This window comes from Bacillus sp. RC240 (assembly GCF_044907945.1).
In the GTDB taxonomy this organism is placed as follows: Bacteria; Bacillota; Bacilli; order Bacillales; family Bacillaceae_G; genus Bacillus_A; species Bacillus_A mycoides.
In genome coordinates, this window is the sequence record NZ_JBIYCT010000007.1 from 57672 (window position 1) to 115342 (window position 57671).

At 35.2% G+C, this 57671-nt stretch carries 49 protein-coding genes, 3 riboswitches and 1 other annotated feature (2 of these 53 cut by a window edge); of the genes, 12 read left to right on the forward strand and 37 right to left on the reverse strand.

The window, feature by feature from the left end; genetic code table 11:
• Positions 1-354, reverse strand: partial view of a calcium/proton exchanger gene (cax, locus tag ABH955_RS20985; RefSeq protein ID WP_113937971.1) — the beginning only. 702 nt of this gene lie to the left of the window's left edge; 354 of the gene's 1056 nt are visible here — the first part of the coding sequence; it begins with the start codon at positions 352-354; its stop codon lies off the left edge, out of view.
• Between the two features lie 177 nt (positions 355-531).
• Here cax and ABH955_RS20990 point away from each other — a divergent pair, with 177 nt between their 5' ends.
• The 3 genes from ABH955_RS20990 to ABH955_RS21000 all read left to right on the forward strand — a co-directional run bounded on the left by ABH955_RS20990 (position 532) and on the right by ABH955_RS21000 (position 1787).
• Complete coding sequence (locus ABH955_RS20990) at positions 532-948, forward strand: pyridoxamine 5'-phosphate oxidase family protein (RefSeq protein WP_012260266.1); 417 nt, start codon at positions 532-534, stop codon at positions 946-948.
• A 155-nt stretch (positions 949-1103) separates the two neighbouring features.
• Positions 1104-1250, forward strand: coding sequence for a BH0509 family protein (locus ABH955_RS20995; RefSeq protein WP_000817786.1), 147 nt, complete (start codon positions 1104-1106; stop codon positions 1248-1250).
• A gap of 108 nt (positions 1251-1358) precedes the next feature.
• The gene (locus ABH955_RS21000) at positions 1359-1787 is read left to right on the forward strand and encodes an EamA family transporter (protein ID WP_002091176.1); all 429 of its coding nucleotides are present in this window, start codon (positions 1359-1361) and stop codon (positions 1785-1787) included.
• Positions 1788-1800: 13 nt separating this feature from the next.
• On the opposite strand, the gene ABH955_RS21005 is transcribed toward ABH955_RS21000, so the two are convergent.
• Complete coding sequence (locus ABH955_RS21005; RefSeq protein WP_002091181.1) at positions 1801-2394, reverse strand: DedA family protein; 594 nt, start codon at positions 2392-2394, stop codon at positions 1801-1803.
• A 478-nt stretch (positions 2395-2872) separates the two neighbouring features.
• Between ABH955_RS21005 and ABH955_RS21010 the strand changes: the two genes are divergently transcribed.
• A complete protein-coding gene (locus tag ABH955_RS21010) occupies positions 2873-5656 on the forward strand; it encodes a tetratricopeptide repeat protein (RefSeq protein WP_404449294.1) in 2784 nt (927 codons plus the stop codon).
• A 43-nt stretch (positions 5657-5699) separates the two neighbouring features.
• On the opposite strand, the gene lepB is transcribed toward ABH955_RS21010, so the two are convergent.
• The 3 genes from lepB to ABH955_RS21025 form a co-directional block, all read right to left on the reverse strand.
• The gene (gene lepB / locus ABH955_RS21015; RefSeq protein ID WP_002010249.1) at positions 5700-6236 is read right to left on the reverse strand and encodes a signal peptidase I; all 537 of its coding nucleotides are present in this window, start codon (positions 6234-6236) and stop codon (positions 5700-5702) included.
• A 287-nt stretch (positions 6237-6523) separates the two neighbouring features.
• The gene (locus tag ABH955_RS21020; protein ID WP_002063659.1) at positions 6524-7204 is read right to left on the reverse strand and encodes a lysoplasmalogenase; all 681 of its coding nucleotides are present in this window, start codon (positions 7202-7204) and stop codon (positions 6524-6526) included.
• 124 nt (positions 7205-7328) lie between these two features.
• On the reverse strand, positions 7329-8279 hold the full coding sequence (locus ABH955_RS21025; RefSeq protein WP_061676181.1) for a DMT family transporter: 951 nt from the start codon (positions 8277-8279) through the stop codon (positions 7329-7331).
• Between the two features lie 426 nt (positions 8280-8705).
• On the opposite strand from ABH955_RS21025, the gene ABH955_RS21030 reads away from it, so the two are divergent.
• On the forward strand, positions 8706-10631 hold the full coding sequence (locus ABH955_RS21030) for a heavy metal translocating P-type ATPase (RefSeq protein ID WP_404449297.1): 1926 nt from the start codon (positions 8706-8708) through the stop codon (positions 10629-10631).
• 183 nt (positions 10632-10814) lie between these two features.
• Here ABH955_RS21030 and ABH955_RS21035 read toward each other — a convergent pair whose 3' ends face one another.
• From ABH955_RS21035 to ABH955_RS21045, 3 genes are read right to left on the reverse strand one after another with little or no spacing between them, the layout of a single operon-like run.
• Positions 10815-11684: a YihY/virulence factor BrkB family protein gene (locus ABH955_RS21035; RefSeq protein WP_002063656.1), complete on the reverse strand. Its 870-nt coding sequence runs from the start codon at positions 11682-11684 to the stop codon at positions 10815-10817.
• A 5-nt stretch (positions 11685-11689) separates the two neighbouring features.
• Positions 11690-12205, reverse strand: a complete 516-nt coding sequence (locus tag ABH955_RS21040; RefSeq protein ID WP_002063654.1) for a DUF4075 domain-containing protein — start codon at positions 12203-12205, stop codon at positions 11690-11692.
• Between the two features lie 53 nt (positions 12206-12258).
• Positions 12259-12723 carry a low molecular weight protein-tyrosine-phosphatase gene (locus tag ABH955_RS21045; protein ID WP_002139513.1) on the reverse strand — a complete coding sequence of 155 codons (465 nt, stop codon included), beginning with the start codon at positions 12721-12723 and terminating at the stop codon, positions 12259-12261.
• Positions 12724-12898: 175 nt separating this feature from the next.
• On the opposite strand from ABH955_RS21045, the gene ABH955_RS21050 reads away from it, so the two are divergent.
• Positions 12899-13123, forward strand: a complete 225-nt coding sequence (locus ABH955_RS21050) for a DUF1128 domain-containing protein (RefSeq protein WP_113937976.1) — start codon at positions 12899-12901, stop codon at positions 13121-13123.
• A 192-nt stretch (positions 13124-13315) separates the two neighbouring features.
• Positions 13316-15982: a cation-translocating P-type ATPase gene (locus tag ABH955_RS21055; RefSeq protein WP_404491620.1), complete on the forward strand. Its 2667-nt coding sequence runs from the start codon at positions 13316-13318 to the stop codon at positions 15980-15982.
• A gap of 34 nt (positions 15983-16016) precedes the next feature.
• Here the strand turns inward: ABH955_RS21055 and ABH955_RS21060 are convergent, their stop codons facing one another.
• From ABH955_RS21060 to ABH955_RS21090, 7 genes are all read right to left on the reverse strand, one after another.
• Entirely contained in the window at positions 16017-17099 is a 1083-nt protein-coding gene (locus ABH955_RS21060; RefSeq protein ID WP_002029585.1) for a toxic anion resistance protein, read from the reverse strand.
• An 18-nt stretch (positions 17100-17117) separates the two neighbouring features.
• Positions 17118-18749, reverse strand: coding sequence for a YceG family protein (locus ABH955_RS21065; RefSeq protein WP_016093408.1), 1632 nt, complete (start codon positions 18747-18749; stop codon positions 17118-17120).
• A 110-nt stretch (positions 18750-18859) separates the two neighbouring features.
• Positions 18860-19651 (reverse strand): TerC family protein, encoded by a 792-nt coding sequence (locus ABH955_RS21070; RefSeq protein ID WP_002139507.1) that lies wholly within the window; start codon positions 19649-19651, stop codon positions 18860-18862.
• Positions 19652-19724: 73 nt separating this feature from the next.
• Positions 19725-20303: a TerD family protein gene (locus ABH955_RS21075; RefSeq protein ID WP_002010227.1), complete on the reverse strand. Its 579-nt coding sequence runs from the start codon at positions 20301-20303 to the stop codon at positions 19725-19727.
• Between the two features lie 80 nt (positions 20304-20383).
• Positions 20384-20968: a TerD family protein gene (locus ABH955_RS21080; RefSeq protein WP_002010225.1), complete on the reverse strand. Its 585-nt coding sequence runs from the start codon at positions 20966-20968 to the stop codon at positions 20384-20386.
• 26 nt (positions 20969-20994) lie between these two features.
• Positions 20995-21591: a TerD family protein gene (locus ABH955_RS21085; protein WP_404491621.1), complete on the reverse strand. Its 597-nt coding sequence runs from the start codon at positions 21589-21591 to the stop codon at positions 20995-20997.
• A gap of 128 nt (positions 21592-21719) precedes the next feature.
• Positions 21720-22598, reverse strand: a complete 879-nt coding sequence (locus tag ABH955_RS21090; RefSeq protein ID WP_404491622.1) for an ROK family protein — start codon at positions 22596-22598, stop codon at positions 21720-21722.
• Between the two features lie 207 nt (positions 22599-22805).
• Between ABH955_RS21090 and ABH955_RS21095 the strand changes: the two genes are divergently transcribed.
• Entirely contained in the window at positions 22806-23900 is a 1095-nt protein-coding gene (locus ABH955_RS21095; protein WP_404491624.1) for an LPXTG cell wall anchor domain-containing protein, read from the forward strand.
• Between the two features lie 270 nt (positions 23901-24170).
• Here ABH955_RS21095 and proS read toward each other — a convergent pair whose 3' ends face one another.
• Both proS and ABH955_RS21105 read right to left on the reverse strand, forming a co-directional pair.
• Positions 24171-25601, reverse strand: a complete 1431-nt coding sequence (gene proS / locus ABH955_RS21100; protein WP_404446788.1) for a proline--tRNA ligase — start codon at positions 25599-25601, stop codon at positions 24171-24173.
• A gap of 45 nt (positions 25602-25646) precedes the next feature.
• Positions 25647-25854, reverse strand: a binding site (T-box leader).
• 93 nt (positions 25855-25947) lie between these two features.
• A complete protein-coding gene (locus tag ABH955_RS21105) occupies positions 25948-26241 on the reverse strand; it encodes a YesK-like family protein (RefSeq protein ID WP_002124993.1) in 294 nt (97 codons plus the stop codon).
• 154 nt (positions 26242-26395) lie between these two features.
• Between ABH955_RS21105 and ABH955_RS21110 the strand changes: the two genes are divergently transcribed.
• Entirely contained in the window at positions 26396-27709 is a 1314-nt protein-coding gene (locus ABH955_RS21110; RefSeq protein ID WP_404457657.1) for an alkaline phosphatase family protein, read from the forward strand.
• A 108-nt stretch (positions 27710-27817) separates the two neighbouring features.
• Complete coding sequence (locus tag ABH955_RS21115) at positions 27818-29101, forward strand: MFS transporter (protein ID WP_404491625.1); 1284 nt, start codon at positions 27818-27820, stop codon at positions 29099-29101.
• A gap of 75 nt (positions 29102-29176) precedes the next feature.
• Here the strand turns inward: ABH955_RS21115 and ABH955_RS21120 are convergent, their stop codons facing one another.
• From ABH955_RS21120 to ABH955_RS21175, 12 genes are all read right to left on the reverse strand, one after another.
• Positions 29177-29428: a helix-turn-helix transcriptional regulator gene (locus ABH955_RS21120; RefSeq protein WP_002010192.1), complete on the reverse strand. Its 252-nt coding sequence runs from the start codon at positions 29426-29428 to the stop codon at positions 29177-29179.
• A gap of 112 nt (positions 29429-29540) precedes the next feature.
• Complete coding sequence (locus ABH955_RS21125; protein WP_404457651.1) at positions 29541-29687, reverse strand: histidine kinase; 147 nt, start codon at positions 29685-29687, stop codon at positions 29541-29543.
• A 112-nt stretch (positions 29688-29799) separates the two neighbouring features.
• On the reverse strand, positions 29800-30054 hold the full coding sequence (locus ABH955_RS21130; protein WP_113937985.1) for a hypothetical protein: 255 nt from the start codon (positions 30052-30054) through the stop codon (positions 29800-29802).
• Between the two features lie 13 nt (positions 30055-30067).
• The gene (locus ABH955_RS21135; RefSeq protein WP_404457646.1) at positions 30068-30382 is read right to left on the reverse strand and encodes a thioredoxin family protein; all 315 of its coding nucleotides are present in this window, start codon (positions 30380-30382) and stop codon (positions 30068-30070) included.
• An 11-nt stretch (positions 30383-30393) separates the two neighbouring features.
• Positions 30394-30765 (reverse strand): DnaJ family domain-containing protein, encoded by a 372-nt coding sequence (locus ABH955_RS21140; protein ID WP_404491627.1) that lies wholly within the window; start codon positions 30763-30765, stop codon positions 30394-30396.
• A 617-nt stretch (positions 30766-31382) separates the two neighbouring features.
• Positions 31383-32915, reverse strand: a complete 1533-nt coding sequence (locus tag ABH955_RS21145; RefSeq protein WP_404457640.1) for an ABC-F family ATP-binding cassette domain-containing protein — start codon at positions 32913-32915, stop codon at positions 31383-31385.
• 444 nt (positions 32916-33359) lie between these two features.
• On the reverse strand, positions 33360-34109 hold the full coding sequence (locus tag ABH955_RS21150; RefSeq protein WP_404491628.1) for an ABC transporter ATP-binding protein: 750 nt from the start codon (positions 34107-34109) through the stop codon (positions 33360-33362).
• Complete coding sequence (locus ABH955_RS21155) at positions 34106-35104, reverse strand: ABC transporter substrate-binding protein (protein ID WP_002124979.1); 999 nt, start codon at positions 35102-35104, stop codon at positions 34106-34108. Before ABH955_RS21155 ends, ABH955_RS21150 begins: the two co-directional genes overlap by 4 nt.
• Positions 35101-35874, reverse strand: coding sequence for an ABC transporter permease (locus ABH955_RS21160; RefSeq protein WP_002091231.1), 774 nt, complete (start codon positions 35872-35874; stop codon positions 35101-35103). The genes ABH955_RS21155 and ABH955_RS21160 overlap by 4 nt, the downstream gene beginning before the upstream one ends.
• On the reverse strand, positions 35846-36166 hold the full coding sequence (locus ABH955_RS21165; protein ID WP_000082898.1) for an MTH1187 family thiamine-binding protein: 321 nt from the start codon (positions 36164-36166) through the stop codon (positions 35846-35848). The genes ABH955_RS21160 and ABH955_RS21165 overlap by 29 nt, the downstream gene beginning before the upstream one ends.
• A gap of 101 nt (positions 36167-36267) precedes the next feature.
• Positions 36268-36369, reverse strand: a riboswitch (TPP riboswitch).
• A 51-nt stretch (positions 36370-36420) separates the two neighbouring features.
• Positions 36421-39993 carry a non-ribosomal peptide synthetase family protein gene (locus ABH955_RS21170; protein WP_404491629.1) on the reverse strand — a complete coding sequence of 1191 codons (3573 nt, stop codon included), beginning with the start codon at positions 39991-39993 and terminating at the stop codon, positions 36421-36423.
• Positions 39994-40156: 163 nt separating this feature from the next.
• A complete protein-coding gene (locus ABH955_RS21175) occupies positions 40157-41896 on the reverse strand; it encodes a methyl-accepting chemotaxis protein (RefSeq protein ID WP_404457633.1) in 1740 nt (579 codons plus the stop codon).
• A 140-nt stretch (positions 41897-42036) separates the two neighbouring features.
• Positions 42037-42121, reverse strand: a riboswitch (cyclic di-GMP riboswitch).
• A gap of 282 nt (positions 42122-42403) precedes the next feature.
• On the opposite strand from ABH955_RS21175, the gene ABH955_RS21180 reads away from it, so the two are divergent.
• A complete protein-coding gene (locus ABH955_RS21180; protein WP_219300385.1) occupies positions 42404-43717 on the forward strand; it encodes an anaerobic C4-dicarboxylate transporter family protein in 1314 nt (437 codons plus the stop codon).
• Positions 43718-43834: 117 nt separating this feature from the next.
• On the opposite strand, the gene thiE is transcribed toward ABH955_RS21180, so the two are convergent.
• Together thiE and thiM are read right to left on the reverse strand one after the other, a co-directional pair.
• Positions 43835-44494, reverse strand: a complete 660-nt coding sequence (gene thiE / locus ABH955_RS21185; protein WP_215553025.1) for a thiamine phosphate synthase — start codon at positions 44492-44494, stop codon at positions 43835-43837.
• 13 nt (positions 44495-44507) lie between these two features.
• A complete protein-coding gene (gene thiM, locus ABH955_RS21190; protein WP_404457627.1) occupies positions 44508-45317 on the reverse strand; it encodes a hydroxyethylthiazole kinase in 810 nt (269 codons plus the stop codon).
• Positions 45318-45389: 72 nt separating this feature from the next.
• Positions 45390-45499: riboswitch (TPP riboswitch) on the reverse strand.
• A gap of 228 nt (positions 45500-45727) precedes the next feature.
• On the opposite strand from thiM, the gene topB reads away from it, so the two are divergent.
• Positions 45728-47917 carry a DNA topoisomerase III gene (topB, locus tag ABH955_RS21195; protein WP_404491630.1) on the forward strand — a complete coding sequence of 730 codons (2190 nt, stop codon included), beginning with the start codon at positions 45728-45730 and terminating at the stop codon, positions 47915-47917.
• A 39-nt stretch (positions 47918-47956) separates the two neighbouring features.
• Here topB and ABH955_RS21200 read toward each other — a convergent pair whose 3' ends face one another.
• From ABH955_RS21200 to ABH955_RS21225, 6 genes are all read right to left on the reverse strand, one after another.
• Positions 47957-50932 carry a YhgE/Pip family protein gene (locus ABH955_RS21200; RefSeq protein ID WP_404491632.1) on the reverse strand — a complete coding sequence of 992 codons (2976 nt, stop codon included), beginning with the start codon at positions 50930-50932 and terminating at the stop codon, positions 47957-47959.
• A 305-nt stretch (positions 50933-51237) separates the two neighbouring features.
• Positions 51238-52029: an endonuclease/exonuclease/phosphatase family protein gene (locus tag ABH955_RS21205; protein ID WP_404457620.1), complete on the reverse strand. Its 792-nt coding sequence runs from the start codon at positions 52027-52029 to the stop codon at positions 51238-51240.
• 4 nt (positions 52030-52033) lie between these two features.
• On the reverse strand, positions 52034-53671 hold the full coding sequence (locus tag ABH955_RS21210) for a PTS transporter subunit IIBC (protein ID WP_404491633.1): 1638 nt from the start codon (positions 53669-53671) through the stop codon (positions 52034-52036).
• Positions 53672-53873: 202 nt separating this feature from the next.
• Positions 53874-55538 carry a glycoside hydrolase family 13 protein gene (locus ABH955_RS21215; RefSeq protein WP_404491634.1) on the reverse strand — a complete coding sequence of 555 codons (1665 nt, stop codon included), beginning with the start codon at positions 55536-55538 and terminating at the stop codon, positions 53874-53876.
• Between the two features lie 457 nt (positions 55539-55995).
• On the reverse strand, positions 55996-56814 hold the full coding sequence (locus ABH955_RS21220; RefSeq protein WP_404457614.1) for a class C sortase: 819 nt from the start codon (positions 56812-56814) through the stop codon (positions 55996-55998).
• 90 nt (positions 56815-56904) lie between these two features.
• Positions 56905-57671: the final stretch of a SpaH/EbpB family LPXTG-anchored major pilin gene (locus tag ABH955_RS21225; RefSeq protein WP_404457611.1), read on the reverse strand. 895 nt of this gene lie beyond the right edge of the window; only the last 767 of its 1662 coding nucleotides appear in the window; its start codon lies beyond the right edge, outside the window; it ends in the stop codon at positions 56905-56907.

Consider the following 57671-nt stretch of genomic DNA (forward strand, 5'->3'; position numbering starts at 1 on the left):
TCTTTTATATTTAAGGCCTCCTATAAAGAAGGATAGCCCTCCTACTAATAGTAAGTTTCCAAGTACAGAACCAGTTAAAGATGCTAGCACTACTTCAATTAATCCTGCTTGAAGTGCGAAAATTGAAATGATAAGTTCAACCGCATTACCAAAAGTAGCATTTAATAATCCACCTATCCGAGGTCCAGAAACAATTGCTAAACTTTCTGTTGCTCTCCCCATAAACCCCGCTAATGCGATAATCGTAATGCAATATACAGCAAACATAATTGTTTGAGGCCAATGCAATGTTTTTCCGAGTACAGAAAGTGGTACACCTATAAGCGCTACTATAAGAAATATTTTATTAAACATGCTTTCCATCCTTCCATCTTCTGTATTTCTCCTCAATATTATTATTATTCTTCTCCTAACTTGTCCGATTTCATCACAATTACGTTTAAAAAATCGAATTGAAGAAAACAGTATGAAAGATATTTAAATTGTCTTGTTTAGACAGAAAGAATTAAAAATTGAAAAGAGGTTAAAAGCATGCACTTAAAAGAAAAAATCGCAACTATTATTCAAGGTCAACGAACAGGTATATTATCTACTGTACGTAACGATAAGCCACATGGTGCCTTTATGATGTTTTTCCACGAAGATTTTGTACTATATGTTGCAACAGATCGAAATTCAAAAAAGATAACAGATATCGAGAAGAATCCAAATGTGCACGTACTACTTGGACGAGAGGGAAAGAAATTAGATGAAGATTACATTGAAGTTGAAGGTATCGCTTCCATCGAAGAAGATCAAACATTAAAAAACAAATTTTGGACTAATAGCTTAAAACGCTGGTTACTCGGTTCGGAAGATCCTAATTACGTACTAATAAAAATCAATCCTGATACAATTTATTACATCGATAGTGCTGGTGCGACCGATCCCGAGTTTTTACGACTATAAAATAAAAACAAGCCCCCCTTAGGTGGGCTTGTTTTGTCGAAAGGTTCTTCTGAAAAAACAATAAAATAGGTGGAACTTTCTAAAGATTCTGTTATATAATAGCAGTAACTTAAATAAACTGTATTAAAACAGATTGAGGGGAGAAATAAAAATTGATGAAAAGAGAAGAACGAAAAAACATGATTGAGTTTATTGAAAAGAAAAAAGGGATTGAACGTGACGAATTATTATTTATGACAGACGATGAAGTAGAGCATATTTATAATGTAACGTACTTTTTATATGAAGAAATAGCAGAGTAGTATAATAAACCCCCACCTTATTAAAAATATAGGGCGGGGGTTTATTTCGTTTTTTATACATGAGAATGATTTTCATGTATAATAATGTAAGATTGGAGGAATTTCACTATGAGTTCATGGCTATTATTCGCACTATTATCAGCAATTGCTGCTGCCCTCGTATCTATTTTTGGAAAGATTGGCTTAGATGGAATCGATGCCAACGTTGCAACAACGATTCGCTCTATTATTATGGCATTATTTATGGTAGGAGTTATTATTATACAAGGTAAATTTCAAAATATCGGTGATGTCCTCCTAAATAAAAAAGCACTGCTATTTATCACATTAAGTGGAATCGCTGGTGCTTCGTCATGGCTATTTTATTTTCTTGCATTAAAAACAGGAAAAGTTTCACAAGTAGCACCTATCGATAAATTAAGCGTAGTATTTTCCATTATTCTCGCGATGATTATATTAGGTGAAAAGTTAAACTTTATGACTGGTATTGGTGTAGTCTTTATTACAGCTGGTGTATTATTTGTTGCTTTCAGCTAAAAAACCGCTATTATTAGCGGTTTTTTCTTTTCCTTATGTAAATCCACACAATAAATGTTACAATTGCCGAAACTAATAAAATCCATATTCCATAATGATGGAAACTATATTCAACAAAGCGCCACTTCTCTCCCAGTTTCCAACCTAAGCCAATAAAAACACTTATCCAAATTAGTGCACCACCGTAAGCATACAAACAAAACCGCCACAATGTTAAATTTGAAACTCCAGCAAAATATGCTGTTAAATGACGTACTCCCGGTATAAAGTAGCCAATCATTAAAAGAAATGGACCGTATTTTTCAAATAAAATATGTGTTTTTTCAATATGATGTTCCTTAATTCTAACTTTCGGACCATATTTTTTTAAAACAGGGAGCCCAAGTTTTAAACCTAATATGTAACTTAATGTAATGCCAAGCATTGCACCTGCCATTCCACTTAAAAAAGCAGCTGTTCCTGACATAACTCCTTTTGAAATGTTATATCCGATAAAAGTCAATAAAAACTCATCCGGTATAGGTAATCCAACAATCCCGCCAGCTAAAGCTATAATAATTCCAAAATATCCATAATGTGCGATTAACTCGCCAATATGTTGTTCCATTCGGAAGACACATCCTATACACGATCGTTATTCCATATTGTGCCCATTCTATCTTTAAGACAAACATGGTATACATATTCACTATACATTGTTTTTATAATGAACTCTACTTCTATTCCATTCCTTAAACAGAGATTTAATCAGTGGGGTTTTTTATCCATCCCAACTGATTATTAGCCTGAACCAATCGGGATTTTACGGGCAGCAGGGCTCCTACTTAGCTTCCCTGCATTCGCTAAATTTTGGTGTAGGAGTCTTACTGCCTATAAATAGCGAGATAAAAAAATAAAAATTCATAGGCTTATTTTTTTGTTACAATAAAGGGAAGTTACTTTTTGCAACGGTTTAACTCTCAAGAAAAATGATATATCTAGCAAAAACATAGTTTGGTCTATATAATGCAACTTCTACCTATTAGAGTAACATGCACCCTTTTACATACAACATCATTTTTCTAAATTATACAGGGGGAACGAACATGACCATTGAAAAACAATTTATCCAAAAGATTTACTATAAAACATTTTTAACAGAAGACTCTTCCATTCCGGTAGCGGAAGTACTCGGTGAAGCATATATAAATGAATCAAAAAATGAATTCTCCAACATATCTAATATTCGCTTTGCACAAGGTGAAGTTTATTTCCAAACTAACGACTTTGAAGCCGCTATATTCAAATGGGAGAAAGTAAATAATGAACTTGCTCTCTGGGCTATGAAGAATATTGCAGATGCTTATTTCGAATTAGATTTCTTACCAAAAGCAGAAGAAATTTACAAATCTATCCAAACAGAAGATACAACTCTTACGATGGAAGTTTCCCTACAACTTCTTTCTCTTTATATCGAGCAAAATCGTTTAGGTCTAGCATTTAAGACGATTAGTGACGCTGTTGCGTTTCAACCGGACTATCCAAATATTACTGCAATCGCTCGATCGTTCTATGAAAAACAAGAAGATTGGAATAATGCTATTGAACTAGCGGTTCAAGAAGGAATTCGAACTAAATCTTTACACTGGTTTGATACTTTAATCAATTATGTAAACAGAGGCTTTACTAACAAGATAAAACCTGAGTATTTCTATGAATCTTTAAAAGCCTTATATGCTATTGATCAAGTTCAGTTTAAAGAACTTGTTATTTCACTTTGGAACAGCTATGAAAATGAATCATTCCATCTACCTTGGATTCAAACAATAAATCACCTATTCTTACATATTGAAGTAGATGCTAATGATGATTGGAATGAAATTTCTAATCGCTATCAAGAGACGTACTTCGAATTGATTACTGGACAACATTTCATGCACGAATTACAAGGACTTGTACCAGATTTATTAACAAATTGGTTTAGTTTAACGAAAGCGGAAGATTCTTTACTTGTCTCCGCAGCAGTATTAGCATGGAATGAAATTTCACCGACAACTCTAGAATCATTACTCGTAAAAAGCGCATTTGCCTTACTTTCAAATGCATCAGCTCATGCAAATGTTGATATGGCAGACGTATCAGCATTATTTGAAACGATTGCTGTATGGGCTGAGAAGAATGATGTAGATTTAGGTCATCAATTCACACTACTTGTTCGTGAGTTATACGATTTAACTGTTACACAACTTCTAGTAGCAGGAGCTAGCGATTATGATAAATCAGCCTTTATTAACTCTATACTAGGAGAAAATATATTAAATGAGGCTATAACAACTTCAATTACATTTAAAGATGATAGTCAAACTGAAATAACTGAGCTTACAGAACTAGATATACGAAATATACCAAACTTTGACGAACTTCATAACATACTAGCGGTACCTTCTCAGTCAAAACTAGAAAGAAAATGTATTGAAGTTAAATTACCAAGTAGATTTTTACGAAAAAATAAGTTTTCATTCCTTGTCACACCTACTGTGCATGGACAACTTGACAAAAACAGCTCTCACTTTGAATACTTACAGGCAGCAGATAGTCTCATCTATGTACTAAATTCAGCTTCACCATTACATGATGAAGAGCTCGATACATTATTATATATTCGTGAGCAAGTACCAAATTTACAAATTAAATTCGTCTTACAAACAATTGATACGAATACTAGTGAAAATATCACGAACAGCATTAAAAAGAAAATACTCGTACATTTCCCAGAAGCACACTTTTTCCCTTACTCTCCTTCACAAGAGAGTAGTGAACAGCTAGGTAACGTAACAGACTCTATTCTTTCTAACCTTACTCAGCGTAACGTGGAAAAAGAACGCATTGAAAAATTATTATGGTTTATCCAAAAAACAATTGCATACCTTGTAAATGAACGTGTGGAATTAGAAAATACGTTAGTGAAATCCGTTCGCTGGAATAAACATATTTTAGTAAAACTTGATGGTTTTATTAATAATCTTACTGCCATTCAAAAAGATAAAATTCGTTCTATTACAGAATCTTATCTCTTAACGAAAGAAGAGATTACGCAGGATATACATTCTCAAATTCCTGAATTGTTGCAGAGTTGCTCTGACCTCGTTCAAGAAGATAGTGATTTCAAACTGGTCCATGAAGAACTAAATGTAGCAATGAATGAAAGAATTCAAAAACATGTACAGCAAGTGCTCCTTCCTAAGTTTACTGGGTCTATTCAAGAATGGATTGAAACTGCTCATAATGAATTCATTCAAGCTCAGGCTTATTTAGATGAAATGAGCGATACCTTTAATAAGCTCTATGAGGAAGAGCGTATTAAACTTCCTTGTGATTTCAAATTACTAGATGACTGGGATAGAGATGTTGCAAGAATGACGAATAGAATTACAGTAGCTAACATCAATATTTTATTACGCTTTACACCGACACAATTTTTCTTAAAAAGTGCAGGAAAGTTATTCGGTAATATGCAAAAAAATCAATCTATGCTATCAAATAAATATAAACAATATATTGAAACAGAAGATTATACAGAAGTTGCTCAGATGATTTCAAAACAATTCTTCCTACAATTTGAAGTGTTTGAAGGTGCGCTAGAACGGGATATCATGATGTTCTTTAAAGACCCTCTTAGCATATTGAAACAAACCGTAGAAGCGGCCCAACTTGAAATACAAGAAGATGAGCAAACATTAACAAAGCTAAGAACGAACCCAGAAACTTATCATGATCCTTTAACACTCTTTAAATTGCAATTGTTACAACGAAAATTCATGTTAAATATCGACCAAAATAATGAACATATTGCTTCACAAGAAACAATAAATAAAACACCAACTGTTTAAATAAGAAAAACCAAGCAACTAACTCGCTTGGTTTTTCTTATTTTTAATCTACAATTTTCACATGTTCAAATGGATAATATATCGCCATGAACTTTCCTAATACTTCTGTTCTATCAATGAGCCCTAAGCCGTTCCTACTATCCCTACTAACTAAACGATTATCTCCCATCACAAAAATTTTATTTTTAGGAATTGTAATCGGTCCAAAATCTTCAGTTAAATTGATAAGTAATTTTTCTGCCTGTTTTTTATTATTCTTTAAATACTCTTCATTTTTCACTTGATGATTAACATATAATTGATCATTCTTCATCTCAATTACATCTCCTGGCAATCCAATAACTCTCTTCACGTAGAAATTATCTGTCTTCACGACAATAATATCCTCTCTCTCATAACTTTCAAATCTCTTTGCAAGTTTATTAATAATTACTTTATCTCCATCTTGTAACGTCGGCCTCATCGATGCTCCTTTTACAGTCGTAGGGAAAAACAAAAAGATTTTTGCCAAAAACACTAATAAACATGCAATTGCAATTATTTCAAAGAATTCACGCAAACGTTTTTTCTTTTGCATCATTCCACCATCTCATCATCTTTTTATTTTTATTATAAGTACTCCGACTAGTTAATTTCCACAAAATTCTGAATTATAACATTAGAATATTACAAATATAAAAATAATATTCCCTATAAATTCACTATTTTTATATACTATGTTTTCCATCTATCAAACAGGACTTTTCCTATGAAATTTATGCTTAGAAAGTATAAATTACTGCACAAATTAAACAAACAAATATAATAGCATAGCAATAAAAAAGATACTCTCAAAATAGTCTATCAACTATTTTTGAGAGTATCTTTTTATAATCCTACATATACAATACACATCTGCGCTGCGACATATGTAAACCAAATCCAAAGCGGTTCATACTTCAGTTTGCGCCCTCCGATATCTGTCACGCCGATAATAAAATCAGAAATCACAAACAGTAAACCACCAAGTGCTGGTATCCACCATATTCCTATATTCTCGTAATATAAGGCGAATGCAAAACATGCCATTCCTCCAACCCACAAACCGTAAATTAGAGCGCCTATTGTAAAAAGTTTGTCTTGTTTTTCATTTCGAATAAAGAAAAACCACCCTATAATTAGAAAGAGTCCGTATACGAGTAAACCGATCCAAAAACCATTCCATGAAATACCTGTTTGTAAAAATGCTTTCACATAGAAACAATGTGCAAGAGCGAAAGTAACCATTCCTCCAATTAATCGATGACCAATTGGAATTAATCCTGCCATAAATAAATCCCCTACAGTTGATAAAGTCATACCGAGTGCAACCCACGTACTGTACTCAGCCGATGGATCTTGTAACCATATCCAAATTGCACTTCCTGTTAAAGAAAAACTAAGAATAAGACGAACGGCTAAAGGTAACGGCATATTATTTCTCGTTCTCTTCGTCTGTCCTATTGCATAAATTGCTCCCATTAAAAAAAGAATAATTTGCCCGACTAACACAATGTAAAGTACATTCATAATATGTTCTCCTCAATAAATGCTTTATTCTATCTTTTTTTCGTTACATATATCACATTCTCCTTTTTCTATGTAAAAAAAGAAGAACAATACTATTCTTCCATTTTAATCGTTTTTCTGTTCTCTATGCTACTTGTTTTTCTTGCTCAACTTTCTTTTTAACCGGGTTACGATTTACTACAATAATTCCCGCTGCGACACACGCTAAACCAAATAGTACAAAGGAATGGATTGCTTCCCCTAAAATTAGACTTGATAGTAGTACACCAAAAACTGGTATAAAGAACATATACATTGAGACTTTCCCTACTTTGTTATACTTCATAATTGTATTCCATATACAGAATCCGGCTGCTGATAAGAACGATAAATATATGAGCATAAGTATTGCATGTAGATTAAATATGAATGGCATCATTCCAACTTGAAATGCACCTATACATAGCAACCCCATTGATCCGAAAATCATCTGATATGCTGTCATATACCCAATATCTAATGTTTTACTACCTTCTTTCGCTAATATGTTTCCATACGAATACATCATGGCTGCCCCAAGAAGTAATAAGCTACCTATTCCAAAATGAAATGATAAACTTCCATCACTCGGTACATTCACTAAAATCACACCGCAAAAACCGATAGCTACTCCAATTACTTTTCGCCTATTTAGAGCATCATCTTTATATAAAAAGTGTGCGAGTAAAATTTGAAAGAATGATGATGTTCCTGAAATAATCGCTCCTTCAATTCCTGAGCTGTAACTCATTCCAATATAAAAACATATATATTGAAGAAAAGTTTGAAACAAGCCAATTTGAACTAACTGCTTTCCTGTTCCTTTTTTGAACTTCATATCTTTTCCTAACGCTTTAAAAAATAATAAGAGCATTACACCAGATAAGAAAAAGCGATAGCCAGCAAATAATATTTGTTCCCCGACTTCTTGTGGCTGAATTCCAAGTTCAGCATAGCTTAATTTAATAAAGGGAAATGCGCTTCCCCATAAAAATGTTGCTACTATTGCAGCAATAAACACGCCAATCGGATGGGTAAAAAATTTCTCTGTCTTCAACTTGATGTCTTCCTTTCCGACCTTTTTATGAACAATATTCATATATACCAAAGGAAATGCGAAAACACAAGTTTTCAGTTTATCCCGCTATTCGCCGGGCAGTAAAACTCCCACCTCCAAATTCGGCTGGGGCAAAGAAGTTAAGTGGGAGCCCTGCTGCCCGTAAAAGCCCGATTGACGAGGGCTAATAATCAGCGTGGGATGAACAAAACCCCCACTAATTAAAGTTTCACTTTATACTAAAACAAAAACATATCATCTAAGAAAAACATATGCTATACTATAGAATAATTACAATATAATAACTATTAAAACCAGATTCAACAGAAATGCTGCTATCCATTATGGATGGCAGCTTTCGTCGTTTTATAGGGGTTTCGATTTTGATTCTTTTTCTCAATAAGAATTCGGAAGGAGCGAGTATTAATGAACGTAGAAGTAAAAACATTACAAGCACAAAAAGATATTTCTCATCCCTCTTTATGGGATACATTAAAGAAACATTATGAACTTATATTTGCAATCGCATCTGGTATTTTTATTTTAGCTGGTTGGTTATTCACAAAAAATGATGCAATAAGTGCAGGTATTACTTTATATATCCTTGCTTATGTAGTTGGAGGATTTGCAAAAGCAAAAGAAGGTATTGAAGACACAATTGAAGAGAAAGAGCTAAATGTTGAAATGCTCATGATTTTTGCAGCTATCGGCGCCGCAGTTATCGGTTACTGGGCAGAAGGTGCTATTTTAATCTTCATCTTTGCATTAAGCGGAGCAATGGAATCTTATACATTAAGTAAAAGCCAAAAAGAAATTTCCGCGCTTCTTGATCTACAACCTGAAGAAGCATTACGTATTTCAAACGGAATTGAGGAACGTGTTCCAGTTGAACAATTACAAATTAACGATATTATTTTAATTAAGCCAGGTGAGCGTGTTCCTGCTGATGGCACAATTCATACTGGTGAAACAAATATTGATGAAGCTGCTATTACAGGAGAACCCATTCCGAATGAGAAAAAATTCGGCGATGAAGTATTTGCCGGCACTGTAAATTTACGTGGTGCTATTGAAGTTAAAATTACGAAGCCGAGCGATCAAACATTATTCCAAAAGATTATTCGTCTCGTTCAAAGTGCACAAAGCGAAAAATCCCCATCACAACTATTCATCGAAAAATTTGAAGGAACATACGTAAAAGGTGTACTACTTGTTGTTGCGCTTATGATGTTTGTTCCTCATTTCTTACTTGATTGGAGTTGGAATGAAACGTTTTATCGCGCGATGATCTTACTTGTAGTCGCTTCTCCTTGTGCGCTAGTTGCAGCCATTACACCGGCAACTTTATCAGCAATTTCAAACGGAGCGAGAAACGGTATTCTCTTTAAAGGTGGTATTCATTTAGAACGTCTAGCTTCAGTAAAGGCGATTGCCTTTGATAAAACAGGAACATTAACACAAGGAAAACCTACTGTAACAGATGTATATGTTCGAGAAGGCATAGCAGAAAGTGAAGTACTTTCTATTACAGCAGCGATTGAAAGTCACTCTACACATCCTTTAGCAGAAGCGATTGTTAAATATGCAAAACATGCTTACGACATTACGATAAAAAAACCAGAAAACGTTGAAGATGTAACTGGTTTTGGATTAAAAGGAATATTAGAAAACAAATCTTATAAAATTGGTAAAGCTGATTTTATTGGAGAAGAAACAAAGACATTTCATAATGGCATTTCTGCTTCACTTGAAAAAGAGGGGAAAACTGTCGTTTATATTAGTGATGAGGATGGTATTCTTGGACTGATCGCTTTAAAAGATACCCTTCGCCAAGAAACGATAGCGGCTATTCGTGATTTGCAAAGCATTGGTGTCGAAGCAATCATGATTACTGGTGATAATGAAGAAACAGCAAAAGCAATTGCCAATGAAAGTAATATAAAAGAATATTACGCATCATGTTTACCGGAAACAAAAGTTGAAACGATAAAGCAGTTAAAAGAAAAGTACGGCATAGTCGCCATGGTTGGAGATGGTATAAACGATGCACCTGCACTCGCTACTTCTAGTATTGGTGTTGCAATGGGTGAAGGAACAGACGTAGCATTAGAGACTGCAGACGTTGTTCTTATGAAAAACGAATTATCTCGTCTCTCTCAAGCAATCCGTTTATCAAAACGAATGAACCGTATTGTGAGGCAAAACGTTATCTTCTCTTTAGCTGTCATTGCAATGCTGATTTGTTCTAATTTCTTGCAGTTTTTAGCTCTTCCATTCGGTGTTATTGGACATGAAGGAAGTACCATTCTTGTAATCTTGAATGGCTTACGATTATTAAAAGGAAATAAGTAACGGGTCCCTGATAAAGGACCCGTTTTTTTTTAATGGTAGCTATTGTGACCGTTCGCACTACTGCTCGTTTTATGCTTTGGATGCGAACTGCTCTTTTGTTTATTATTACTTTTATTATTGTGGTTCTTTTTATTATTACTCATGAAATATCCCCCCTGTTCCCTTTTATTATGGAACAAGAGCTCATTTTTCATTACGGGAATTATTGTCACCCGTTCTATAATGATGGAGTAAACCATTAATTTCACCGCCAAGTAAAATTACCCACGCAGTTAAGTAAAACCATAACATTAAAATAATGATACCACCGAGACCACCATATGTATTAGCGTAATTTGCAAATTTATCTACATAATAGGCAAATGAGTACGATACCACAATCCATCCTACAGTAGCAAATATTGCTCCCGATATGACTTCTCTTCGCTTTAATTTCCGATCAGGCGCAAATGTATATAAAAAGCTAAACAAAGCGATTAAGACAAAGAAACTTGCTACTAAACGCGTAATACTCCAAACATAAGAAAAACTATCCGATAAACCAATTGCTTTAAACACGGCTGCCCCAATCACTTGTCCAAATACTGGGACGATTAGTGCAAACACAATCATAAAAATTATCGCTAACGTGAACACGATAGATAAAGCTCTTGTTTTAATAAAAGAACGGGTTTCTGTTACATCATAAGCACGGTTAAAAGCGTTCATAACCGCATTCACCCCGTTTGAAGCAAACCATAACATCGATAGTAAACCGAATGATAATAAACCACCATTTTGTTCGTTTACAACTTTATCTACGTTTACTTCAATTAAATTCATCGCATCTTCTGGTACGTACGGTTCTAATAAATTGAGCACACTTTCTGTTTGAAGGTCAATAAAGCCAAGAAGCGTAATTAAGAAAACAAGCCCAGGGAAAATCGCAAGCAAGAAGAAATAAGCGAGCTGTGCTGCTAAGCCCGCTACATCATCGCGCATCGTCCGGTCATATAAATCTTTCCCAAACGAAAAAGTGCGATTTCTTTTTGCTTTTTCTAGAAATTTCCTCATATTTTTTAGACGCTTTTCTTCTCTTCTTTATTTTGCTTTAGCTCAATGTATGCTTCAGTTTTTTTTTCCTCTGCATTTGAGTCTTTCATAAATAATTCACGCGCTTCTTTCATACCACCATCTTCAGCTACCACTGGCTCTTCTTCTGCTTTAAGCTCATCTACCTTTGGAGATACAGCTTGAATTTCAATCGTTTCCGGCTTTTCTACTGGCACGATTTTTTTCTTACTAAAAATTTCTTTCGTTTCTTTTAACGTTTCTACAACAGACGGCGTCAATTTTTTGATTTCTGCTACTTTCGCTTTCACTACATTAAAATCAGCAAGTTCGCGTCCTTTATCTGTAACAGTTTGCACTTTTTCTTTTATCTTCGAATTTTCACCAATTTCAATCATCTTTGTTTTTGCTTTTTCTGCCGTGTTTTTTACTTTTTCACGGTTTTCTTTCTTTAACATAGATACAGCTACACCTGCAGCTACACCAATCGCAATGTTTCGAGCAATATTATTTTTCTTTGCCATATTCCTTCACCCTTTCATTTCTTATATTAGAAAGTATTACTTTCTAAGCTTCCTCATATTCCTTGTTCATTTCGAATGAAAGCTACTAGCTTTGCACACCCTTCTGTTACAAGGTCATACACTTCTTGGAAGTTCCCTGTAAAGTAAGGGTCAGGAACGTCTGTCCAGCCACCGTCTGGAACAAAATCGGACAGTCTACCAATATAGCCTCCAGTTTTACCAAAACTTTTTAAATCCGCTATATTCTTGTTGTCCATGGCAATAATATAATCAAACTTTGTTAAGTCTTCTTTTTCTACTTGCCGTGCTTTAATTCCTTCAAAAGAGACTTCATTTTCTTTTAAAATTTTTTTTGTTCCTTTATGTGGTGGATGACCAATATGCCAATCTCCAGTTCCTGCAGAATCAATGACAATTTTCTCTTCGAGTCCCTCTTTTACGACAAAATCTCGAAAAATTGCTTCTGCCATTGGAGAACGACAAATATTCCCAAGACAAACAAACAATACTCGGACCATATTTTTGTCTCTTCCCTTCTTGGTGCATTTCTTAATATATATCTATAGTATAAACAACCAATTATTAATTATAAAGGAAATCCCTACTAATTTAATAGGATTGAAAAGTTTCATTAACGAAAATGATAAAAAAATGTTAAGATAGCCTTATGTTATTTTAAAGGGGGACACTTCGGTGGATTTATCCGTAAAATCAGAAGTAAACGTTGAATATATGGTAGAAGCTATTAAAGAAAAATTACGCATGGTTAATGCTGGAGCAATGAGAGCTGCTAGTTTTAACGAAGAAATGTACGAGGACTTACGTGACATTTATGAGCACGTTATGAAACGTGAAACATTCAGTATTAGTGAAATGCAAGCTATTACTGAGGAATTAGGTACATTAATTAAAAAATGACAAAGAGCCTCACGTATTCGAGGCTCTTTTAATTTCAACAAATTCATGACAACTCTTCTCTTTTCCTCCTCACATTCTAAATTACTGTACAATGAAAGTAGAACCTCACCTTAGATTTTTTCTCCATACATACTACTCTAAAAAAATTGCCACACTACCATTGCTAACTGTTTTTACTGGAGGTGCTTACTTATGAGCAATTGGTACAGTAAGACGAAAAATCAAACATTAATCGACCTAGAAACAAATGAACAACACGGTTTAACAGATAAAATCGTAAATGAACGTTTAAAGCAATATGGTTCTAATGAATTAGCTACCAAGCAAAAACGTACTTTATGGCAGCGCGTTTTCGCCCAAATTAATGACGTCCTCGTATATGTCCTTATTATCGCTTCCCTTATTTCCGCCTTTGTAGGTGAATGGGCCGATGCAAGTATTATCGCGCTCGTTGTAGTTTTAAATGCTGTTATTGGTGTAATCCAAGAATCGAAAGCGGAACAGGCTTTAGAAGCATTGAAAAAGATGGCAACACCTAAAGCTATCGTAAAGCGAGATGGTGAACTAAAAGAGATTCCATCTGAGCACGTCGTTCCAGGTGATATCGTTATGCTTGATGCCGGACGATATATACCATGTGATTTACGGCTTATCGAAACTGCTAATTTAAAGGTTGAAGAATCTGCTCTAACTGGTGAATCTGTCCCCGTTGATAAAGATGCAGTCTACCATCCTTCCATGCAAAGTGATGAACAAGTACCGTTAGGCGATCAAAAAAACATGGCTTTTATGTCGACGCTAGTAACATACGGACGTGGCGTCGGCGTTGCTGTTGAAACTGGGATGAACTCACAAATTGGCAAGATCGCTACCCTTTTACATGAAGCAGACGATGATATGACACCACTTCAAAAAAGCTTAGCACAAGTAGGAAAATATTTAGGATTTGTCGCTGTAGCTATTTGCACTACTATGTTTCTCATCGGTTTTTTACAGGGCCGGGATACGTTAGAAATGTTTATGACCGCAATTAGTTTAGCTGTTGCAGCCATTCCAGAAGGCTTACCAGCTATCGTTTCCATCGTTCTTGCAATTGGTGTTCAGCGTATGATTAAACAAAACGTTATCATTCGTAAACTACCAGCTGTTGAAGCTCTCGGTTCTGTCACAATTATTTGTTCAGATAAAACAGGTACATTAACTCAAAATAAAATGACCGTTACTCACTTTTATAGTGATCGCACATACGACCAGCTAGAAAATTTGAATGTAAATAATGATGCACACCGTCTATTATTAGAAAATATGGTTTTATGCAACGATGCCTCTTACGGTGCCGACTCACAAACAGGGGATCCTACAGAAATTGCCCTTCTTGTTGCCGGAAGCTCTTTTAACATTCAAAAAGATCATTTAGAAAATAAACATGAACGTGTTAACGAATTGCCTTTCGATTCTGATCGTAAAATGATGTCAACTGTACATACGTACGATGAAGGCTACTATAGCATGACGAAGGGTGCTATTGATAAACTTTTACCTCACTGTACCCATATCTTTATAAATAATAAACTTGAGGTCCTAAAAGATTCTGATAAAAATCAAATATTAGAAGCTGCCGGGTCAATGTCGCAAGAAGCCTTAAGAGTACTTTCATTCGCATATAAACGATACGATTTAAACGATATGGATATAAATCATCTCGAAGAAAATCTCATCTTTATCGGTCTTGTCGGTATGATTGATCCACCACGTACAGAAGTAAAAGATTCAATTACAGAATGTAAAAAGGCTGGTATTCGCACAGTTATGATTACGGGTGATCATAAGGATACCGCCTTTGCAATTGCCAAAGAACTTGGCATTGCTGAAGAAATATCTGAAATCATGATTGGAACTGAATTAGATACCATTCCAGATACAGAACTAGCAAGTAAAATTAATCACTTAAATGTATTCGCTAGGGTCTCTCCAGAACATAAAGTGAAGATTATAAAAGCATTACGTGCTAAAGGAAATATCGTTTCCATGACTGGTGACGGTGTAAATGATGCTCCATCTTTAAAACAAGCAGACGTTGGAGTAGCAATGGGAATTACAGGAACAGATGTCGCAAAAGGCGCAGCAGATGTAGTTTTAACAGACGATAACTTCTCATCTATTGTGAAAGCTGTTGAAGAAGGAAGAAATATTTATCGTAATATTAAAAAGTCTATTCTCTTCCTACTCTCTTGTAACTTCGGCGAAATTATAGCTCTCTTTTTAGCTATTTTACTCGGCTGGGCAACACCACTACGCCCTATTCACATTTTGTGGGTAAATTTAATTACAGATACACTGCCTGCATTATCACTCGGTGTTGATCCTGAAGATCCAGATGTGATGAAGGAAAAACCACGACATGCGAAAGAAAGCTTATTTAGCGGCAGCGTTCCTTTTCTTATTTTCAATGGGGTTGTAATTGGACTTCTTACTTTAACAGCCTTTATCGTTGGGGCAAAGCTCTATACAGGAGATACAAATTTATTTCCTCTCTTCCCAGATCAAATTGATGAAGACGCTCTATTACACGCCCAAACGATGGCATTTGTCGTTCTTAGTTTTTCTCAACTCGTTCATTCATTTAACTTACGTTCAAGAACGAAATCAATTTTTTCAATTGGGATATTTACAAATAAATATTTAGTCTTCTCATTTCTAATCGGTGTTCTTATGCAAGTGTGTATCATCTCCATCCCACCTCTTGCCAATATATTTGGTGTGCATGCATTAACAATGCGAGATTGGGGATTTGTTCTCTTGTTAAGTATCATTCCGCTTGTTGTGAATGAAATCATTAAATTAGTTAAGAGAAACTAAAAGGCAATGAGGACTGTTCCTCATTGCCTTTTCTTTATCCTTGTAATTCTTTTTTGATGTTCTCTGTTAATGTAGCCATGCGCTTGCGGCTTTCTTCACGCTCACGTTTATTTTGCTCTTCAATTTGTTGTGTTTCTTGCATACCTCTTGAAATAATGTTCCAAGTTTCCTCAAGTGTTTCCATCTTAATACTAGAAGAACCTGATAATCTCGCTACTTCCACACTTTGAGTTGCGATATTTTGTGCATTTTTCTTAAGTAATTCATTTGTACGGCGATCAAGTTCAGCCATAGAGTCCGCAACAAGCTTTTGACGTTTCGCATTTACCGCTTGAATGATACCATTTTTAAAGATAGGAATCGTTGTAATAAATGCCGTATTGATTTTACCGATTAATTTATTGTTACCGCGTTGAATCATACGAATTTGTGGTGCTGTTAATAGAGCAACCATACGAGCTTTTTCTAAATCATCAATACGTTGTTCTAAAATTTCAACAGAGTTTTTAAGCGATTCTAATTCAATACCCGCCAACTGATCATTATTACGTATGCGCTCTTCGTACATCGGAACTAACTCTGTATTTAAACGCTCTAATAACATTTCCCCAGCTACTACGTATTTTTCTAAGTCTAAATAATACTTTAAGTTTTGCTCATATAAACCATCTAACGTACCAATTGATTTTTTCATTTCATCTTGATACTTCGTAATTTCTACGTATACTTTATCCATCTCGCGACCCATCGTCTGATACTTACTAAAGATTTGTTCAATCATTTTATCTGCTTTTTTGAACATACGTGAGAAGAAACCACTTTTCTCTTCCGCAAAGTCTTTACTATCAAATCTGTCCATAATTTTACCGAGCTGCTTTAATAATTCACCTGAGTCTTCTACTTTCGATAAAGACATTGTATGTAAAATTTGATCAGCGAAACGTGAAATTTCCATAGAAGGTTCTTTTCCGAGTTCAATTAATTCTAATTGATCTTTAATATCTACTGCGTTATAAATACGTTGCACTTCTGCATCTTGTCTAAGTTGCAAGCGAACATCTTGTGCGGTTTGCTCATTCAATTCTGTTTTCGAATCTAGTACGACTGGGTTATTCATATGGTATTCTCCCTTTCCTTATAAAAATGGACGAAATAGTCCTTTTATTGTTTGTGATAAATTTTTATAGGCTGATGAACCATGAAATTCAAGATCGAAATTAACTTCTTCAAGCCAATGTGAATCAAATGCTCCTGATTGAATATACGGTTCAATATCGTTTCTCCCCGTTGGATTAAAGTGGAATACATCTACTCCAATTTGATTTAAAAATAGTAATAACACAGCATCAGAACGACTTAATTCTCCGCTCTTCTCATTATTAAATATAACAATTTTCGGTACTTCTTGCGAATAATCAAATTTCTCAAGCTGCTCTAAAATGTTCGGTGGTATTTGAGAGAGTTGTGCGAAAACATACAGTGCTACATCTTGTTTCGTCTCTTTCGCAATTGGTTTACACATTTCACTTTCGCACGTATGGATCATTGCTTCTGCAATACCATGTTGTAATCCTTCTGGTAAACGCTTATGTGGCCACCAATGGCTGTTCATAATTAAATCCGGATGTAACTTCCCTGCGCGGTCCAATGCATCTCGATAATGATATTGGAAATTCGCTTTTTGTTCTTTCGTAAACGGGAATGTATTAATCAAGAAACTGTTATCAAATGATGTAACAGCCTTTAATCGCTGAAAATATTCTTTATCATTCTTTGAAACACCTGATATTTTTGCAAATAAAGAAGGAATATAAATATGCTTATTTTCAACAAAGAATGTTGGACGTACAAATGCCTTTTCTTTCGTAATTAAAAAGAGTTCATCGTACGTCGTTTTGAGCGTACGGGCTACAGGTGTATACGAACGGAATTGCCATGGTTTATATAATAATGAATTATCGTGGTGAAGTACTTGCTCGATTTCTTTTGAAGCTTGATAAGCTACCGTTGCGACGCGTTCACGACGCCGATCAGGAAATGGTTCCAATGAAATACGGCCTGAATGAGATACGACAAAGGTCTTTCCTTCCTCATCTACACTCTCAAATCCATCTTTTCCTTCTGGGTGATAATAAAGCACATCGCAACCGAGCATAATAAGAAAGTATAAGAAATATATACGGCTCTCCGTCGCATCACCGTACCAAACGACACGCGGCATTTGTTTCTTATAATTAATCGTAGAGAACCACTTCGCTACGTAATTTTCACTTAATTTAATCATATCGATTAAGAAACGCCGGAATCCTTCTGTTTTTAAAGATTGATTATGTTGTTTCTCATACAATTTCAATACAGAAATAAACGTCGTATGTATATAATGCTGTAAATCAGGATTGTCTACTTGCGGTAATAGTTGTTTTCCAGACAAATGTGCTACAAGCCTATTTACTGTAAGTCCATTCGGCGCTTCTTGATGTAATGCAAAAACTTCTTGAATATGGCGCAGTTTTTCGGGATCAATCACCTTATTTAAATTTTGTTCATGCAAAACCTCGATCCCTTTTGCTTCATTATAATCAAATAGTTCATTGAAATATTCATCTACATCATTCGGAACACCAAGAATGCGACTTGCTATGTAACTAAATTTCATCTCATTCTCTGTCAGTTCATATTGTGGGCGTTTTTCTAAAAGCGCTTCAAATTGCTTTAAATCTGATTCATCTTTTAATGCACATGGTTGAAGTGTAAAACGTGAAAACACAACAGTTCACCTCCAAAAACATTTACGTTTTTTATAAAGTCTCTCTTCTATTATAAACTATTTTTAGTTATAAAAAATGGGCGCTCGCATAACGAGCAAACCCATTTCAATTATTTATGTTCATTTTTAGTAGCTGCAACTTCTTCTTTAGCTTGTCCAGAATTCTTCATGTAGTGAAGTATAAATGTTGCTCCAAACGCTATAACTAAAATAATAAAGAACAGCATATGACTTACTTCAATATGAACGACAGACAGTAGCATTTTTGCTGCAATAATTAAGATTAAAATATATGCTGTCGTTTCAAGTTCTGGAATACGCTCTAACAATTTTAAGAATACGCCAGCGATACCGCGCATCATTAAAATACCGAGCATTCCACCTAATAGTAAAATCCAAACTTCATTCGATACACCAAATGCAGCAAGTACACTATCTACAGAGAACGCAATATCCATTAACTCAACCATCGCAACCGTTCCCCAGAAGACACCAAACATTCTGAAGAGAATACTATTTTGGTTCATACCATGAGCTTCCTCTTCTTCTGCATTACCTTTTCGTTTATCAATGAAGTATTTAATTGATAGCCAAGCTAAGTAAAGTGCACCTAACACTTTTACCCATGCCAATTTAATTAAGAACATTCCGATTCCAATTGCAATAAAACGAAATACATAAGCTCCAATAAGTCCATAGAATAATGCTTTTTTTCGTTTTTCTTCTGGAAGATGTTTTACCATTACCGCTAACACAAGTGCATTGTCAGCAGATAATAACCCTTCAAGTACAACAAGTGTACCTATTAACCCCCAAGATACTGGATCTTGTAACACTTTAATCCACATGTCCAAGTCGAAAAACTGAGCATACGTATCAAGGATTCCTTGCAAAATACTCATCTTACCTTTATCCCCTATTCTTTGCTAGATTTATAGAAAGGTCAAAAAAAGGAAACGAATGCCGTTTCCCTTCTTACGCATCCAAGCCATACGCTCTTACAAGTGCACCTAATCCACCTTGGAATCCACTTCCTACTGCACTAAACTTCCACTGTCCATTATGACGATATAATTCACAAAAGACAACTGCTGTTTCAATGGAGAAATCTTCCCCTAAATCAAAACGAAGAACTTCTTCGTTTGTTTCTTCATTTGCTAAACGAACGAATGCATTTGCAACCTGTCCAAAGTTTTGATTACGGCCTTCACCATCATAAATTGTAACTGTAATAGCAATTTTATGAACATCTGCTGGAACCTTTTTCAAATCGACAACAAGTTGCTCATCATCACCGTCACCTGCACCTGTACGGTTATCTCCTGTATGTAAAACTGATTCACAAGGAGACTGTAAATTATTATAGAAAATAAAATCAGTTTCCTTCGTACATTTCCCGTTCGCATCTAATAAAAAGGCAGATGCATCTAAATCAAAATCAGATCCACCATCATAAGATTTAATATCCCATCCAAGACCAATTACTGCTCTTGATAAACCTGGGCTTGTTTTAGCTAAATCTATTTTCTGTCCTTTTTGCAATTGAATAACCATATATATTCACCTCTATATTTTAATTTTTAAAAATATATCCATCAGTAAATACGCGTTTCACTGATGGATATATAAATCTATTACTCTACATCTAAACCAAAGTTATTACATAGAGAACCTAATCCACCTTGGAATCCACTTCCGATTGCATTGAATTTCCATTCACCTGCGTGACGGTATAATTCGCTTACTACTACAGCTGTTTCAATAGAGAAATCTTCTCCTAAATCGTAACGAATTAATTCTGCATTCTTTTCTTCATCCATAATACGTACGAAAGAATTAGAAACTTGTCCGAAGTTTTGACTGCGGCCTTCTCCATCATAAATTGTAATTGTGAAACAAATACGCTCAATGTTAGCAGGAACATTTTTTAAGTCTATTTTAATTGTTTCATCGTCGCCTTCACCTTCGCCTGTACGGTTATCTCCTAAATGCTCTACAGCACCATTCGCACCTTTTGGATTATTATAGAAGACGAAATCCTCTGCTCCTGAAACTTTACCGTTAGCACCTACTAAGAAGATACTAACATCTAAATCGAAATCGTTTTGTCCATCATAACGATTCGTATCCCAACCAAGTCCTACAAGAACTTTCGAAAGACCTGGATTTGTTTTTGTTAAGTCTACCTTTTGTCCTTTTTTCAATGAAATAGATGCCATATTATACTATTCCTCCTTGGTTTATTTTATTGGTAACGTGATACAATTTCACTTAAGTTTTTATCTTGTGTTCCTTCTCCCACTGCTGAAAACTTCCATTCGTTTCCATGTCGGTATATTTCACCTGCAATTAAAGTCATTTTGCCAGCATAATTATCTGACAAGTTATAACGCGCTAATTCTTCACCTGTTTGTGGGTTTTGAATACGAATATATGCATTGCGAATCATCCCAAAATCTTGACGACGATTTACACAGTCATAAATATTTACAACGAATACTAGACGATTAATACGGCTCGGAACTTTATGTAATTCTACGAAAATTGTTTCGTCGTCACCAGCGCCTTCACCTGTTAAATTATCTCCTGAATGAATGATACTACCACAAGTAGAAAGTTTGTTGCCGAAGTAAACTAAATCATTTTTGTTTAAAAAACGATCCCCTTCTAACATAACAACTGATGCATCACAATCTACATTTGGTTTACTTCCAAATAATGAAGACAGAAATCCACCTGATTGCCCAATTGGATCCCAGCCTAAGCCAACCTGCATTTTCGCTACTCTAGGTTGTCCTTTCGTTAAATCAATCTTTTGTCCTTTTTCTAAAATAATAGGCATGAAGTTTCTTCCTTTCTACAAAGCATTTTCCAACTCGGAAAACATTGTATTCTTCTCTTATATTGTAGCATTATTTATCTAATGAGAAAAAGGATAAATTCTCAATTATATGAAAACAGATACTATATTTATTTATACTGATGTAATAAGTGGTAAATAGAGCCAATCATTCCTGCACAATTACCGCTTTGCGCAAGTTTAATCTCACAATTACTATAAATCTCTTGATTTAAGTATGTTCCTATCTCTTCCTTCACTTCATTTAAGAAATCATCGCCTCTTTCAGTAATTCCCCCACCAATAATAATCATTTTCGGATTAAAAATATAAGCAAGATTGCTAATACCAATCGCCAAATGTTTAAAGAAAATCTTCACGGCTTGAGTAACACCGCTATCACCCTTATCATATAATTCGAAAATTGTTTTACCATCCCACTCCTTTTTACCTTTATATCTTCGTACAAGACGAATTAATCCCGAAATTGAGGCAACCTCCTCAAAAGATTTCCCTTCTATTAACATGTTCCCCCATTCCCCAGCGCCAAACGAATGTCCACGGTATAACTCTCCATTTATAACAATTGCTCCACCAATGCCCGTTCCAAGCGTAAGCATAATAAAATCGCTTTCTCCCCTCCCTGTACCTTTCCATTTCTCTCCTAAGGCTGCACAATTAACATCATTTTCAATAGATACAGGAACTTTTAATACTTCTTGTAATCTCTCAACAATAGAAATATTAGCATAACGTGGAATATGATCCACACCTCCCGTTATAACTCCTTTATTAATATCAACAATTCCCGCTGTACTAATACCAATTCCGGAAATAGTATATTCAGTCATTAACTTTTTTGATAAATATATAAGCTTTTGAACAATTTGTTCCCCGCCCAAGTGAATTTCTGTCGGGACCTTTTTATGTATTAGTACTACACCTATTTCTGAAACAATTCCATATTTAATTTGCGTACCACCAATATCAAATGCAATATATTCTTTCATCCGTTGCCACTTCCTCTACTGTTATGAGTGTAAATTCTCCATCACTCTACTGTCTGCAAGGAATTTACATTAACTCTTTTCTCCCTTTAGAAATACACCACCTTTTTCTATTTATAGTTTTTTTTGCATAAAACTCTTTTTCCTATGAAATATTACAAAGGGGTGTATTTTAGATGGAACAATAATTTTTTCTTCAGGAGGAAAACAATGACAAAAATATTCATTTTAGCATCAACACTTTCTTTATCCTTTTTTAGTGGCTTAAATATTGGTAATGCTGCAACTGAAAACTTCAATCCAATAACAAACGCTATTGTACAACATAACGATAATTTAGCAGAAGGTAATTCAAAAGATAATAATAAACCTCCAGGAAACAATGGCTCTCAGGACGATAGTGGTTCTGGTGGCAACGGTTCTGACGGCAGTGGCTCTGGTGGCAGTGGTTCTGGTGACAATGGTTCTGGTGACAATGGTTCTGGTGACAATGGCTCTGGTGGCAATGGCTCTGGTGGCAATGGCTCCGGTGGCAACGGTTCTGGCGGCAACGGTTCTGGTGGCAGTGGTTCTGGCGGCAGTGGTTCTGACGGCAATGGCTCTGGTGGCAGTGGTTCTGGCGGTAACGGCTCTGGTGGCAACGGCTCTGGCGGCAGTGGTTCTGGCGATAATGGCTCCGGTGGCAACGGTTCTGGCGGCAACGGTTCTGGTGGTAGTGGTTCTGGCGGCAGTGGTTCTGACGGCAATGGCTCTGGTGGCAGTGGTTCTGGCGGTAACGGCTCTGGCGGTAACGGCTCTGGTGGCAATGGCTCTGGCGGTAGTGGTTCTGGCGGTAATGGCTCTGGTGACAGTGGTTCTGGCGGCAGTGGTTCTGGTGGCAATGGTTCTGGTGACAGTGGTTCTGGCGGCAGTGGTTCTGGTGGCAATGGTTCTGGTGGCAATGGTTCTGGTGGCAACGGTTCTGGTGGCAATGGTTCTGGTGGCAATGGTTCTGGTGGCAATGGTTCTGGTGGCAACGGCTCTGGTAGCAACGGCTCTGGTGGCAATGGTTCTGGTAGCAGTGGCTCTCAGGGAGGTAACCGCGTTAAAGGCGACAGCAGTTCTCAAGGTGGTAATGGCTCTCAGGGCGGCAACCGTGTTAAAGGCGATAGCGGCTCTCAAAGCGGTAACGCAAAAGATAATGCAACAAAACAAGGCAATAAGTTGCCTAATACTGCAACACATTATCCTGCATCTATTTTAATGGGACTTTCAACATTCCTAATTGGTGTGTTACTATTTATTCGTCGTAAAAACGCAAAATAAAAAAAATCATCCTTCCATCTAAAAATACATGAAACAGATTATAAAGTGAAACTTTAATCAGTGGGGATTTTGTTCATCCCCCACTGATTATTAGCCTTCACCAATCGGGCTTTTACGGGCAGCAGGGCTCCCACCTAACTTCTTTGCTCCAGCCGAATTTTGAAGTGGGAGTTTTACTACCTGGAAAATAACGGGATAAAACTAAAAAGGACTTTGATTGCATTTTATTATGCAATCAAAGGTCCTTTTTGTCATCTAGTAGCAAGAGTATTAATACGCTTTTCCCCAATACACCATCTGCTTCGCTTTTTTACTACAGCAAATACATTCGTCAGCTAAACTTTCTTGTTCGAACGGAATACAACGTGAAGATACTCCAATTTCTTCTTTTAGTTTTTCTTCACAAGCTAGTTCTCCGCACCACATCGCTTTAATAAACCCTTGTTTTTCATCAACTATTTTTTTCATCTCTCCGAAATTCGTCACACTATAAGTACTCTCATCTCTAAATACTTTTGCTTTACTAAATAAAGAATGATGAATCTCCTCAAGTAATGATGGGATGCGCTCTTCTAATTGATCCATTGCTATAAACTCTTTTTCTTTCGTATCTCGCCTTACAAGTACAACTTGATTCTTTTCAATATCCTTTGGACCAACTTCTAATCTAATTGGAACACCCTTCATTTCATACTCATTAAATTTCCAGCCAGGTGTTTTATTGCTAGCATCTATTTTTACACGTGCAACCTTCTGAATACGTCCTTGCAACTCTGTTGCTTTGTCTAACACACCTTCTTTGTGCTGAGCAATAGGAACGATAACAACTTGTACTGGAGCGACTTTCGGTGGCATTACAAGTCCGTTATTATCGCTATGAACCATAATAAGTCCACCTATCATTCTTGTTGATACACCCCAAGATGTTTGATGTACGTATTGCCATTTACCGTTACGATCTAAAAACTTAATATCAAATGCTTCAGAGAAATTCGTTCCAAAGTTATGAGATGTTCCTGTTTGAAGTGCTTTTCCATCATGCATTAAACTTTCAATCGTATAAGTTGCCTTCGCTCCTGCAAACTTTTCTTTTTCTGTTTTTTGCCCTTTAATAACCGGAATCGCTAAATACTCTTCACAAAAAGCAGCATATAGATTTAAAATATTTAATGTTTCAATTTGAGATTCTTCTGCCGTTTCATGAATCGTATGACCTTCTTGCCATAAAAATTCAGTTGTACGAAGGAATGGTCTCGTCGTCTTCTCCCAACGAACTACTGAACACCACTGGTTATATAACTTTGGTAAATCATTATATGATTGAACAATTTTTGAAAAATGCTCACAGAATAGAGTTTCAGATGTAGGGCGTATACAAAGTCTTTCCGCCAATTTCTCATCTCCGCCATGAGTAACCCACGCTACTTCAGGAGCAAATCCTTCAACATGATCTTTCTCTTTTTGTAATAAACTCTCTGGAATGAACATTGGCATGTACACATTTTCATGACCAGATTCTTTTAATTTTTCATCCATCACTTTCTGCATATTTTCCCATAATGCATAACCGTATGGACGTAAAATCATACAACCTTTCACACTTGAATAATCAACAAGCTCCGCTTTTTTTACAATATCGGTATACCACTGAGCAAAGTCTTCTTCCATTTTCGTAATGGCTTGTACTTGTTCTTTTACCATAGTTATTCTTCCTCCTTTAGAAAATAGAAAAAGCCCGCGTCCCCAAATAGGGACCGAGCTTTGTCGGCGTTACCACCCTGATTCATACACAAAAAAATTGAGTATGCTCTCTTTTTGATAACGGGAATTTCCCGCTGCATATGCAGAACTCAAAGGTAGGTTCCATATCGCCTCTTTAAGAATCTTCCAGCCAAAAGGATTCTCTCTCTGCAAAAAGGTAAGACATGTACTATTCCTTTTTCATCGTTATAACAAAATAAATTTGTTGAATATCATAATATAAATTTTATTTCAAAACAAGAGCCAATTTTCTTATTTTTATACATTATTTTCAATTATCACTGTTTTATACGTAACTTTTCCGAACTATTTTTACAAGTTGATGAGCAACCATACCAATTAGTGTACCAATTAAAACGAAGAAACAAATAAATCCGTATCCCATTCCTTCCCAACCACCAATAGCGATCATTGTTACAGGAAAGAAAGCTAAACAAAGAAGTACTAAACTAAGTGCAAATATAATATCAAACTGTTTGTCTGGAAAACGTTTCTTTAGTAAATATGACATAAAAAATACAAGGAGAACGGTGACTCCACCAATGATGTAAAAGATACCAAATCCATCTAGCCAATCCATAGTATTCCCTCCTTCCATTCATTCCCTTATACTTATTATATGTTTAATTTTTCTGAAAATAAATAACAAAATTTTATTCAAAAATATATTTTTATTACCAGGTATTAATAGTAATATATAAAAATAGGTTTTATATAATCAGGAGGGAAACTTTATGGATAAAGCATTAACAAATCGCGTCATTATTTTATCTTTCGACTGCTTATCAGCTTTAGATTTTCCTATATTACAAAAACTACCTAATTTCCAAACTTTAATAAAAAGGGGCGCGATTGCGAAAAAAGTGGAGCCAATTTATCCTTCTGTAACATATCCAAGCCACTCAACAATCGTAACCGGTAATTATCCTAATAAGCATGGCGTTGTCAGCAATACATTACTTCAACCAGGACGTGATTCACCAGATTGGCATTGGTATCGAAAGTCCATTAAAGGAACAACTTTATATGATGAAGCACGCAAAGCAAATTTAACGACAGCAGCCCTTCTATGGCCTGTTACTGGAAGAGCAAATATCGATTACAATTTACCAGAAATTTTTCCAAATAGAGCGTGGCAAAATCAAATTTTAGTTTCATTATTTAGCGGTAGCCCGCTATATCAATTAGATTTAAATCGTCGTTTCGGCCATATACGAAATGGATTGTCACAGCCTGAGCTTGATGATTTCGTCCTTGCTTCTGCCGTACATACAATCCGGACGAAAAAGCCTAATGTTATGTTTGTACATTTTACTGATTTAGATACGCAAAGACATTACCATGGCTTCGAGTCCGAGGAAACAGTAGCTGCAATCCATAGACACGACGAACGCCTTGGAAAAATTATTCATGCATTAAAAGAAAGCGGGATATACGAAGAAAGTACAATTATTGCACTTGGCGATCATAGCGCTTTAAGTGAAAACAAAGCAATCCAATTAAATGTCCTATTCGGTCAAAAAGGACTTATATCCGTAAATAAAAGTGGAAAAATACACGATTGGAAAGCTTATTGCCAAAGCTGTGATGGATCTGCCTACGTACATGTAAAGGATAAAAATGATACTGAAACGATTAAAGAGATTCAACTTCTTCTTGAAGAGCTTCTTCAGGATAAACAAAATGGAATTGAATTTATTCTGCACGATGAAGATGCAAAAGAACGTGGTGCTGATGGTAATTGCTTATTTATGCTAGAAGCCATGGAAGGTTATTACTTCATTGAAAATTATACAGGTGATTTCATAAAAGAAATTACTAAAAAAGATGTTACTTCTAGTAAGAAATATACATTTGGAACACATGGATATTCCCCAACAAAACCTAACTATGAAACAATTTTTATGGCTGCTGGGAAAGGCATTCAAAGTGGCGTTACAATCCCGTATATGAGACTGATTGATGAAGGTCCCACTATTGCTAGGTTACTCGGTTTGCACTTAGGTGAAACAGACGGAGCAATTGTAGAGGATTTACTTCAATTGTAAAGAACTGTGTATATATGTAAAAGTTATGTAAAAATCATCACTGTTTCTCTTTTTACAATTTTTATTTTTGTACACTGTTAGTAGAACAAATTTAAGGGGGAACATTATATGAAAAAAATGTCCAGACAAGAAAAAAGCTGGATATTATATGATTGGGCGAACTCGGTATATTCGCTCGTCATTACAACTGCATTATTTCCAATTTACTTTAAAGCAGCTGCAAAAGAAGCTGGACTATCTGGTGCAACTTCAACAGCCTATTGGGGATATGCAAACTCGTTCGCTACACTTTTAATTTCTATACTCGCTCCTATTCTCGGCACGGTTGCTGATTATAAGGGATTTAAAAAACGATTTTTCACATTCTTCTTTGGACTCGGTATCGTATTTACAAGTATGCTAGCAGTTGTTCCAACATCTCAGTGGTACTTATTACTAGGATGCTATATGCTCGCATTAGTTGGCTTTGCTGGAGCAAATATTTTTTATGATGCATTTCTAGTAGATGTTACCTCTGGAGATAGAATGGACCGAATTTCTACGCGAGGTTTTGCATTAGGTTACATTGGGAGCACAATTCCTTTTATCGGTTGTATTGCTCTTATTATTCTTGCTCAAAAAGGAACTATCCCCTTATCAGTCGGAATTGCTAGTCAAATTTCCTTTGCAATAACAGCTCTTTGGTGGGGACTATTTACGATACCAATGCTAAAAAATGTAGAGCAAACACACTATATTGAACGTCATCCAAGACCAATTGCAATGAGCTTCAAGCGCCTTGCTAATACGTTTAAAAATATTAAAGAATATAAAACTGTATTTATGTTCCTAATAGCTTACTTTTTCTACATTGATGGGGTAGATACAATTATCACTATGTCTACTGCTTACGGAACAGATCTCGGTATTAGTGCAACCAATCTATTAATCATCTTATTTGTAACACAAATTGTCGCTTGTCCATTTGCTTTATTATATGGAAAACTATCGGAAACATTTACCGGTAAAAAAATGCTATATGTCGGCATTATCATTTATATCGTTATTTGCACATATGCTTATTTCTTAAAAACGACGTTTGATTTCTGGATTTTAGCAATGTTAGTTGCTACTTCTCAGGGCGGGATTCAAGCACTTAGCCGTTCTTATTTCGCAAAACTAGTACCGAAAGAATCTGCAAATGAATTCTTCGGATTTTATAATATCTTTGGTAAATTCGCGGCAATTATGGGTCCGGTATTAGTTGGTGTCACAACACAATTAACAGGAAAAACAAACGCTGGTGTCCTTAGTATTATTGTCTTATTTATTATCGGTGGATTCTTATTAACTAGAGTACCCGAAAATGATACGTCCGTTACACCACCTAATCCGAAAACTAAAACAATATAAGAGAAAGATCCCCTTCACACAAGAAGGGGATCTTTTTCTTATATTTTTAACGATAACGCCCCACAATTAAAAACTCTAAAGCTTGTACAAAAATAGTTTATCGACAGTTGTTCCTAATACTTCTGCTAACCGGAATGCTAGCGCTAAGCTTGGATCATATTTATTATTCTCAATTGCATTTATCGTCTGTCTTGATACGTTACACTTATCCGCTAATGCACCTTGTGAAATATTATTTGCAGTGCGCAATTCATAGATTTGATTTTTCACACCGTTTCTCCTAACCTGTAAAATCGTTTTTACATCATCAGTATATAGTTGGTACATTTCATTGTCAAAAGATTGCCATAGAAAAAGGGAACAAACATGCTCCCTCACGATACTTATTTCGAAATTAAAGAATTGGTTAACTCCTTTTGATTTGCGTCCTCTTCTTTATTTAAGAAAATGTATTTTCAAACCAAACTCGACTGAAATGTATCGTTCCAAATTTAAGCCCGAGTTTAACAAAAAATACACCTCCAGCAACTAATAAGATTAATGCTACTTTCCCTTTGTTTTTTACTTTCGGTTCACTTCCCCACATTACGTTTATAAAATTTAATCAAACGTTTGTTTAACTGTTTTTATGCATATGTAAGCCAACTAATTAAACGTTTGTTTAAAAAGAAATACGCCCCCTATAGGGCGTATTCTCATCAATCACCGCCGCCTCCACCACAGCTACCTCCACTATCTCCGCCAAAAGACCCTCCGCAATCATGTGAATGCCCGCCATCATGTGAACTATTACTATCAGATCCAGCAAAGAAAAATGATGGTGAGGAGGTGTTAGACGTACTATGTGTATTACTCTTTTTAGTAAGGTTTACTCTTCGATTATTTGATTTAACTGATGCTGCAATCATCCAAATTAAAGCACAAAATAGTAATGCCGCTATAACAAACCCCATATAAAAACCTCCCTTATTTTTTTACCAACTGAAGTACTCTCTCAATATTTTCAAGCGAAATAAAGCGCGATTCACGAAGGATCTCTTTTCCATTATGAAATAATAAAATTGTCGGCCCTGTAAATACCGCATATCGCCCTGCAATCTCTTGCATGTCTTGAAGTAATATCTCTACTTTCTCTACGTAATCATAATTCTCTAATACATAATTTACTTTCCGTAACATAACATCACAAACACCACAATTTTCCGTTTTAATAAACAGAAGTACTAATTGTTGTTCTTCAATATATGTCGCTAATTCTTCTATCGTTTCAAATGTATTCATCTTATTCCCTCTTAGCGTAATTTACGAAATACTTTATCTTGATACATACGAAATACTGAACTATCTTTAATCTTTCTCTTTTCCATTAACTGCTGAAAGCGCAGCGTTTTTACCGTTAACTCTTCTTGTAATTTTTTTCTCTCTGCCTCATCATAACAATAAGCGATTAAATCCTCTATTTTCAATATATCTTTTTGCATTTCCATTTCTGGTGGAATCATTCCTGCATTTTTCAAGATTTTATAACTCATTCTTAATTCTGGAGGTACCATTGAAAGATCTTCTAATTGTAGTGGTTTTCCTTTTCCCGGAATATTATCAAGATCACCATTCCGTATTGCTTGACGAATTTTTTCCTCAGCAATGTTCAAAAACACATCCACACTATCCCCTCCTTTACATATTTTCACTATTGTTTTACATGAAATTTCATCATCCTGCTACGTCATTCAAGATTGACTTCGTAAAATTTTTCCAGGTTTATCCAGCTATTTGCCGGGCAGTAAAACTCCCGATTGGTGAGGGCTGATAATCAGTGGAGGATGAACAAAACCCCCACTGATTAAAGTTTCACTTTATTTAAACGATAATCGAACACAAATTTTACGAAAAATCGAAAATGGATATTATAATAACCTATTATAATTATATTTAGTTTCTAATATGAAGTTTATGTGAAGTTCATCTGAATTTCACATGAATTCCCTTTAAGTTCTATTGTCTTCCCATACTAATCACATTATCCTTTACATATAGGAATCATTTCCATTCCGTTTCAAACTATCTATATATAGATACAAAGATAGTAGCCTATTAGGGAAAGGCATCTAGTATTATTATAAATATAACCAAAGAAAAAGAACTCTTATGGTGCGCTTATAAGCGCACCATAAGAGTTCTTTTTCTTACAATTCTCATTTGAGAGTTCTCGAAAATCATGTTAATCACAAAGAAAAGGCATTAGCTCATAAAAGCTAATGCCTTTTCTTTGTGATTATTTTTAAACGTTCCATTCTTCAATATTCCATACTTTTGTTATCCACGCTTCATAGAAAGAAGGCTCATGTGAGACAAGTAAAACTGTTCCTGTATATTGTTGTAACGCTTCCTGCAAAGACTTCTTTGTTTCTATATCCAAATGATTAGTCGGTTCATCTAAAATTAAAACATTGCTTTTCGTTACGATAAGTTCACATAAACGCACTTTCGTTTGTTCTCCGCCGCTTAATAAACGAATAGGTTTTAATACGTGCTCTTCTTTCAAGCCACACTTTGCTAATGCTTGGCGTACTTCTTTCCTTGTCATATCTGGTCGTTCTGCCCAAACTTTCTCTAATGGTGTTGTTTCTGAAGCAAACTCTTCCTGTGCAAAATAGGCAGGATTTACTCGCTCACCAACAGAAATTGAACCACTTATCGGCTTTATTTGTCCTAATAACGTTTTTAACATTGTTGTTTTTCCAATCCCATTATGACCAATAATCGCAATCTTTTCCCCTTTTTTCACTTGAAAATCCAATTCCGGAAATAACGGTTCACCATAACCAATTTTCAGTTTCTCTACCTGTAATATACGACTCACTGGCTCAGTATAAACATTAAAATCAAAACGGGCGCGAGGTACATCGTTAACCTTTTCAACCTTTTTCATTTTCTCTAATACTTTTTCACGACTTTTCGCTTGTTTCGCTTTACGAATTTTATTTTTTTGAATAAAACCCTCTAAATGTGCAATTTCTTTTTGTTGTTTCGCATACGCCGCTTGTAATTGTTTCCTTTGTAATTGATAACTTTGCAAAAAGGTTTCATAATCTCCTACATAGCGCTTAACCTTTCGTTCTTCTAGATGATAAATAACATTCGTAATATTGTTCAAAAATATTTCATCATGCGAAATGATAATATAAGCTTTTTCATACATTTGTAAATAAGATTGCAACCATTCTATATGAGCTGTATCTAAATAGTTAGTTGGCTCATCTAATAATAAAACATCCGCTTTTTCTAAAAGGAGTTTCCCAAGTAACAACTTTGTCCGCTGACCACCACTTAACTTTGAAACATCCTTTTCCAATCCTATTTCAAACAAGCCTAAGCCGGTTGCTACTTCCTCAATTTCTGTATGAATTTGATAAAAATTAGAATTCTCCAATATAGTTTGTAACTCTCCATACCTTACTAACAATTTTCCTACTTCTCCTGCTCCAGCCATCTCTTCTGTAAGTTTTAACATGTCACGTTCCAACTCATACAGGTTAGAAAACGCACTTTGCAAGTATTCTTCAATTGTTATGCCTTCTTGTAAATCTATATGCTGTTGTAAAAAGCCAATCTTCACATGTGGAAACCATTCAATGTTTCCATCATCATGTATAAGTTCTCCTGTTAACAAGCGTAATAATGTGGATTTTCCAATTCCATTTTTCCCTACTAGCCCAACATGTTCGCCCTTTAATAATCGAAAGCACGCTTTATATAAAATGGTTTTCTCACCATATGAATGACTTACATTTTCTACTGTTAATATACTCATTTTTTTCTCTCCTTTTCTTATGATCCATAAGCTAAATAGAGAGAACAACAGTATAAAGCCTTATTTAATTGTGCATATAAAAAATGGGTAAGGTGAATACACCTTACCCATTACATATTATCGTAAAAAAGGATTAAGGTTCTTTACCTGCTGTCTTCAATTTAGCTTAATCGTTAAAAATGGGCAGACTTCTCCCGTATCAAGCTAAAACCATTTGAAGAACAGTTGATAAAGTCATTTTATCCTTTCACTCCTTTAACATTTGTTATATTAAGAGTATAAACTACTCTGTTATATTCTATTCTCTATTTTTTCTTTTGTTCCTTCTTCCAATTTATCCGATGTTAATGAATCCACTATTTCCCCTATAGATTTCATCTTTCTCCTTCAATAGAAAAAAGCCTCTTAACAGCAATTATACTAAAAACTGTTAAAAGGCTTTTTCTATTTTTTCATATAAGGAGCTAATACTCTTAAAATTTCTTCCTTATCCTTCTTTAACTCAAGAGATGTTAACATATCCATCGTTCGCGGCCTAGGTAATTCCACTTGTACCTCGCCAACTATTGATGCTGGTCTTTGAGATAAAATAAATACGCGATCAGAAAGTAAAATTGCCTCATCTAAGTCATGTGTAACCATAACAATTGTTTGCTTTTCTTGATGCCAAGAATTTAAGAGCCAACTATGTACTTCCATTTTTGTAAATGCATCTAATTTTCCAAAAGGCTCATCAAGTAGCATAATTGGCTTTTCACATAAATATGTGCGAAGGAAACTAATTCTTTGACGCATTCCACCTGATAACTCATCTGGATAATGGTCCGCATATTCATCTAGCTCAAACTGCTTTAATGCTTCCATTCCTTCTGTCAGCCTTTGTTTTTTAGGCTTTCCTTCAATTTCCAATGAAAGAACGATATTTTGCAAAGCCGATCGCCACGGTAGTAATAAATCTTGTTGCGGCATATAACTAACAACATCTTGTTTTTTTACATACTCTTCGTTATAAAATACTTCTCCGCTCGTTGGCTCTTCAACACTTGCAATCATATTTAATAATGTACTTTTTCCACAACCACTCGGACCTACAAAAGAGACAAACTCTCCCTCTTGTATAGAAGCACTAATATTTGCTAATACATTCTTTCCATCGAAAGCTTTTACAATATCTTTTATTTGTAATCCACTCATTTTTCACTTGGAAGGAATTCATTTGTAAAGGCATCTTTTACATCGATTTTCTTTTTAATAACTTTGTTGTCATATAAGAAATTCATGTAATTTGTCCAAATCTCTTCCTTCTGTACTCCCCACGCTTTTGCATCATCTTGATACTTTGTACTTAACCACTTTTGGCTTTCTTGTACTAATTCTTTATTCACATCTGGAACAGCTTTAATTAAAATATCAGCAGCTTCTTTCGGTTCTTTAATTGCAAAATCATAACCTTCTGTCGTTGCCGTCATAAATTTTTTCACAAAATCTTTATCTTGCTTCGTATGTTTTTCACTTGTAATAATAACAGGACTATAGAAATCAAGCGCTGGATCTAAGTCTTTTACCATAATTGTGTTTAACTCTTTTCCTTGACGCTTCGCTTCAATTCCATCCCATCCATAATAAATCCATTCAAAGTCTGCATCACGACCGATTGATTTAAAGAAATCTGTTTGTCCAAGAATAATTTTTTCAACTTTATTAAAATCAGCTTGATGTTTCTCCATAATCGTCTTTAACGTCGCTTCTTCTGCTGGTCCCCCCCAGCCGCCGTAACGTTTACCTTCAAAATCTTTTGGTGACGTCATATTATCTTTTTTTAGAGATGCAAAAGCAGAGGTATTATGCTGAATAATTGCACCAACAGAAACAACTGGGATTCCTTCAACACGAGCTAATGTTACATTTTCTTGTGCGCTTATCGCAAAGTCTGCTTTCCCAGAAGCAATCATCTGCTCTGCCGTTACATTATCACCAGGCTGGATAATTTCTACATCAAGCCCTTGCTTTTTGTAATAATCTTTCGTTTGCGCTACATATAAGCCAGTATGATTCGTATTTGGAAACCAATCTAAAACGACTTTTACTTTTTTATCTTTACTTGAACTTTCTTCTTTCTTCGCCGGATTACATCCGGCAACAGTTACTGCTAATAATGCAGCTAACATAATTTTTAAACCTTTTTTCATTTTCTGCCGCCCTTTCTGTATATCCATGGTGCTGTTATTCTTGCCATAAATTCAACAATAAAGTACAGACATAATGTCACCATGACGATAATCGCTGCAACGCCAAATACTCGAGCCGTTAAAAAGGATTTTGTTGCTCTTGTAAGCATAACTCCTAATCCTTCACTGGCACCAAGCCATTCCCCAATAATCGCCCCCATCACACTATATGTAACAGCAATTTTTAAACCTGAGAAAAAGTATGGGAGTACTGCTGGAAACTTTACTTTCTGGTAAACTTGCCATTTCGTTGCCTTCATTGTTTGTAACAGTTTCAGCATATTTTTATCTACCGTTTGGAAACCTTCTAAAATGCTAAGCGCAATTGGGAAGAAACAAACAAGAATAACAACCATTACTTTTGGCAACATTCCGTATCCAAACCAAATAATAAATAATGGTGCGAGCACAACGATTGGAATTGTTTGCGAAATAACGAGCAACGGATTCATTAAAATCCGAAATAAAGGGATGACATCCATAATGATAGCAATACTCGTCCCAAGTAAAATTGCAAAAAACAACCCAATTATTACTTCCTGTAACGTTTGCACTGTATTCGGTAATAGTAAATCTTTCATTCCAATTAACTCTTGCACAATTGCAGAAGGCTTCGGTAAAATCCACGGCTCAATTTTAAATAATGAAACAGATCCTTCCCATATAGCAATGAGAAGGATAAGCCAAATTGTTGTGATTATTTTAGATCGCTTCTGGTTTTGCATATTCATCACGGTACTTCCAAACTTTTTCGTCAATCGTTACGCCCGTACTTGGACGATAGTGAATTTTAATAGAAGTGATTACTTCTTCTGCTCCAGCATCGACGCAAGCTTGTTGTGCGCGTTTAATGACGTCAAGAAGTACATCTAATTCTCCTTCCAACGTTGTTTCCATTGCCCCTACTTCATAACGAACTCCCGACTGTTGTACAACTTCAATTGCTTTATCAACAACGGAATACACATCTTTGTTCTTCGCTTGTGGTACTACTGAAAATGAAATTGTAACTTGTTGTGACATAATCAAATCCCCCTTACAAAATATGGTTCCCAAAAAAGAAAAGGCTTTCCTACCATGTAGGAAAGCCTTGTATACAAGTTATTCTATAATAACTTATGCTACATCACTTTAAAGTAACTCCCTACGCTGGCATTATCCAGATCAGGTTGAGGGTCGATGTATACTTACATCCTCTCAGCCAATTGGCTCCCCGGTTCTTAATTCGTTTTCATTGTAGCATGATTTATTTTATTGAACAAACAAAAGCGTACATATCATTTCATTATTTTTGGAAAATATCCAACTTCTTCACCATGAGCTAATAATTGCTGAATAAATTCTTTATTAATCGCTGGCACTACCAGTTCTTTTTTCTTAATCCATTCATTCGTTCTACGAGTACCCATTACAATTTCAGATTGCTGTGCTCCATCTCCTGCAACTTGAGAAGCAATTAGCTCTGCTATTACTTCATCTTCCTTCGCTAATATAAGCCCCATATTTATATATTGCGAGAGTGGAACCATTTCAAGATTGTATCCACATTCCTCAATTAGCTTTATAAAATGTTCAAATTCAATTTGATATGGGTGACAGATGTGTAACATTTCTCCAGCTATTTGTGAATCTTGTACATATGCTACAATCGATTTACTAGCAAAATCAATTGGTGTAAAATCAATTTTCCACTTTACATTCGGAGCTTGTCCAATAAGTAACATCGCTTTAATCAGACGATAAAATGCATTTCCTTCAATATTTTGTTGGAACCTTCCTGTTTTTGAATGACAAGCTAAGTTACCCGCACGATAAATATTTCCTCGTACACCATCTTTTATCGCTTCACGAACAAGGTTTTCTGCCTGTAGTTTACTATTAGAATACACATTCTCCAACACCACATCGTAGTTAAAATCACCTGTTTTTTCATATATATCCCATTGATCCATCGCTAATTCTATCGGAATACCAATTGTTGAAACAAAGTGGAATGTCGCTCCTTCTTCAGTTAACGCTAGCATACGACCCGTTCCTTGCACATTCACATTTTCAAACTGAGCCACATCTCCAAAATGTCTTACATCTGCACCACAATGAATTACAGTATCAACCTCGGAACGAATGACTTTAAATTCTTCCTCACTCATACCAAGATTCTCTGCCCCAAGATCACCAGGTACTGCTGTTATACGTTGTAGCCATTCTTTTTTTATATTTTCAAAGTAATTTGTTAATGTATTAACAATTCTTTGTTGTATATCTTGCGTTGGTCTTACTAAGCAATAAATATGTGCTGTTGTATCTTTTAGTAATTCATACAATATGTGAGAACCTAAATAACCAGTAGCTCCTGTTAAAAAGATATTTGAAACTTTACCGCTTTTCACTTCTTTTATATGTGAAATTGTTGCTGGCTCATGAATTACTTTATATTCACGGAATACGTCTTCTTCCTCTACTTTTAATTCCCTTTGAATTTGCGATAACCCATATATTGTGCGTTCCTGGAAAAAGTCTTGAATTGTTAAATGCGGGAAATCCTCTTTAAGCAAAGTTAAAACTCGTAATACCTTTAATGAATGCCCACCAACTGTAAAGAAGTCGTCATGGACACTAACTTTTGAGACACCTAATACATCAATCCAAGCTTTTGCTATTTTTTCTTCCGCTTCAGTAGATGGTGCGATATATTCTTGTGAACGAACTGGCTCATACTCTTCTTCCAGTTGTGCTAATCGCTTCACATCAACCTTTTTATTTGGTGTAAGTGGCAGTTCATTAATATAAATTAACTTAGATGGCACCATATAATCTGGTAATTGTTCTCTTAAATCGTGTATTAAGGTTTCCATAGCAACTTCATTAACAGTTGTATAGAAAGCAACTAAATAATGACTACCTTCTTCACTTTTCTTCGTAAATACAACGGCATCTTTTATCATTTCATATTTTGCAATTGTATTTTGGATTTCACCTAGTTCAATTCGGTGCCCTCTAATTTTCACTTGATTGTCTTTACGGTGTAGAAATTCAATATTTCCATCTTCCAATATTTTAACAACATCACCTGTTTTATATATCCTACTATCGTAATTTAAGGGGTGTGGAATAAACACTTCTTCTGTTTTCTCTGGCTTATTAAAGTAACCTTTCGCGATACCTACTGATTCTATATATAATTCTCCTGGAATACCAATTGGACAAACTTTCATATTGTCATTTAATATCCAAACTTTATAATTATCCGCTGGCTTCCCAATTGGAATACTAGCAAATTTATCATTTAACTCCGCTGGAATTGGATAAGTAGTTGTTGTAATTGTACATTCTGTCGGACCATATGCATTATTCAATTGAACATGAGTACCAATTCTCTGTCGCCATAATTTCACTACTTCAGCAGTAAGTATTTCTCCACCAACTGCAATTCTCTTTAATGAATCCAACTTATATTTACTTTCATCTGGAAGGTATGTTGCTACTTGTTGTAAGAAAATTGTAGCTAATCCTAAAATAGATGTTGCCTTTTCTTTATAAATTGCATTTGCAAAAGCATCGACTGAAAGTCTTTGCTCATCTAATAAAACATATACATTTCCACCACAGAATAATGAAGCAAATAACTCCCAAATAGACGCATCGAAACTAAATGATGGAAACTGTGCAAAAACATCTTCTTCAGTTAATCCATAATGTCTTTGCATCCATGTACATAAATTAACTACCCCGCGGTGCGCAAGCATTGTTCCTTTCGGGTTTCCTGTAGAACCTGATGTGTAGATCATATATGCAATATCATCAAGATGAATTAACAATTTCACATCTGCATCTGAAAACTTTTCAATATTATAAAGAGACAACTCTCGAATGCCTTCATATGGAATTTTTGTTTCTTTTGTTAGCACTAATTTCGATTGGCTATCCTCAATAATATACTGCACCCGATTGGCAGGATAATCTGGATCGATTGGAATATACGCAGCGCCTGCTTTTAAAACCGCTAATAAACTTACTACTGTATCAATACTTCGTTTCATGAAGATACCAACATAATCACCTTGCTTCACTCCATTATGTAATAACATATGAGCGATTTGATTACTCCTTTTATTTAGTTGTTCATATGTTAATGTTCCTTCTACTGAAGACAAGGCTATACGATTTGAAAACTTTGTTACTGTTTCATAAAACATATCGGAAATACTCTTATTCGGATATGGTACTTCTGTATGATTTATCTCTTTATATATTGCTAACTCTTCTTCTGGAATAATATCCATAGATACAATACATTGCTTCTCGTTTGTAATTCCTTGCTGTAATACATACTCAATTTGCTCTATATAACGAGTCGCTGTTTTTTCTTCCAATTGCATTTTATTATAAGAAACCTCAAAGTAATTATTCTTTAACTCAATAAAGTTCAACTGACTATTTCTATTCTCTTTTCCTACTGTAACTGCAGGTTTCCCCCATTTCCCCTCATCATATTGTAATAATACCTTTTGTACTTCTTCCATGTTTTCTAACTGCACAATTTGATCATTAATTTCTACTTTTAGCTCTTCATAAGAAAGTTCCTCTGAAATCGTAATACATAACGGATAACTACTCTGTTCCATATAATGAGGAATCACTATACATTTTTCATTACTAACATGATGCAACCATACAAAAGTAGCGACTATTATATCTAACTTACTATGTTCGATCGCTTGTATATCCTTAATTTTCATCTGCTTATATTCGTTTACTTGAAAATCCTTCGGTATCATAAGTGGTTCATAATTTTGTTGTAAAAATTGTTCATATCTCTCCATATATGAACGTTTTAAGAAAATACTCATACTGAATCCTCTCGCTCTCCATAAAATAAAGTGAAACTTTAATCAGTGGGGGTGTTCATCCCCCACTGATTAAAATTCCACTTCCAACATCCTTAAATTCAGATATTAGACTATTGATTAAAGAAAGAAAGGTGCAGATTATATCTACACCTTATATTTTTTATTAACTTTTAAATTCTCCAATCAACTCTTGTAACTCCTGTGAAAGCCAACTTAAAGAAGTTGCTAATTCTGCTATATCTTGCACAGACATTTCTTGCTCCTTCATACTCTCTTCAACGTTACTACTACTGTTTGCATATGTATTTGCAATATGGGATAGCTCATTTACAACTTGTACAATATTTTGGCTATTTTGCAGAATATCACTTGAATTGCTAGAAACGGCTCTAACTTGATTTGTAACAGATTGTGCTGACTTTGAAATTTTCTCAAAGAAGGCACCACTACTTTGAACAAGTGCAATTCCAGACTCTACTTCTTTTGAGCCTTTCTGCATCGAGACTACCGCATCTTCTGCTTCAGATTGTGTTTCCCCTATTAATTTAGCTATGTCTTTTGCTGACGCTTCCGTTTTCTCTGCTAATTTACGAACTTCATCTGCAACAACTGCAAACCCTCTCCCAGCTGTCCCAGCACGTGAAGCTTCAATGGAAGCATTTAAAGCTAATAAATTTGTTTGATTTGAAATGCCAGTAATTACAGTTACAATATCACTAATTTCTTTTGATCTTGTTTCCAATGAATAAATGATAGAAGATAAATCTTGTACTGCATTTTGGATTAAACTCATTTGATTAATGATTTGTTCAATAACTCCATTACCCTCAACTGAATGTTGCTCCATACCTTCTGAGGAAACTGCAACTTGTTTGGCAGCCCCTGTTATTTCTTTCATCTTATTTCCCATCTCATGTACAATACTTAAACATTGTTGTACAGAAGCTTCTTGAGACTGAGCACCAGCTCTTAATCCTACCATAGAGCTTGCAATCTCCTGAACTGCCATACTATTCTCCTCTGTACTTGCTGACAATTCTTGTGAAGATGAAGAAACTTGTTCGGCCGTCTGCTTCACTTTATCTATAATTCCTTTAAACTTCTCAATTGTAGTATTAAAATACACATTAATAATACCAATATCATCTGGTCTTTCTTCTAATTTAATACTTAAATCTCCTTCACCCACTTTACGCAATCCTTCACGTAAATCTCGTAATGGAGCAAGTGAATTGCGCACAATCAAGAATTGAATAACTGTCGCAATTAAAACTGAAATACATATAAACATTAAACCTTGCATAATAAATTTCTTCTTTGTACTAGGAACAATAGAAGCATCTACATCAGCTGCAACAATTGCAACAATATTTTCTTCTCCGTCTGTAATCGGCTCTAATATCGTTACCCAAAATCCTAGTTCATCTTCATATACTTCCGTCATTTGTACTTTTTTTGTTGCCATTACTTTATCGTATGTTTTCATCCAACGAGCCGGTTGTTCATAATAATCTCCCGGTTTTACTGGAACAGCGTTTGCTAACTCTGTAGTCAAACCAAATACTTGTAGCTCACCTTTTGTATTTGGTTTTGCCCCAATAACATACGTTTGTCCAACACTTTTTAATTCTTTGGTAACTTCATCTAATTGCTCTGTTAATTTCGTTCTCTTCTCTTTTTCTGCTGTCGGATCTTTCGCAACATCTCTCACTACTTCTGCATCTAATTTATGTAATACTGCATCTCCTGTTTCAATAGACTGTCTTTCAAATAAAGACATCATACTACTTTGAAACATGTTAAAACTTAACGCCCCCATACTACCAACAAGCGTCAAGATAACTAGTACAGTTAACAATACATTTTTTTGAAGAAACGATAGCTTGTGCCAATATTTTTTCATTAACATCACCTTTCTCAATTCACTCCATCTAAAATGAAACTATCCACACATAAACACACCGAACTGATAACGATTCTCAAGTTTATATATAAAAAAAAAAGACCAATGAAAAGAGCATTGGTCAAGACCAACCCTATCCGTCCGGTAACTGGCTAGCGTAGCCTTTCGACCTTAGCTCCTGTAGTTTTGCGTCCTAATGTTTCCATCAGTTTGCCTTTCTCGCTGAACGAGTTGAACGATATGGGAGTTCTATGAGAATTAAATTATTCTCTATCAAAGATTACAACATAAAAATTAAAATGTCCACCTATTTATAGATATAAATATAAAGTTTTAATGTATTATTTTTTCGAAATAATTTAACAAAGTACGTGAATGTTACATTTCTTGTGTTATATAATAAAAAATGTATATAATACAAGGATTATTTCGGATCATTACTTAATTTCCACTCAAATCAAACTATTCGAATATATCTTAACTTACGAATTTCGGAGGTAGTTTATCATGTTTTGGCTACAATTTCTTACGTTACTAATCTGCATTTTTATTGGTGCACGCCTGGGCGGAGTTGGTCTAGGAGTAATGGGTGGCGTTGGTATGGCAATACTTGTTTTCGTCTTCCACTTACAACCTACAGCTCCTCCTATTGATGTAATGCTTATGATTTTAGCAGTAATTACAGCTGCCGGTGCTTTGCAAGCTGCTGGAGGAATGGATTACCTTGTCTACCTTGCTGAGAAAGCATTACGAAAAAATCCAAAGCGTATTACATTTTTTGCTCCTATTGTTACTTATTTATTCACGCTATGCGCGGGAACTGGTCATGTCGCTTATTCTGTACTTCCCGTTATCGCCGAAGTATCTCGCGAATCAGGAATTAGACCTGAACGACCAATGTCAATTGCCGTTATCGCTTCCCAGCAGGCAATTACAGCTAGTCCAATATCGGCTGCAACAGTTGCGCTTTTAGCAATGTTAGCCGACTATAAAATCACCTTGTTAGATATTTTAAAAGTCAGTATCCCTTCTACTTTTATTGCTTGTATGGTAGCTGCATTCGTTGCTAGTAAAATGGGAAAAGAATTAAATGAAGACCCTGAATACTTGAAGCGATTAAAAGAGGGAATGATCCCTAAACTTGAAGAAAAAAAAGAATTTTCGGGTGTAAAAGGCGCTAAATTATCAGTTATCCTTTTCCTAGTAGGAACTTTCCTTGTCGTACTTCTTGGTTCATTTGAAGCCCTTCGTCCGGGATGGATGGTTGACGGAAAGTTAGCTCGTCTTTCCATGCCAAACACAATTGAAATGGTCATGTTAACCATTGCTGCTCTTATTATTATTTTCTGTAAACCAAATGTGGAAAGCATTGTAACTGGTAACGTCTTTAAAGCAGGCGCAACAGCAGTTGTTGCTATTTTTGGTATCGCTTGGATGGGAGATACTTTCTTCAACGGAAACTTAAATATAATTCAAGGATCAATTCAACACTTAGTGACAAGTGCACCATGGTTATTTGCTATTGCACTATTCATTCTATCTATTTTACTGTATAGCCAAGCAGCAACAGTTCGTGCTTTAGTGCCACTTGGACTATCACTTGGTATTCCGCCGGCATTACTTATTGCGATGTTCCCTGCAGTAAATGGATATTTCTTCATTCCAAACTACGGGACAATCGTTGCTGCAATTAACTTTGACCGTACTGGTACAACAGGAATTGGTAAATATGTTTTAAATCATAGCTTTATGATTCCGGGCCTGATCGCAACCTTTACTTCTATTGGAATTGGAATGCTCTTAATTTCAATTATGTTTTAAAGAAAAAGCACAAACCTTTATTTAAAAAGGTTTGTGCTTTTTTAATCAAACGTTTGTTTAAACTTTTTTGGCAGTCTATTCCTCCATATAGCATTTAAAATATTACATGGGCTTTTTCTACAAACTCTTATTTACTTCCTCAACTAATTTCTTCGTACTTTCATACGCAGATTCCGCTAAGCTAATCGCTGAAATAACTGAAACACCATCCGCACCCGCTTCTATAACAGAAGCTGTATTTTCAATTGTAATCCCACCAATCCCAACGATCGGTATTGTAATCTCTTGTTCCCTAAAATACTTTAGACCTTTCGTTCCTTGAACCGCTTTTGTATCTTTTTTCGTACTCGTCGGAAAAATTGGACCAACTCCTAAATAATCGGCTCCATTTTCAATCGCCCAGCGTGCTTCTTCAATTGTATGTGTAGATACTCCAATAATTTTATCTCCCATTTTTTTACGAACAGATGTAATTCCTTCATCATCTTGTCCAACATGCACGCCATCTGCATCTAACTCGAGGGCTAGTTCCACGTCATCATTTACGATGAATGGTACATCGTACTCCTTGCAAAGCGCTTGCAGTTCTTTCGCAAAATCAATACGTTTCTCTCCCGTTAAAGCCCCTTCCCCCTTTTCACGAAATTGAAAAATTGTTATACCGCCTTCAAGTGCATCTCTCAATACTTGTAGTGGCTCCTTCGTACAATTGTTACTTCCCATAATAAAATATACTCGTAATAACCTAGACATTTCATCCATTGTAATGCGCGACATCTAGTTCCCCTCCTTACTGTATAACCTCAATCTTTCCATACTTCTCAATATCATCTGAAGTTGTATTCGCTAACTGATTTAAAAATTCAATTTGAAAGCTTCCTGGTCCATTCTCTACTGTTTTCGAAGCCGCTATTTCTGCTGCTACTCCATAGAATGTTAATGCCGCTACTGCTGCCTTTACATAATCCTTTTCTACCGCTATAAATGCTCCTATTACAGAAGTTAGTAAACAACCTGTTCCAGTAACTTTCGTTAAAATAGGATGGCCATTTCGAATAAGAATAGTTCGCTCTCCATCTGTAACAACATCTTCTTGTCCAGTAATTATCGCAACTGTATTTAATTCATCCGCTGCCTGTTTTGCAATATTTACAACATTACCGTTTCCAGTACCAGCGTCTACACCTTTAATTTCCCATGTCTCATTAATAACGTTAGCTATTTCAGCTGCATTTCCGCGGATAACAGCTAAATCGATTTCAGCTGGAATATATCTCGCAACTTCTGTTCGATAAGAAGTTGCTCCTGCCCCAACTGGATCAAACAATACTGGTACATCATTCGTATTTGCTGATTTACCAGCAAGTAACATCGCTTCTACCTCTTCAGGACGAAGTGTACCCATATTTAAAACAAGGGCTCCCGCAATGCTAGCCATTTCTGCTACTTCTTCTTTTGCATACGCCATTACAGGTGATGCTCCTAATGCTAACAAACCGTTTGCTGTAAAATTTGTTACAACAACATTTGTAATATTATGAACGAGTGGATTAGATTCTCTCACCAAATCCACTACTTTACTAATTTCTTTCATATTCATCCTTCTCATCCCCTAACTATAGTGATGGGAGATACACAAAAAGACACTTTGCGCGTACGCAAAGTGCCTGAACATGTGCTTTTACACTCTCCCTACGCTGGCATTATCCAACAGGTTCAAATGGTCAATGACGGATTAGTCATACTCTCAGTTTGCATCCACAAACTCCCATGTGTTTAGTATTCATCTACTTCAAAGTCTACTCTTATTCTAATAAAATAACAAGTTCTTTACTTTTATAAAATGATAGAGATCATAACTCTCCTAGTTCAACCATTCTTCTCCTTTATATAAGTAAAACTCTCACACGTATATTTCATCACAAATAACTCAAACCGTCAGCAAGACTGAATAGAACAAAGATGTATGCTATATTTAACGTATGGAAATTTGAAAGGATGTTTTTAAATATGGCAAAAAGTATTGTAATTGCTGAAAAACCTTCTGTTGCACGTGATATCGCACGTGTACTGAAATGTGATAAAAAAGGGAACGGCTATCTTGAAGGTAGTAAATATATTGTTACTTGGGCTTTAGGTCATCTCGTTACATTAGCTGATCCAGAAAGCTATGATGTGAAATATAAACAGTGGAATTTAGAAGATTTACCAATGCTACCGGAGCGTTTAAAACTAACCGTTATTAAACAAACAGGGAAACAGTTTAACGCTGTAAAAAGTCAGCTTCTTAGAAAAGATGTAAATGAAATCATTATAGCTACTGACGCCGGTCGTGAGGGGGAGTTGGTCGCACGCTGGATTATCGATAAAGTTAAAATGCAGAAACCGATTAAACGTCTATGGATTTCATCTGTTACCGATAAAGCAATTAAAGATGGCTTCGCAAATTTAAAACCAGGAAAAGCATATGACAATCTATACGCTTCAGCTGTCGCACGTTCAGAGGCTGACTGGTATATCGGACTTAATGCGACTCGAGCATTGACTACTCGCTTTAATGCCCAACTAAATTGTGGTCGTGTTCAAACACCTACTGTAGCCATGATTGCAAGCCGTGAAGATGAAATCAAACATTTCAAAGCTCAAACTTACTATGGTATCGAAGCTCAAACAGCTGAGAGATTAAAGCTAACTTGGCAAGATACAAAAGGAAATAGCCGTAGCTTTAATAAAGAAAAAACTGATGCAATCGTGAACAAAATTAGTAAGCAACATGCTACTGTTGTAGACATTGATAAAAAACAAAAGAAATCGTTCGCCCCTGGTCTTTACGATTTAACTGAACTACAACGTGATGCGAATAAAATATTTGGTTATTCTGCGAAAGAAACATTAAACATTATGCAAAAATTATATGAACAGCATAAAGTTTTAACGTACCCTCGTACAGATTCACGCTATATTTCATCTGATATTGTCGGCACACTTCCAGAGCGTCTGAAGGCTTGCGGAGTCGGAGAATACCGTCCTTTAGCACATAAAGTATTGCAGAAACCTGTAAAATCTAACAAATCATTTGTTGATGATAGTAAAGTAAGCGATCATCACGCAATTATTCCAACAGAGAGCTATGTAAACTTCTCAGCTTTCACAGATAAAGAACGTAAAATTTATGACTTAGTTGTAAAACGTTTCTTAGCTGTTTTATTCCCAGCCTTTGAATATGAACAACTAACATTGCGCACGAAAATTGGTGATGAAACGTTCATCGCACGCGGAAAAACGATTTTACATGCTGGTTGGAAAGAGGTTTATGAAAATCGATTTGAAGATGATGATGCAAGCGATGATGTAAAAGAACAAATCTTACCTCGCATCGAAAAAGGCGATACATTAAACATAAAACTAATTGTCCAAACATCAGGTCAAACGAAAGCACCTGCACGTTTTAATGAAGCAACATTACTTTCAGCGATGGAAAATCCAACAAAATACATGGATACGCAAAACAAACAACTTGCTGACACGTTAAAGTCAACTGGTGGATTAGGTACTGTAGCTACACGAGCTGATATTATCGACAAGTTATTCAATTCGTTCTTGCTTGAAAAACGTGGTAAAGATATTCACATTACTTCAAAAGGCCGTCAGTTACTTGATTTAGTGCCAGAAGAACTGAAATCTCCTACACTAACTGGTGAATGGGAGCAAAAGTTAGAAGCTATCGCTAAAGGAAAATTAAAGAAAGAAGTATTCATTTCAGAAATGAAGAACTATACGAAAGAAATTGTTGCTGAAATTAAATCGAGTGATAAGAAATATAAACACGACAACATTTCAACGAAGTCTTGTCCAGACTGTGGTAAACCAATGTTAGAAGTAAACGGTAAAAAAGGTAAAATGCTTGTATGCCAAGATCGCGAATGTGGTCACCGTAAAAATGTATCCCGCACTACAAATGCACGCTGTCCTCAGTGTAAAAAGAAACTAGAACTTCGTGGTGAAGGAGCAGGCCAAATTTTCGCATGTAAATGTGGCTATCGTGAGAAACTTTCTACATTCCAAGAGAGACGTAAAAAAGACTCCGGCAGCAAAGCTGATAAACGCGACGTTCAAAAATATATGAAACAGCAGAACAAAGAAGAAGAACCATTAAACAATCCATTCGCAGAAGCATTAAAGAAATTAAAATTTGATTAAATAAAAAGGTTCCTACCTCTATCGGTAGGAACCTTTTTATTAATGAATGATTTTACTTCCTTTTGCATTCTCAACGAATTTTTCACTTGATTTGTTAATTGGTGTTTTCAGTAATAACGCAGCAACAATCATAACTACTACGAAAACACTTAACACAAGTAAATCTCTAGTTACTATATCCCAAAGCATTCCGCCAACTGTTTCACGAATTGCACTAATTGCATATGTGAATGGTAAGAACGGATAAATCGCTTGGAAGAACGGTGGTGTCATTTGAATTGGGAATGTTCCGCCTGATCCTGCTACTTGCAGTACAAGTAAAATGATCGCCATCGATTTCCCAACGTTTCCGAAAATAGAAACGAGTGAGTATACGATACAAACAAAGACTCCCCCAATAAATAAACTAAATAACACAAACCAGAACTTATCGACTACGTACGTACCGAGTAAGAATATATCTCCCATTGATACGATAAACGCTTGTGAAAGACCTATCGTTAAGAATGTTAATAAACGTCCGAAGTAAACTTCATGGCTCTTATAATTCGCGCCCTCTTCGTGTACTTCTACCGTTAATAATGAAACCATTAATAATGCGCCTACCCATAATGCAAGCACTGTATAGAATGGTGACATTGCTGAACCGTAGTTCGGCATTGCAAATAATTTATTCTCTTTTAAATTTACTGGATTTGCAAAGTAGTCACTTTGCTTTTCAACATCATTCTTTAATAAGCGTATGATGTCTTTTATATCCTCTTCAGATTCAAAATCACGAATTTTATCTGCTAATTCTTTAATCTTTTTCTCAGTAGCTGGCATTTCAGCTTTAATATCTGCAATTTTCTTTTGACCATCTACTAAGCCTTTTGATGAATCTTCAAGTAATTTTTTCACATCTGGAAGCTTCTTATCTGCCTCGCCTAAAATTTGAGATGTATTTTTAGACATCTCTTTTGTACGAGCAATTGCTGCGTTAAAGTTTGGAACGATTTCTGAATCATATTTAGCTAAAATGTCACCAATTTGGCCCGAAACATTTTTAGACACTTGATTAATACTTTCAATAACATCTGCTGCTGGTTTTTGACCTTTATTAATAGCGTCAATTCCTTTATCAGTTAAATCGATTCCTTTTTGCAAACCATCTTTTACTTTATTTAACTTAGCAATTGTGCCATTAAGATTTTTATCACTATTCACATCGCCCAAAACTTTATTTGTACTTTCCATAACCGGAATCATATCATTAACTAAATTCCATCCTGCTTTGAACTGTCCATTTAAATCATTTAAGGCTACTTTTGTAGAATCTAATCCATTAACACCTTTGTTACTTAAGTCTTCTCTTGCTTTTTCAAGCTCCGTTTTTAATCTGCTGTAATCATTTACAGCCTTATCATATTTTTCTCTACCATTGTCTAATGCTTCATTTGTTTGGTTTACTAAATCATTTGCCGCTTTTATATCTTGATTTAAATTCCCTCTTAACTGCTGAGCATCTTCTTTTACATTTTCAGCTTTGTTTTTCAATTGCTCAGCTGTGCTTACTGCTTTTTCGAAATCTGCTACAAACGTAGCATTATAATCTGCTTCTGCTTGATTTACCAAGTTATTTATTGCATCTAATTTTTTATTAGTAGCGTCTCTTACATCTTGTTTCACTTCTTGCCCTGTACCAATAATATTGGCAATATCTTTAACGCCACCATTTGCATTTTCAATAGCTGATTTAAGGTTTGTTAATTTTTCTATTCTCTTTTGGAAGAATTCTTTTCCAAAATCAGTTGATGCAGACTCTTTAAATTTAGTAAAGACATCAATTAAATATGAAACACTATCTGCTCGACCTTGCAGCGTCTCAGAAACCTTATTAAGATCTTGTTTCGCTTTTTCCGGATCCAAATTACCATTTTGCAACCCGTTTATAACACCTTGTGCATAAGTTGTTCCGACACGTATCGAACTAAAAACATTATTTACAGTTTGATCAATATTTTTAGCAATATTTTTATACCCCTCACCATTCACTTGCGGTAACGCTGGAATTTCTGGTATTTGTGGTACTTGCGGAATAGTTATATTGGGCAACACTGGGAATTTAGCCGGATCTGGAAGTGTCAGATTAGAATCAAATGATGGATTTTTTAAGAAATCCGTAATTGCTGCCGCACTATCTAAACCTTGTTGCATTACAATTAAATTATTCTTAATTGTTCCAGGTGCACGCTTCAATGTTTCATCATTTCTCGCAAAGAATTTATCTAAATTCCCTAACGCCTCTTGCCCATCATTCATAACACTTTCTACAACTGGCAACTCTTTTTGTGCTACTTTCACAACATCTTCTGCCCGAGTCGCATCATCTAATGCCTTATCCACAAGTGTATTCATTTCTGGGAACTGTGCTTCTAACTTAAATACGAGATCCTTGACCTTCTCAATACTCGGTAAGTTAGTTTCTAAATCGATTCCAAGGTCATTGAAGATTTTAAAAATCTCACCGTTTGCTGTTTTAACAAAGTTTTTACTAACCTCTTCTGTAAGACCCGATGCACCTTTAGCTGTAATTTTCGGTGCAATCGCATTTACTTTTTCATTTACATAGTAATCAAGTTCTGGTTTCTGTGGATTTTCATTCAAGACCGTTGCAATCTTTTCAGAAAAATCTTTTGGAATAGTAATACTTGCGGAATAATCTCCACGCTCTACTCCATAAATTGCTTGCTTTTCATCAACAAACTTCCACCCGAAATTTTTGTTCTTCTTAAGTGAATCTACAATTTCTTCCCCGATGTTAATATCTTTCCCTCTTAAATTTGATCCAACATCTTGGTTAGAAACTGCAATTTGGATTCCTTTCGTATTTCCGTAAGGATCCCAAGAAGCTTTAATGTTAAACCATGCATATAACGATGGTAAAATCATTAACCCTAAAACAATAACAATTGCAGCCCAATGTTTGGCTACATTCCGTAAATCTGTCTTATAAATACGCCAAATTTGTTTCATAAAAGTTATCACCTAATTATATATTTTTCCTTCTTTAGAAAATGATACATACATTTTGTAATTATATCACTTTCTACATCGTGGATTAAACGAAAACATACTATTTTTCCCATTAAATATTTCACTTACTTCATTATATAACGAAGTAAAAAAAGTATGCATACAAAATGACCAAATTAGTTTTACATTCAATAATAACAAATATATAGGAAATGTCATAAAAAATACAAGTATTTTCTCTTGGGAATACTTGTATTTATCAAAAAATCCTCACAGCTTTTCATTATCTGTGAGGATTTCTTCTATTATATATCTAATTGTACTTCTACACCGAAATGGTCAGAAATTACATTTCGATTTGTTCCATTAAAAATGACTTTTGAAGAATTAACTGTTTTACTTTGATTGCTTAATATTAGGTCGATTCGTAAGTTTTGTTTATTTTCATCCCAACCAGCAATCTCTCCTTGGACAGTTGTTCCTTCATCCTTCTCTATCGCTAGTTCATATGTGTCATATAAACCTTTTTGCATCATATACTCATAACCCTCTCCTTCCAAACGAGCATTGTTATTAAAATCACCCATTAAGAAGGAAAGTTCATTGCTATTTACACGCTCCATTAAACGATTAACTTGGCCTTTGAATGATTCTTCTTCATCATTCCACCAACCGAGATGGCAAGAATAAAACGTTATATTCTTATCATTATAAGCAATTGTTGCACTTACAATTTTGCGTGTTTTCCAATACGTTGTATCCTTATTTTCTGAGACAAAGAACGTATCTTCCTTTACAATGTTGTGCTTTGTTATAATTGCTAATCCTTCTTCGTACACATCATATCCAATATGAGAGAAATCCCAAATAATATTGTATTCTTTTACATTTAATGCTCTTAACTCTTCTAGCAGTAAAAGCCCAAAATTATCTTTTTTCTTGTTACCGCATACATTTTCAGCTTGTATAGACTGACTTACTTCTTGCAATGCGATCACATCATAATCTTCTTCTTGAATTGCTTTAGCAAGATACTTTATTTTTTCAATTTGATTCTCTTCTTGCCAAGAGTGACAATTTAAAGTTAGCAATTTCATATTATTACGCACCTAACATATCTTGAATATCTGACTTTAATACGTCAGCTTTCGGGCCATATACTGCTTGTACACCTTTATCTTTTACAATAAGTCCTAAAGCACCATTTTGTTTCCATTGTGCTTCTGGTGCAACGGCATCTAAATCTTTTACTGTTACACGTAAACGTGTCATACAAGCATCTACGTCAGCAATATTATCTTTTCCGCCCAATAAATCAATAACTTTTGTTGCTAATGAACCATCTTGTACATTTCCTGTTCCTTCTGTTGACTCATCTTCATTATCAATATAGTTTCCTGCACGCCCTGGCGTTGGTAAATTGAATTTTTTAATTAAGAAGTTGAATAACGTAAAGTTAAGGCCGAAGAACACTAATGAAACAATAACAAAGTTGATTAAATCTCTCGTTAAACCTGCATTGATCATCATTGGTGTACGTGTAATTAACTCAATAAATCCAAATGCATGAACACGTAAATTAATTAAATCCGCTAATGCGAATGCAAGTCCTGTTGTAATTGCATACACAACATATAATACTGGTGCAATAAACATGAACATGAATTCAATTGGTTCTGTTACACCTGTTAAGAATACTGCTAATGCAGCTGATAAGAACATTGGTTTATATTTTGCACGTTTTTCTTTATCAACATTACGGAACATCGCAAACGCAATCCCCATTAACGCTGCCGTTGAGCCGATAACTTGTCCAGCTTTGAAACGAGCTGGTACAACGTTATTTAATAAATCGTTATATGCTTTCGTATCTCCATTTGCTAATAAGTTATTTAAATCTGTAATCCATGCAAGCCATAACGGATCTTGTCCCGCTACAATTTGTCCAACCTTTGAGCCAGTTAACATCGTATATGTTCCGCCTAGCTCTGTGTAGTTCATCGGAATTGTTAACATATGATGTAATCCAAATGGTAATAATAAACGTTCTAACGTTCCATATACAAACGGTGCAATAACTGGTGCACTATCTTTAGATGCTGCAATCCAGCGACCAAATTCATTTAATCCACTTTGGATAAATGGCCATACAAGTGATAATACAATCGCAGTGACTGTAGACCAAACAATTACAACGAATGGTACGAATCGTTTTCCATTAAAGAATGCTAATGCCTGTGGCAGTTTATTATAATTGTAGTATTTGTTATATAAAGTAGCTCCTAGGAAACCTGTGATAATCCCTACGAACACTCCCATGTTTAATGCTGGTGCACCAAGTACAGAAGTGAAATAATCTTTTACAAGTAAATCACCTGCTAATGATGAAGAAACTGTCGCTTTTGAATCCGCTAACATTTGAGCGTTTACGCCAAAGATAGCTCCTGTAATTCTGTTTGTTAAGACGAATGCTAACAGTGCTGCAAATGCACCACCTGCTCGATCCTTCGCCCAAGATCCCCCAATTGCTACTGCGAATAAGATGTGTAGATTTGTAATAATTGCCCAACCGATGTCTTCCATTACTCGAGCAATGGTATGAACTGCGTTAACATCCCCAGCAGACATCCCAATTAACTTACCGATGGAAATCATTAAACCAGCTGCTGGCATTACAGCTACAACAACTAGTAACGCTTTCCCGAACTTTTGCCAAAAATCAAAAGACGTAATTTTCATCTGTTCTTCCTCCCCTTTATTTATAACAACATAATGATTTAAATTATAATTTCTGTTTCTCTTATGAAAACGATTCCTTATGTTACTTTTTTCTCTTTACGCAACCGTTTTCATAAATCTATTTTAATAAAAGCGTTTTCACATTGCAATAGAAATTTATTTTTTTTCATAAAAAAAGATGCTCAAGGAGCATCCTTTTTCATTATGAAATGCGATAAACCCTTGTTTCATAAGGTTTTAACGTGATTGTAGTTATTTGTTCATGTTCCGCAACTTTATAGTTATTTAAAAGCAAACGTTTGCGTTCTAATGCGAATAAACTCTCATTATACACAGCTTCCTCTTTTGAGATATTACTAATTACAATGACTTTTTCATCCTGTAACGTACGTGTATATGCATAAATTTGTGGATCGTCTTCTAAAAGTAAATCGTACGTACCGTAGTTCAGTACATCGTGCTCTTTTTTCAAGGCAATCATTTTCTTATAGAAATTGAAAATAGAGTTCTCTTCATTTTTTTGCTTTTCAACATTAATTTCTTTGTAATTTGGATTCATGCTAAACCAAGGTGTACTTGTTGTGAAGCCAGCATTCATTTCATCGTTCCACTGCATAGGTGTACGTGAATTATCGCGGCAAGAAGCCCATATAATTTCCATCATATCTTGATGTGATACGCCCTCTGCAATTTTCTCACGATATAAATTTTTAATTGCTACATCATCGTAATCTTCAATATTTGGGAACTGAACATTTGTCATACCAATTTCTTGTCCTTGATAAATAAACGGTGTGCCGTGCATAAAGAAATACATCGATCCTAAAGCCGTTGCACTTTCACGCCAATATTCTTTATCATTTCCCCAAGTAGACACAATACGTGGCTTATCATGATTTTCAATATATAAAGCATTCCATCCCTTATTTTCTAAACCTTTTTGCCACTTTGTTAATACTTTTTTCAACTCAACAACGTCAAGGTCTTTCTTCTTTTCTGCATCCCATAAGCTTAAATGCTCAAATTGGAATACCATATTGAATTTACCGTTCTCTTCTCCAACCCAAAGATCAGCATCTTCAACTTTCACACCATTTGCTTCTCCAACAGTCATAATATCGTATTTAGCAAATGTGTTTTCTTTTAATTCTTCTAGTAATGGCTGAATACCATTTACATTCATATGTTTGTCAAAAGAAGGCACATACTTTAACCCTTTTGGGTTTGGCATATCCTTGAGGCCATCTTCTTTTTTTATATGACTAATCGCATCGACGCGGAAACCATCAATACCTTTATCAAGCCACCAATTAACAGTATCATATAAAACTTCACGAACTTCTTTATTCTCCCAGTTCAAATCTGGTTGTTTACGCGAGAATAAATGTAAATAATATTGCTCTGTCACTTCATCATATTCCCATGCAGAACCATTAAAGATACTTTCCCAATTGTTTGGTTCCGCGCCGTCTTTCCCATCCTGCCAAATATACCAATCACGCTTCGGATTGTCTTTAGAAGAACTTGATTCAATAAACCATGGATGTTCATCACTTGTATGATTAATAACTAAATCAATAATAAGCTTCATGTCACGCTTATGAACTTCATCTAGTAGCATATCAAAATCTTCCATCGTACCAAATTCATCCATAATATCTTGATAGTCACTAATATCATAACCATTATCGTCATTAGGTGATTTATACATTGGACAAATCCAAATTACATCTATACCTAAATCTTTTAAATAATCCAGCTTTGCAATAATCCCCTGCAAATCTCCAATACCATCACCATTTGAATCCATAAAGCTACGTGGATAAATTTGATAAGCAACTGCTTCTTTCCACCATGTTTTCTTCATAATAACTCTCTCCTTTTGCATCTCGATTTTTTTATGCAAACGTTTTCGTAACACTATCATAACAAAATATGGAGAGTTTGCAACGAGAATTTTTCACACTACTATTAAATATCTACATTCCATTACGAAATCATCCCCTATTTCATTGTGATCGCATAAGTTTTATTACTATCAGACTTGATTAGCTTACTTTCCAAAATATAAAGTGTGAGTCTTCACCTTCCACTTATCTTCTTTGCTTTCACTAGATTTTGAGGTACGAGTATCATTTTCCGTTAATGCAAAATTCTTACTTGTCACATTAACCGATTGCGTATCTGATTGAATTCAAAAAAGATGATTCCTGTTTTCATACAGAGATCACCTTCTTAAAGTTACATTATTTGTTTAGTACCCTTTAAAAGGGTGACATTTCAACTTCCTTCTCCAAACCAATTCATTTCATTACCTATATAATTTAATTGCCCTGCTTCTTCTTCTTTCTTCTTCTCATATAAACAGAAAGTAAGAGTACAACTAAAATAAAGATTGGCACGGCCATCATCCAATCTTTGGACGTAGATGGTTTTGAAATCATTTCTTTTTCTTTTACTTCATAAGGAATTCGATGCCCTCTAATTAACAAACGATGTGTATTCACACCATAAGGAGTACATGTAATTAAAGTTGCATAATCTTTATTTTCCACAATTAATAAATCGTCTACTTCATGCGGCAACACAACTTTAATTTGATCTACTTTATAAGCGAGGACCTTATCTAATGAATGGATATAAAAAACATCCGATTCCTTCATTTTATCTAAATCAGTAAATAATACTGCAGAAGGTAAACCTCGATGCCCCGTTAAAACAGTGTGTGTGCTTGTCCCACCTACTGGCAATGAAGATTTATCTAAATGACCTACACCGCGACTCAAAGCTGCCTCTGAAGTCCCTTGATAGATTGGAAGCTTCACATTAATCTGAGGTATCTCAATATACCCCATTGTATCGCCTAGATTTAAAGCATCTGCATAAGAATTTTGATTATCTTTTGGTTGTTCAGCAAATGGATCTGCAAATGTTTGCCCAGAGCTTTGAACTTGCTTATTATGCTCATCCGCCTCTTTTTCTCGACGCTCGAGCTCTTTCTTTTGAAGGGACTTTACAGCTTTATCATAGGAACTAACTTGAGAATAATGTGTTCTTGTCGCGAACCAATCGCTTACAGTTGGATACAAAAATATACCCAGTCCTAATAAAAAAATGCATCCAAAAACGATATTTTGTTTCATAGTACCCCCTTTAAGTATTTAAAAATATTAAAAAGAGGAAAGCTATTCGCTTCTCCTCTTTTTATGCTATATCATTATCATTTCTAAACCTTAATTTTTCGCTGTATTTCTTCTGAAGAAAACAAATGCTGCTACAACCATCAACACGAGACCTACTACAGTAAATAGCATTGTTCCCATACCACCTGTTGAAGGGAGTACCCAACCACTTTTATTATTCTCTACATTTAATTTAATAGTTTGGTGATCCGCATTAATTGTTACATCAATTGGATCTCTTAATTTTTGATAAGAAGCTTTTGTACCATCTTCTTTTTCATAAGTCGGTGCTTTCGTTTCAACTACTTGGTAGTCTCCGTATGGAATATTATTCCATGCAATAATACCATTTTCATCAGATACACCTTTTACTTCTTGCTTTCCTACTACTACCACATTACCTTTTTTATCTTGTAATTCGAATTCTGCACCTTGTAATTTCTTATTATCAGCACCATCAACTTTCGTCAACTCAATGCTACCAGTTGTTGGGACAACAATTACCGGCTTAGATTCTTTGTGACCTGTTACATTATTATTATTTTCAAAATCGATTGTAGCTGTATTTGGAATTTTCGTTCCAGCTGCTACATCTTCTTTAATCTGTGATTTAATTTGTAAATGCAACTCTTTTTTTTCATCTAATTTTGAGAAATCTTTCACAGTCGCTGTTACTTTTTGGCCTTCTACAACTACTTCTACCACACTTGAATCTACTTCTACACCATCGATGTACACAACTGGTTTTCCTTGAATTTCTAATCGATTATCTAACGTATCTGTTACAACATACTGTTTATATTCTTTAATATCTTCTG

Bases quoted from the DNA above. Each gene is read 5' to 3' on its own strand.
- ABH955_RS21210 (WP_404491633.1), bottom strand. From the start codon at position 53,671: ATGAAAATTACGTCTTTTGATTTTTGGCAAAAGTTCGGGAAAGCGTTA.
- ABH955_RS21135 (WP_404457646.1), bottom strand. From the start codon at position 30,382: ATGAATACATTTGAAACGATAGAAGAATTAGCGACATATATTGAAGAA.
- ABH955_RS21120 (WP_002010192.1), bottom strand. From the start codon at position 29,428: ATGTACCAACTATATACTGATGATGTAAAAACGATTTTACAGGTTAGG.
- ABH955_RS21130 (WP_113937985.1), bottom strand. From the start codon at position 30,054: ATGGGGTTTGTTATAGCGGCATTACTATTTTGTGCTTTAATTTGGATG.
- topB (WP_404491630.1), top strand. From the start codon at position 45,728: ATGGCAAAAAGTATTGTAATTGCTGAAAAACCTTCTGTTGCACGTGAT.
- ABH955_RS21150 (WP_404491628.1), bottom strand. From the start codon at position 34,109: ATGAGTGGATTACAAATAAAAGATATTGTAAAAGCTTTCGATGGAAAG.
- proS (WP_404446788.1), bottom strand. From the start codon at position 25,601: ATGGTAAAAGAACAAGTACAAGCCATTACGAAAATGGAAGAAGACTTT.
- ABH955_RS21220 (WP_404457614.1), bottom strand. From the start codon at position 56,814: ATGAAACAAAATATCGTTTTTGGATGCATTTTTTTATTAGGACTGGGT.
- ABH955_RS21070 (WP_002139507.1), bottom strand. From the start codon at position 19,651: ATGAGTATTTTGCAAGGAATCCTTGATACGTATGCTCAGTTTTTCGAC.
- ABH955_RS21020 (WP_002063659.1), bottom strand. From the start codon at position 7,204: ATGAATGTACTTTACATTGTGTTAGTCGGGCAAATTATTCTTTTTTTA.
- ABH955_RS20990 (WP_012260266.1), top strand. From the start codon at position 532: ATGCACTTAAAAGAAAAAATCGCAACTATTATTCAAGGTCAACGAACA.
- ABH955_RS21115 (WP_404491625.1), top strand. From the start codon at position 27,818: ATGAAAAAAATGTCCAGACAAGAAAAAAGCTGGATATTATATGATTGG.
- ABH955_RS21060 (WP_002029585.1), bottom strand. From the start codon at position 17,099: ATGAATAACCCAGTCGTACTAGATTCGAAAACAGAATTGAATGAGCAA.
- ABH955_RS21165 (WP_000082898.1), bottom strand. From the start codon at position 36,166: ATGTCACAACAAGTTACAATTTCATTTTCAGTAGTACCACAAGCGAAG.
- ABH955_RS21170 (WP_404491629.1), bottom strand. From the start codon at position 39,993: ATGAGTATTTTCTTAAAACGTTCATATATGGAGAGATATGAACAATTT.
- ABH955_RS21205 (WP_404457620.1), bottom strand. From the start codon at position 52,029: ATGAAATTGCTAACTTTAAATTGTCACTCTTGGCAAGAAGAGAATCAA.
- ABH955_RS21005 (WP_002091181.1), bottom strand. From the start codon at position 2,394: ATGGAACAACATATTGGCGAGTTAATCGCACATTATGGATATTTTGGA.
- ABH955_RS21080 (WP_002010225.1), bottom strand. From the start codon at position 20,968: ATGGCATCTATTTCATTGAAAAAAGGACAAAAGGTAGACTTAACAAAA.
- ABH955_RS21160 (WP_002091231.1), bottom strand. From the start codon at position 35,874: ATGAATATGCAAAACCAGAAGCGATCTAAAATAATCACAACAATTTGG.
- ABH955_RS21030 (WP_404449297.1), top strand. From the start codon at position 8,706: ATGAACGTAGAAGTAAAAACATTACAAGCACAAAAAGATATTTCTCAT.
- thiE (WP_215553025.1), bottom strand. From the start codon at position 44,494: ATGTCGCGCATTACAATGGATGAAATGTCTAGGTTATTACGAGTATAT.
- ABH955_RS21215 (WP_404491634.1), bottom strand. From the start codon at position 55,538: ATGAAGAAAACATGGTGGAAAGAAGCAGTTGCTTATCAAATTTATCCA.
- ABH955_RS21180 (WP_219300385.1), top strand. From the start codon at position 42,404: ATGTTTTGGCTACAATTTCTTACGTTACTAATCTGCATTTTTATTGGT.
- ABH955_RS21055 (WP_404491620.1), top strand. From the start codon at position 13,316: ATGAGCAATTGGTACAGTAAGACGAAAAATCAAACATTAATCGACCTA.
- lepB (WP_002010249.1), bottom strand. From the start codon at position 6,236: ATGATGCAAAAGAAAAAACGTTTGCGTGAATTCTTTGAAATAATTGCA.
- ABH955_RS21045 (WP_002139513.1), bottom strand. From the start codon at position 12,723: ATGGTCCGAGTATTGTTTGTTTGTCTTGGGAATATTTGTCGTTCTCCA.
- ABH955_RS21090 (WP_404491622.1), bottom strand. From the start codon at position 22,598: ATGAAAGAATATATTGCATTTGATATTGGTGGTACGCAAATTAAATAT.
- ABH955_RS21095 (WP_404491624.1), top strand. From the start codon at position 22,806: ATGACAAAAATATTCATTTTAGCATCAACACTTTCTTTATCCTTTTTT.
- ABH955_RS21075 (WP_002010227.1), bottom strand. From the start codon at position 20,303: ATGGTTATTCAATTGCAAAAAGGACAGAAAATAGATTTAGCTAAAACA.
- ABH955_RS21035 (WP_002063656.1), bottom strand. From the start codon at position 11,684: ATGAGGAAATTTCTAGAAAAAGCAAAAAGAAATCGCACTTTTTCGTTT.
- ABH955_RS21010 (WP_404449294.1), top strand. From the start codon at position 2,873: ATGACCATTGAAAAACAATTTATCCAAAAGATTTACTATAAAACATTT.
- ABH955_RS21040 (WP_002063654.1), bottom strand. From the start codon at position 12,205: ATGGCAAAGAAAAATAATATTGCTCGAAACATTGCGATTGGTGTAGCT.
- ABH955_RS21125 (WP_404457651.1), bottom strand. From the start codon at position 29,687: ATGTGGGGAAGTGAACCGAAAGTAAAAAACAAAGGGAAAGTAGCATTA.
- thiM (WP_404457627.1), bottom strand. From the start codon at position 45,317: ATGAATATGAAAGAAATTAGTAAAGTAGTGGATTTGGTGAGAGAATCT.
- ABH955_RS21110 (WP_404457657.1), top strand. From the start codon at position 26,396: ATGGATAAAGCATTAACAAATCGCGTCATTATTTTATCTTTCGACTGC.
- ABH955_RS21200 (WP_404491632.1), bottom strand. From the start codon at position 50,932: ATGAAACAAATTTGGCGTATTTATAAGACAGATTTACGGAATGTAGCC.
- ABH955_RS21105 (WP_002124993.1), bottom strand. From the start codon at position 26,241: ATGGATTGGCTAGATGGATTTGGTATCTTTTACATCATTGGTGGAGTC.
- ABH955_RS20995 (WP_000817786.1), top strand. From the start codon at position 1,104: ATGAAAAGAGAAGAACGAAAAAACATGATTGAGTTTATTGAAAAGAAA.
- ABH955_RS21085 (WP_404491621.1), bottom strand. From the start codon at position 21,591: ATGCCTATTATTTTAGAAAAAGGACAAAAGATTGATTTAACGAAAGGA.
- ABH955_RS21000 (WP_002091176.1), top strand. From the start codon at position 1,359: ATGAGTTCATGGCTATTATTCGCACTATTATCAGCAATTGCTGCTGCC.
- ABH955_RS21145 (WP_404457640.1), bottom strand. From the start codon at position 32,915: ATGAGTATATTAACAGTAGAAAATGTAAGTCATTCATATGGTGAGAAA.
- ABH955_RS21175 (WP_404457633.1), bottom strand. From the start codon at position 41,896: ATGAAAAAATATTGGCACAAGCTATCGTTTCTTCAAAAAAATGTATTG.
- ABH955_RS21155 (WP_002124979.1), bottom strand. From the start codon at position 35,104: ATGAAAAAAGGTTTAAAAATTATGTTAGCTGCATTATTAGCAGTAACT.